We start from the raw sequence: 57494 nt of genomic DNA on the forward strand, positions 1-57494 counted from the left end.
CATCTGCACCTCATCAGGAATTGCAGGATTCACGCATCAATATGCCAGGTCCCTGCAATTCCCACAACACCATTTCCGACTCAAAGCCCCACTGTAGAAGGCTCCGCTGATTGTTCAGGGTCGACTACTTAGGCTGCTGCCGGGATGACCCGTTTCGGGATTCCAGGCTTTCTGCCGGTGGTGCATTGTCATTGCCGACGGGACACGCCGGCAATTACCACTGTATTCGCTCACCACATGTGGATGAATAAGGCTGCGGGCCTAAAAGAGGCTCGGGGATTGCCCTATTAAGTGGGCGGACTCCGCTATATTGGCTCTCGCTGAAGAATGCCATTAAAACCGAAACATCAGTAACTCAAGCAATGAATATTGCCAAAATTGAGTTCAATACCGGCTCTTTAGGTGTAAATGAAGTGAAGCATACCGGGATTATTTTGATATATCTGTGAATAGTTTGTGATTGAGCATTATTCGAGACGGCATCGCAACGTCCAAGATGCTTGACCCGTCTTTGCCCGCGCAATCGCTCGTAATTGCGCGTCATCAGGTATCCGACCTCGAAGCCGTCTGCGCACCAAAGCGAAGCAGCTTTCCCATCCGGCGCAGCCATGCGCGCCGCGAGGGCGTTGGACGTGTACCGGCCGCGCTCCCTGTACCGCGCACAAATCGCACGGCTCCTTCCTTCGAATACAGCCTCACGCCCCCCTTCAAGATTCCTCCTGGTCGCTCATCTAGTCAGTCTTGGTAACAATTCTCCGCCGTAACTCAGCGGCTATCGGAAAAAACAAAAAAGCAATTTTCGGTAACGTAGCGCACCTATACCGAGTTCTAAGTGAAAGAGTTCTAAAGCTATCAAAACAAGTTTCGCTGTTTATTAAATCGTTTTTCTGTCAATTAAATTACAGACCAATTTCGAGGAGGCTACACCTCCAGAGCACAAACGACCTTCTTGCTGACTATCACATCGGGCAATGCTATCAAACTTTATCTTCGGCTCTACGTGACCTGAAGACACGGGAGAGTCTTAATTCCGCTCGAATGCGAGTGAGCATCCCTTCGGCCAACTTACTCGCCACTGCATGCCGGCATCGCGTTGGCCGCTGTCCGTACCATCTTCGAACACCGTACACACGGGCCCGCCCCTCCCGTAGAACACGCTTTGATTGAGGTCCGCCGTGAAAGACGCACATTCCCTTCTTGTCTCCGGGCGTGGCTGGCCAAGGGCCGCCGGTGGTTGCTGTTACTAGTGCGTTACACCGAAGCCCATTCCTGCCGTGATGTCTGTTGGCGTCACAGGGCACTGTCCGATAAAGGCGTCTCGTGATTCCAAGCACAGCAGGACGCGCAGGTGCTTTTAAGACTTTCGCTAACCCGTTTCAAAGAACAAGGAGATAAATATGTCTAACGGTTTCTTCAAGACAGCGGCGGCAGCCGCGATTGCGTTGCTGTCGCTGAGCAGCCTGGCCCACGCTGGGGATAACGACGCGTGCACAACCGCGACCCTGAAAGGTTCATACGGCGTCAAAGTTCATGCGCAGTCGCTTGGAATCCTCACAGGGACCGCCCCCAATCAGATGCTCCACCGCTATGCTACTCCGAACGATATCGACGCCGTCGCACTGGCGACATTTGACGGTAACGGAGCAGGCACGCAGGAAGACTTTGCGATGGTCAACGGCGCAGTAAGGTCCGGCTCACCGCCTGATTCCTTCGTGCCCAACGAAATGCTTTCGTACAGCGTGGATGCGAACTGTACCGGCGAACTGCGCATCACTTTTCCAAATTCCAAGCTTACGCAAAAAATCGTAGTCTTTGACAACGGGAATGAACTGTTCGGTGTCACGAGCGCTCAGCATATTCCGAGTGGTCCGCCTGCCTTCGATAAGACACCCTGCGACCAGGGTTGCGACATAGCAATCCAGGGAAGCGCTCATTTTGTCAGAGTCAGACAGGGGCACGAGCACTGACATCACCTTATATCTGGCTGTGAGGATCTCGTGCAAATAGGTGGCGCGTCCAAGATGCCTCTTATAGATATGGATAACTTATCGATTGAAAAGGACAGCATTCCAGACAGAGGAAGCAGTGATATCGGCACGCGCGAGATGGTGAGGTCGAATTGTCCCTTGTGAATGCGATGCATCAACTCGATGCCCGAAATCGTGGCCACGGCAGCTCTGAATCGTTTGAACCCGAGCATCACGTTCGTTCTGGACTTGATGTGACGATGGTCCTGTTCGATCAGATTATTGAGGTACTTCGAGGAGCGCAACTTCGTGTCCCCGGGAAGCAGGCCATCCTTTTTCAGCTCACGCACGGCCCGGTGCGATGCGGCATACCCATCGAGCGTGACCGTCTCCGGTGGCCGTCCATGATGTTTGATTACGTTGCTGAAAAGGGCTTTTGCGGCAGCCACATCGCGCTTTGCCCTGAGCATGAAGTCTACCGTCTGGCCGCCCCGATCCACCGCCCGGGCACCGTCACGTTGCCGAGATGATCAAGTAAGACCGCGTGATGAAAAACGCAAAACCGCTGTACCACGGCCATCGCTTTCCGGCATCGGTGATCAGTTGCGCGGTGCGTTGGTATTTCAGGTTTCAGCTCAGCCTGCGCGATATCGAAGAACTGTTGTTCGAGCGCGGGGTTACCAGAGAAGAATTGCGCCTTATATTTCCTGCACCCAATTCAACGACACCGCCCGAAATTCGCAGTTGTACCTGACGATTCCGCAAGAAATCCTTCCGCAAAATCGGTCGCACCACCTCGCAGCTGCCGTGTCTAAATCAGGTGCAAATAAGGAGCGCGGATCATGCGGACTCGAACCTTGAACATTGCTTTCGCCGCAATGGCCGGTATCTGGAGCATCAGTTCCACTGCGGCGCAACCAGACTACGCGTATACGACGACGGTACGTGTCAGCGACGGCAAGACGCTGAGCTGCGCAGTGAATGAGCCACTGGCTGATGCATATTCGTCGGACCAAATGCTCACCCGACGCGAGCAACGTGAAGCCGACGTGCTGGCGACCCAGCCTTTGCGAATGCTCAGCGGGCCGTCTTCCGAGTATCCGACGCCCTATACTGCGCCGTTTGTGAATTGCAAGTCGGTCAGTTGATGCGATAGCCGCATCTGCGGGCTTCAGCGCGAACGGGACGCACGATTCACAAGCGTGCGTCCTGTTCGCGGGGGGGACGCGTTTGACTGTCGGCAAGCGCATGTCTTCTCCCCCTTGAACTTACGCTTAGAACCGCGTGCGGATACCCGTTGTCAACTCGAGCTGATTCGACGCGCCGAACGTGCTCGCGACCGTATAGCCGCCGTGCAGTCGCATGTAGTCGCCAGCCAGATAAAGTTCCGTCCGCTTGGACAGGTGATAGAACGCCGACCAGTACAGCGTTTCCTTATACCCGTTATGCAGGCCCGAAGCTGGATCGAATGTGCCGATGTTGGCATTCGGAATGTCACCGTCCGCGTTATAGGCGGCATTCTTGACGCGCATCTGTTGATAGCCGAGTTCGTAATCCAATGGACCCTTCGGCGCGATCTTCAGCGATACCGTCCACGCATCGTCATGCCGTTGTCCGAGCGCACCCTGATCGCCGAGATAATGGAAATAACCTGCATTCAAACGGACAATACTGAACGCGTAATTGCCACCGACCGAATAAGACTGGTTGGTATTGCCAGCTTTGTTCGCGTGACTGTAGAAAGCGGATATCGCGAACGGCCCACCGTTATAGCCAATGGCTGCCTGATAGTTCGAGCCAGTCGGAAATGTCGTGGTGTTGCCGAACGCATAACCCGCCGCGAAGAACAGACCATTATCGAAGAGCTTCTTCCACGCTACGCCGTTGTTGTAGCGCGTGCCTGTTGCACTCGCTGCATAGAAGATCATCTGCTTGAAGTTGTTCGCGTTCGTCCAGCCTCCCTCTTCCGTGGTCAGCTTCGCGTTGCCATAAGGATCGCCATAAATCGCTGACGCATCGCGCGCAATGGTGTTCTGGAAGCCGAACGTCAGCTTGCCGAAGCGGTCGTCCTGAAGGCCGACCCATGCATCGCGGTCGAAGATCTGACCGGGGTCTTCCATCTGGCCATCGCTCACGCGGTACTCGCTTTCGAGCCGGAAAATGATTTTCGAACCGCCGCCGATATCTTCCGCGCCTTTGAGGCCCCATCTGCTTCCGCTGAACCAGGGTTCCCCATCAATGCCCATGCCCACTACGTGATTACCTTTTTCGTCGGCGTGAGTGACGTAGCTGGGCACACTCAGATCGATCAGGCCGTATAGCTGAACGCTCGACTGTGCATGTGCGCCTGTCGCCGCGATCGCACCGGACGCGAGAGCCAAGGTCAAGTGCCGTTTCTTCAAGATTGTCTCCTCTGTTTGCCGCGTTGAGATTGTGTTTCCTTGTATGGTCCTGGTCCGTTGACAGAACCAGAACTTGTCTCAATGCTAGCGAGGCCAATCCTTCAAGGCGCTATCACGATCATCTTGGATTTCTAAGTACATTTACCGATATCAGTGCGCTCCTCGTTGATCAGGAATCCCGCGTCCGCAAGATATAGCCAAGTCCTCTCAACGTCATGATTTGCGCAGTCGAAGCGGAAAGATGCTTGCGCAGACGATGGATATAGATATCGACGGCATCGACGCTCGGTTCATCGTCGAGACTGAATGCGCTCTCCATCAGCGTCGCCTTCGATACTGTCTTTCCTTGCCTCAACATCAGCGTTTCAAGAATCGCATGTTCTCGCCGACGCAATGGAAGCGGGGTATCGATGTGACGGAATTCCCGCGTATTGAACTGATAGTGCAAATCGCCGCAAATCAGCGACACGGCCTTCTCAGTGCACTGGCGCCGCACGAGCGCCTTGATGCGCGCGACAAGTTCGCGCGCATCGAACGGTTTGACGACATAGTCGTCTGCGCCTGCTCCAAAGCAGTCGACCTTGTCGTCTATCGACCCGTGGGCGGTCAGCATCAGGATGGGCACGTTGTTACCGCGCCGTCGCAAGCGTGCCAGCAAATCCTTTCCGCTCATGCACGGTAAGCGCATATCGAGCAGCACGACGTCGTAGCTCTGATTTCCCGATATCGCCTCAGCCCGCTCGGCATCGGGCACACTATCCACGATGAAGTTCTCCGCGCGCAACAGGTTGACGATCCAATGCGCGAGGTCCGCGTTATCTTCCACCAGCAGTAGCTTCATTGTGATGTCCTCAACTACGCCATGCGGGCATTCGCACGGTAACGACGAGACCCGTGTAATCCTCGCCCTGCCCCAGTACGACCGAGCCGTCATGCAGGTGGGCGATCTCGCGCACGATCGACAGGCCAAGGCCTGTTCCTTCGACACACGTCGTGCTGCGATAGAACCGCTCGAACACATGCGCGCGCGCTTCGGCGGGAATGCCGGGACCGTTATCGATGACCTGGAGCACGGCATCGTCGCCTTGGCGAGTGCATAGCGCCGTCACACGGCCACCGTCCTGTGTATAGCGGATCGCGTTATCGATGAGATTCGCGACGAGCGCATGCAACAGGTTTGCGTTACCCTCGACGTGCATGTCGTTTGCAAACTCCGCGCCCAGATCGATGCCACGGCGATGCGCGGCCACGATAAGTTCTTCGAGCACCGACGCGACCACTCCAGACAGATCGACCCGCGTATGGACGTGCGCCGGTGCAGCTTCCGCCTGTGCCAACAGCAGAAGCTGATTCGTCATGTCCGTCATCTTCTGCGTGCTGCGTCGCATGCCGCCAAGCGCAGCGACAACTTCGGGATCGTGGTGTTCGCGCCGGGACGCATACTGGATCTGCGTATCGAGCAGCGTCAACGGTGTGCGCAACTGATGCGCGGCGTCCGCGATAAACTGACGCTGCCTCGCGGTATGAACCTTCAGCTGCGCAATACATTGATTGATTGCATCGACGATGGGACGCAGTTCCCATGGCAGCCCTTCTGCGCGCATCGGTTCGATTTGCATTGGCTCGCGATCGGTGACGTCGTTCTTGAGCTTCATCAACGGACGCAACTCGACGGTCAGGCCGAGCGGCACCAACGCCGCCACCAGGGCAAGCATCAGACATTCGCGAAGAAAATGCGGGCGCCAAAGCTGTTCGAGCATCGCGCGACGTGAAACCTGTGTCTTGCCGACCACGACCGTGACAGGCTCGACCTTGCCGGAGTCGTATAACTGGCGCGTGTACGCGACCACTCTGATGTCATGTCCATCCAACGTCGAATCGTAAAACACGGGCTGCGTCGATTCTCGCAACGGTAATGCGAGATCGGGATTGCCGCCGAGCAATCGCTTTCCGGCGGAAACAATCTTGTAGAACACCTGATCCTGATACGGCGACTCGAATATTTCGAGTGCAGCGGGCGGAACATCGGCATTGAGCCGACCTTCGACCCAATCGATATCTTCGCCAATCGTGCGAGCGGACGAAAGCAATGCCGCATCCTGAACTACAGTGGCAGTACTACTGGCCGAGTCGTATGAAATGAGCGCTGTCGCCACCACGAATGCCGCCAGCGGCAAGATCAACCACAACAGCAATCGCGCGCGCAAACTCAGCGTCAATTTGAACTCCCTGTTTCATTCATCGACGCCCACCGCCGAAATATCGCGCGTGCCCCGCGTCTATGGCGCGATTCTACGAGGCTCAACCCTTCTCATTACTTTCGCTGCACGTTGAATCTCGTACGGGATTTCCACTATTACGATCCTTCTCTTTGTGCACGCAGACGCGCACGATAGTCTTTGGACGATTTCAACCAGATGATTTCTGAAGAACACCTTAAGGCATCGACGAATCAAACTACCCGATCTTTGTGTTCGACAGCGGCCTTGCGAGCACAACGATGCGAACGGCAGAATGTGTCGCGGTTGTCCGTTTGACGGCCCGCCTGGCGGGAAACATGAACGACGGAGAGCTACATATCCGTCGGCGCGCGCGAAATGCTCTTCTCCAACTTCTCTCGAAGTGAAGGGGTAGCCACAACTGCCTATCGCTTCAGATGCTCGCACTGGGCGCTGAATTTACGAATGTCTTTCGCGGGCGCGCGCCCTAAACGAACCTAACGCAGTCCGCTGCGCAGCGTCTCACGGTACGCGAGGGCTGCAAGCAGCGTGCACAACCCCGCGCCCGTCACGAACCAGGCAGGCGATTGCAGGTCGCCGGTACGCGAGACCAGATACGTTGCGATGAACGGCGCAGTGCCGCCGAGCAGCGTGACGGGAATGTTGAGGCTCACCGACAACCCGGTATAGCGCAGCTTCGTCGGCATGATCTCGGCCATCGCGCACAATGCGGTTGCCGAATGCGGTGCGAATACGATGCTCATCAGACACAAGCCCGCAACCGTCTTGCCGAAGTCGTGCGGGTCGAGCAGATGGAACGCCGGGTACGTAACCAGCATGATCGCGAGCGAACTGGCGATCATCAGCGGACGGCGGCCAAGCACATCGCTCAGATGTGCGAAGAACGGCAACAGACAGCAATAGAAGACCAGGCTGTACAGGTTCGCGCGCTGCGCGTCAGCAAGCTTGAAACCGAGTACTGCGGACAGGTACGTCGGCGAATAGATGTAGTAGATGTAAATGCACGCTGACGGCGCCGAGATCAGCCCCATGCCGATCAGAATTGGCTTCCACTCGTTGCGCAGCCCGGTCAACAGCGGCGCGCGCTCGACTGCGGCCGTCTGTTGCACGGACGCGAAATGCGGCGTTTCCTCGAGCTTGAGCCGCAGATAAAGGCCGACGAAGCCGAGCGGCAAACCTGCAAAAAACGGCAGGCGCCAGTCCCACGCGCGCAGATCTTCCGTCGACAGCGACGCGGTGATGATCGACGCAACGCCGCCGCCTACCAGCAACGCCAGGCCGATCGTGAACGTCTGCCAGCCGGTATAGAAGCCTCGCCTGCCAGGTGGTGCGTATTCGGCAATGAACGATGTCGCGCCGCCGTATTCACCGCCGACCGAAATGCCTTGCACGAGACGCGCGGCCGTGAGGATCACGGGTGCAGCGAGACCGATCGAACTGTAGCTGGAACGCGAGTTGTGCGCGCGCGTGATGTTCGTGTCGGTGCGGATCATCGAGGAGCGACTCGCCGAACACTTCGGCGTGAGCCGCACAGTCGCGCGGGATGTGCTCGCCCGCATGCACAGTGTCGGGCTGGTCACGAAGGATTCGATGGGGCGCTGGATTGCAACGCGCGTCACGCCGGACAAGACCCATCATCTGTATGAACTGCGCTGGCTGCTGGAGCCGGAGGCACTGCAGCAGGCGGCACCGCATGTGAGCCGCGACTATCTGGAGCAGTTGCGCGAAACGGTGGTAGAAGCGCTAGATGGCTTTCCGCGCGAAGGGTTCGATACCGACGTGGTTGAGCACGACCTGCACATCCGATTGCTGTCGCATTGCCCTAATGGCGAAATCCTGCAGGCGCTAGCGCGCACGCGGATGCTGTTTGTGCCGACCCGCTATCTGTTCGATCCTGTGCTGCGCATTCCGCTTACGTCGATCGAAGATGCGCTGAAAGAACACCGGACCATCTACGATCTGCTGCTTTCGAAAAAGCCCGCGAAGGCGGCGGCCGCCCTGCATGACCACCTGAAGCAGGCCGACGCGCGCTGGCTTCAACGCTTTGAAGGCGCGGCAAACGCGACGCTCGCGGAATTGCCGCCGTACTTGACGCGATTGTGATGAGCGCATTTTTGAACCGCGACTCACGCTTGTCATAACGGCGGACCACTTGAAGATCGTCCAGCCCAAGATCGGTGGCGCCGAAGCTACCGTTCTCTCGTTGCGAGAAATACGGAACGTGAATCGTGTCGTAAGACCGAAGCAAAAGGGCAGCTTCGACTGTGGAGCACTTAGGCTTCTGCGCGAAGAGGTATGGTTCGAGTACGGCTCTACATTTCGTTTTTCGATCGTGCAGTTCCGCAGTTAAAAAGCGCTAAAGCATCAGCCTCACCGCCTCCGGCTCGTCTGGTTCGAACCAGTCCGGATTCAGTTGCGCTACCGGCCCGAGCGACACCAGAATCTCTCGCAGATGCGCGCGCATCGCGTTTTCCGCGGCGTCGGGATCGTGCGCCTTCAGGCCGCTCACGATCAGCGCATGCTGCTTGATCAGCAGATCCAGCGGCGACACTTCATGCAGGCTCAGATAGCGGACCCGGTCCATCTGCGCCTTGATGTCCTGGATCGTCTCCCACGCCGCAACGCAATCGATGGACTGGGCGATCAGAAAGTGAAACTGCTCGTCGCAGGCGAGAAATGCGGCCGTGTCGTTGAGCTTTGCCGCCGCCTTCTGCTCGCGCAGGTTCGCGGCGAGCTCCGCCAGTTGGGCATCGGTAATGGCCTCGGCCGCCTTGCGCACGACGGCAGCTTCGATCGCCTCGCGGATGAAACGCCCCTCGCGTACCTTGCGCGGGGAAATCCGCTTCACGAATGTGCCGCGCTGAGGCAACACCTGCAGCACGCCGGCCTCGACGAGCTTGATGAATGCTTCGCGTACGGGTTGACGGGACACCTGAAACATCTCCGACACCTCTTTCTCTGAAAGCGGTGTGCCGGGCGCAAGCAGGCCGGTAAAAATTGCCTCACGCAACGAGCGGAAGATCTGCTTGCCGATCGGCTCGTGCGATTCGACGGACAAACCCGCGAGCGCGCCGCCACCACGACCGGCCCGCAGGCGTGGCGAAACGGTTCCAGCGCTTGACGAACTCGGGCTTATAGCGTCGCACCCAACGCAGGATCGTCGTGTGAGCAAGCGACAACCCTCGCTCGGCCATCATCTCGACGAGATCGCGCAGGCTGAGTTTGTAGCGCAGATACCAGCGCACACAAAGAATGATCACGTCGCGGTCGAAGTGACGACCCGCAAACAGGCTGTCCAGATTCTTCCGTTTGCTCATCGCGGGCTCTCAAATTCGTCAGCCCGCCACTCTAACCGATTCGTTGAACACTATTTGCACCACAGCCCACGCCTGAACAATCGCGCCGAAAACAGCCACCCGTCGACCCGCAGGCGCGAGCGCCAGCTGAGTGGGTTTCGCGATGCGCTCCGCACGCAGGCGTTTCTCTCATGTTTTGGCCCGATCCGGCGGCACTTCGCGTTGCCCAGACATCAGATGAACGTGGCACGTCATCGCGCCATACTCAAAGAACGCTTCGCCAACTGGCACGATTGGACCGTCGCTACCGTTGTCGATGAAGTTTTCTGATGAGGACAACTACTCGTACGTCGCACAGATAGTCCGGGCCCCTTAACCTGACAGAGCCTTTCCCACTCAAACGCGAGGCATAGGCCAAGACGTCCTCGCTATCGTTTGCCCTGCACTTCGTGCAGAGCAACGATCGATTCGCCTAACTGATCGACTACCCGCGAAAATCTGCCATATTGATTCTCACGAGTAACACCTCTCATGCTTTGTGGTCACGGAGAAATCTAAAGAACTGCACGCCCTCTTGCAGTCGCCGTTTCATCATCTCCCAACTCACCAGCATCTCACGAACAATTTCCCATATTTTCGATGGCCTAAAATAAAAGCGCTTGTAGAATTCTTCCACACCGAGAAAAATCTCTTCGCGAGACAGGTGCGGATAGCCGATCGTCGAAAGCTGGGTACCCGCGGAATTGACGAGCGTGATGACCTTGCTCTCTTCCAGCCACCCATTCTCGATAGCCTGCTTATGAAGAACCGTTCCCGGATAGGGTGCAGCGAGCGACACCTGGATCGTGTGCGGGTTGATCTCTTTTGCATATTGGATCGTCTTCTGTATTGTTTCGTGTGTTTCCCCTGGAAGCCCGAGAATGAATGTGCCGTGGATCTTGATACCGAGCTTGCGGCAATCTTCACTGAATTGCCGTGCCATATCGGTGCGTAGTCCCTTCTTGACGTTCACAAGGATCCGGTCGTCGCCAGATTCGTAGCCCACGAGCAATAGCCGCAACCCGTTCTCTTTCATCACTTTCAGCGTTGAATACGGTACATTCGCTTTTGCGTTGCACGACCACGTCACCCCTAGTTTGCCAAGACCTCGAGCGATCTCCTCAGCCCGCGGCCTCAAATCAGTGAAGGTATCGTCGTCGAACATGATCTCCTTGACTTCAGGCATATTGTCCCTGATCCATTTCACTTCTTCGAGGACGTGCTCGACGGACCGCGTACGATAGCGATGCCCCCCGACTGTATGCGGCCAGAGACAAAAGGTGCATCGTGACTTGCAGCCTCGGCCTGTGTACAACGACACATACGGATGCTTTAGGTAGCCGCTGAAGTAATTCGTGGTCGTGAGATCGCGCTTATAGATCGGCGCAACAAATGGCAACTGGTCCATGTCTTCCAGAATCGGCCGAGATTCGTTGTGCATGATCTCGCCGTCTGGCAAACGGTAGCTCAGACCGAGAATCGACTCGAAAGGAAGTCCCTGTGCGACGTCGCGACAAGTGAAGTCGAACTCTTCGCGGCACACAAAATCGATCGCGTTACTTGCGACAAGCGAGCCGTGAGGATCGACGGCCACCTTTGCGCCAATCATCCCAATCAGGATGCTGGCGTTGCGTCGTTTTAGATGCTCCGCGAACTGCACATCGCTCACGAACGAGGGCGAGCTTGTGTGGATGATTACAAGATCGTAATCATTGGCAATATCAAGAGTTGCATCCAGTGACAGGCCATCTGCAGGCGCGTCCACGACACGGCTATTCTCAACCAGCGCAGCAGGCTGGACGAGCCATGTCGGGTACCAGAATGATCGGATCTCACGACGGGTCTGGAAACGCGAGCCCGCTCCACCATCGAAGCCGTCGAACGAAGGTGCCTGTAGAAACAGCGTCTTCATAAATGCCCTCAAAGATAATGGTTCACTCTAATGAACGCGTTGCACGTAAGGCCGCTGCTGGTGATATTGAATTGATGAATTAATTGAGTTCTTCAAACAACCAGACGGTTGCTGGATAGCCGGCGCGGACACAACGACACTGGTGTAAGGGCGCCCTGGATCTCAGCTGAGCCCGCTAAAGAATACTATGACTCACACGTTTTTGAATGTGAACCTTTTTCTTCTCACGTTGAAAAAATATTTACGTTTTAATTACTGCAGTGGACAACTACTGTATTGGAGCGAACGTCGTTACTTCGTTTGCCTCAGCAATTTATTGTGGGCCGATCGCGCGAGTCCCTCGCTCGCCCTTCGCAACATCCATGAACGTGAACGCACCCACACCAAGGAGTCGACTTCGTACGCGGCTTGACGCATACTGATTGCAAAGTTAAGACATCCGCATGCAACAGCGGAGAGGACGAAACAACGATCTTCTCGCCTGAAGTTACAACGCTTTCCGCCGCGTTATCGGGCATGTCGACCGGATGTGACGGTCAGCTACAGGTCGACGCCGATGCACATGATCACGCTGCATTATTCTAAGCTAGGAGGTAATCGATGGCGCAAAGTCCGGGCGACGCCGCAGGTGTGCCCGTTGGGAATGGCCAGCGCATCAGCCCGGCCGAATTTCTGTTGATGGCAGGCTTTCTTGCGTATCGTGCACCCTTAGCCTCGGCGGAGGCAAGATCAGCAGCCCGGCGCATATTGGTCGCCGTCCTCGAGGTGGCGAGCGCTCGCGGATTTACCCAATCAGATGTTCTCCAGGCGATGATGGCAAACGCCGAAAAGTCTTCGCGCATATGGAAACTGGCAGAGCAAGCCACCGCTGCTGTTGGTGATTCGGCCAACTATCTGCAAGTGATTCGCAGCGCTGGCGTTCTAATAGAAGAAGAATTATGAAGTCGTCCACAACAAAGGCCACCGAAATCACGGATACCCGTTCTTGATCGGGATGCGGAGTATTCGAGCGCGCCAATCGCAAGCGCCCATGATGATGCTGAGAAGGTTGAGCACCGTGGCATTCGTCAACGTGTCACCTGGTCTTTTTTGACCGCATAAAACGCAGCGCAAAACCAACGATCTTCGGGATCGTTTCGGGACGCAGCAATCGCTGGTCGTAGCCAGAAAAGCGTCGATCATTCTCTGCATGACACAGCGTCATAAGTTCGCGTAGGCCCACCTTCACGGATGACAGAGACTGCGCGCCATTTTTGGTGAAGTTGTTATCCTGCTTATGCTCCGTTCCCTCGGCATCGAGCGTCTGAGCAAGCCGCATTCGCTCCCAGATGAGAAACGCCCACACAGCCGCGACCTTTAGCTCGAAGCGAATGCGACTCCACCAGGAAAGCTTTGCCCGATGCCATGCAGCCCAGTTTGCAAAGAGCAGGATATGCCGACACTCCTCTTGCATTACCGGCTCAAAAGTATCAACGAGTTCAGGCGGAAACAGCCCCGAGCGTCGGGCAACTTCAATGAGACCGAACGCGAAGAAGCTGTCGATACACTCGCTGTAACCCGTGATTAGGTAAGCCCATTCGGTATCCTTTGGATATATGTACGGTGCTTCGCTCGTGAGTGGAATACCGTACGCAGCTACCATCCGCGAAAGCACCTCCTTGTGGCGGTTCTCTTCCCATGCATTCAGCGCAAGTGCGTCTCGTACGTCCGGCTCGCTGATGGTGCTTGCATACGCCGCCATGCGCAGTCTGGCCCGGCCCTCCGTCTGCACAGCGATGTCCCAGATCGGCAGTGAAACAATCCGCTCAAGTGCGTCAAGGTCGAGCTGAGGCCAGTCGAGGACCGAAGGGCGGTACGGACTCAAGGTTTCACGAAACATTCGGCACATCTCGCTCCGATGCACATCAGACCCTGGTCTCAGCGTACCAGTAACATTGCTTGTCTAATACCTGACCTTGCGGTCTGCGGCTTCGAACGTCGCCTGGTCGGGCTGGTGCTGCGGCAGTACAGGTGAGCGAAAACCTTGAATCAGCTGTTCGACGGCGAACCCGTCGAGGGGAGTTTCGTTCATTCTGGAGGCGCCAAGGTGAATGCAGCGCCGCAACGTGTGACATCAGATCGGTAATGACCAGACCTGATCTGATGTCACCGCGTGTCGCTTCGATTCAACCACGAATCGCTCTCATTTCCATGAGAATCACTTGCTGTTTGCGTTGCCAGTATTTAAGGCCGGTGAGCGCGGAGGGCCAAACGAACGCTCAGCCAATTGCCAGAAAATGAGTCCGGGCACGAAGAACAGTAGATCTCGCACTCTCCGCGCGCCTGCCAGTGCAAGGCAGGTGGGCGCATCGATACCTAGCATGCCCCCGATCACAACGAAGCTGCCCTCTTGCACGCCAATGTTTCCCGGCACGAAAAAGGCAAAACTGCTCACGAGCTGAATCAGTGCCTCGAGTACGAACGCGGCTGCGAAGGTCGCGTCCGACCCAAGCACATGCAACGCAATCCAGATTTCGAGCGCCAACCCAAGGCACTGCAGCGTTTGCCAGATGAACAAATAGCGCACCACGATGCCGGTCTGCCGCCAGATCAGTTTGATTGACTGATCGATGCGTGCCGACTTTCCAACGAGGGCATATACCTTACCACTCGTGACCCGGTTAAGCGTTCGCGCGGCGCGTTCAAACGGGCGTGCATGTTGAACCAGAGCAAAGAGCAAGAGGACCGGTATGATGCCGGCAAGACCCCATGCTAATCTTCCCGCAAGGCGCACGGAATCCGACGAGGCCTGCTCCAGCAGGTACCCGACGGCCACGAGCGCAAAGACGACCTGGCTGATGAGCGTGAGTTGCATATCAGCGACTAGACCTGCCACGGCGGTTGCAGGGCGCACGCCGACACGCGCGAGCAGGCGAAACGAAACGATTTCCCCGCCAATCCTCGCTACCGGCAGCAGTCCATTGATCGATTCGCGAATCCAGACGAGCTTGAGCATGGTCGCAAAGGAGGGGCGCTCCGCATCACGTATCAGCATCCGCCAATCGCATGCGTTGGGAATCATGGAAAAGACATGTGCGAGGGCAGCCAGCACCAAGCCCCCGCCTGCGGACTCCAACAGATGCAGGATCGCTACAGGATCTTCTCGCCAGATTAGCCAGCCTGCAATCATTAACCCAAGCAAGGCAGCAGCGGACCCGAGGTATTTCATCTGGATGTGGTCAGTTCAATATGAGGGGGCACCGTCGAATTGTCGATCATTTCAGGCTCGGGTCACGTTGGATGCGGGCTGACAACAATCCGTCCTCGTCAACATCGAAGCGTTCTCCGCGCCACAACACGCACGACGACAAGAAGCTTGTCACGTAGATTCCGAACTGAAGGATATCCCAGAGCGGCAACCAGAAAAAGCCGCTGCGACTCCCTCCCGTCGCGCGGTCCGTTTGAAGCACCAATATCGCGCGGCAAATGAGTGTAAGCATTATCAGCCCCCATGCCAGCGGATTTCCCAGCGAAAAGAGTGCGGCGAGCAAGGCAAGCGGGAACGGATGCATCAGAACTGCGCCGAGATGCCCCATCCGGTCTGCAGCGCGAATAGTGCGGCACCATCGCAACTCGTGAGCGATTAGTTGAGAAACGGTGATCTCAACGCAAGCATGATGTACGGTGAATGGAGGAATGGCGACCGACAAGCCGCTGCGGCGCACCGCTTCGCCAATCGCGTAATCCTCTGCGAGATGATGGCCGAACTGCACGAGACCGCCTATGCGTATCAGTGTTGTCCGTGTGGTAGCAATCGTCTGGCCAAAGCATGGTCGCGCGCGTCCAATGGACAGCCCTGTCACTACGCCGGGCAAAAAATGATAGTTGGTCATGGCGGAACTGACTCGAGGCCAGAACCCGGGCGCACACAATCCGCGATAAACAGTCGTGACCAGTCCGACACCGGGTTGCTGAAGCGCACCCACGATGTCTCGCAGAAAACTTGGGCCAACACGCACGTCGCTGTCGGAAAAACAAAGTACGTCGTGCTCTGCACGATCCAGCATGTTTGCGAGATTGGCGATTTTACGGTTGGGTCCATATACCCTGCCGTCTACCACGACGGTCACACTCCTCTGAGGAAAATGGGCCCGCAATATGTCGACCGCTTTGAGCGCGTTATCAGATTGATCATGGACACCAAATATATACTGAACCGGTCCCGGGTAGTCCTGCTCCATGAAACTCGTTAAGTTCTCCATTAGTTGCCATTCGTCACCATGCAACGGCTTGACGACGGTCACAGGTGGAAAGCAAACGGGCACAGCCTTCGGGCGCGAAAAAAACGGTCGCATGAGGAGACTGGCCAACAGGGTATATACGATGCCCAGCCCTGAGCATAGAGCACATAACGCGGCGGCAAAGGCGAGAAACAGGTGGACAACATGCAGTTGATCCATATTCCTCCGGATGATAGCGTCGTTGAGACATCAGAGTCTGCCTGACGGACGCTTAATGCAACCTTAAGGATCAGTGCTTCGGTTCTCTCGCGATAACGATTGCAAGTTGAGAAAAACCTGATATGACTAGGACTACTTATTCCACCAACGAATAGAACTGATCGGCGAAAGTTTGTCGGGCGCCGTTGGCTTTCATCTGCCCCTTAGCGATCGTGTGAGTCACCTCGATGCCACCGAGCAGGATGCGCGCGCACCGGAAATTCTTGAACCCGAGCATGGGACGGGTATGCCGTTTGATCGCGCGGTGATCCTGTTCGATGATGTTGTTCAAGTACTTCGTCTGCCGGACCTTGATGGGCGATTCGCGCTCGGCGTTGATGGCTTCCAGCGCAGCCATATTGGCCCCGCTCTTGTCGATCGTCACCGTCTCGGGTTCGCCATTCAGGGCGATCGATTTTTCGAAATACCGCCGCGCCGCAGTCTTATCCCGATGGGCGCGCAGCAGAAAGTCGACAGTGTTGCCGGCCTTGTCGACGGCGCGATACAGGTATTTCCAGTGGCCATTGACCTTGATGTAGGTCTCATCGACGCGCCAGCTCTTGCCGACGGCGCGTTTGTGGCGGCGAAACGCTTTTTCCAGCACCGGCAGCAACTTGAGGGCCCAACGATGCACGGTTGAGTGATCGACCGAGATGCCTCGCTCCGCCATCATTTCTTCCAGGTTTCGCAGGCTGAGCGGATAGGCCACATACCAGCGCACGCAAGTCAGGATGACATCAAGCGGGTAATGCAGGCGTTTGAGCACGCGGGCCACGGTCGGATTCAGCGTCTTCATCAAGCTTTCAGTCGTTCATCTCGCTCCGCGCATGATAGCGGACCTCCCTATTGCAACAGGACCGTGTACTTTCGGCACCGCAACTCACGCCGATAAGCTAGCCGTGGCAAGGAGTGGGGTTCCCACCGCGCACAAACGCGGATTTCTTCCGGGTATTCCCGATAGAGAGCCTCTAACCGGCTGCATATATTCGTTAGTACCTCACATACAGCGTAGCGAAGCAATCATCAAGGAATTGCTGCTCCAGGGGATACCACGATGAATGATGAATGCGGCCTCAAGCGCCGCCACGTGCTTCATTCGCTCATGGCGAGCGGTGTCGTTGGCCTGGCAGGCGGTTGGACGAATCTCGTGCGCGCCGCCAACGCGATCACCCTTCCGTTCGAAAACGGCTTAAGGGAACTGACGACCGACTTCCCGCAAAAGGGCGAGATGGTGCTCTTACGCAGCCGGCCGCCGTTGCTCGAGACACCGTTTTCCGTCTTCGATCAAGGAGTGTTCACACCAAACGGTCGTTTTTTCGTGCGCTGGCACCTCGCGAGCATTCCCACGCGTGTCGACGCCCGGACGTTCCGGCTGACGGTTCATGGATCGGTCGCCCGCGAACTGGATCTCGAACTCGATGACATCAGGAAAGGGTTTGAGCACGTCGAGCTCGCCGCCGTGAACCAATGCGCTGGCAACTCGCGGGGATTCTTCAAGCCGCGCGTCGCTGGTGGAGAATGGGGTAACGGCGCGATGGGCAATGCGTTGTGGACCGGCGTACGCCTCAGGGACATTCTCGATCGCGCGGGCGTGAAGGCCGGGGCCGTGCAGGTTCGCTACAGAGGCCTTGATAAAGGGGTGATTGCCGCCACACCCGACTTCATCAAGGCGCTGAGCGTCGATCATGCGCGCGACGGCGAAGTCATGGTCGCGTTCGCCATGAACGGGCAGCCGCTACCGCTTTTGAACGGTTTCCCGTTGCGGCTCGTCGTTCCGGGTTGGTATTCGACGTACTGGGTGAAGATGTTGAACGACATCGAGGTCATCGACACACCCGATCAGAACTTCTGGATGGCGAAGGCGTACCAGATCCCGGATACGCCGCACGCGAACGTATCCCCGGAACAGACCGGCGTGAAGACGATCGCGATCAACCGCATGGTGCCGAGATCATTCTTCACCAACGTCAGCGACGGCTCGGTGATCGATGTGGGCGCAACGCAAACGGTGCGCGGCATCGCTTTCGGTGGCGATTCGGGCGTAAGCAAGGTGCTCTTTTCCTCGAATGGTGGAGCGTCGTGGTCAACGGCTAGCGTCGGCCGCGACTTCGGCAAGTTCAGCTTCCGCCGCTGGGAGGCGCGTTTCATGCCCCGGAATGCCGGGCAACACGTGCTGAAGGTGAAAGCGATCAACGACAAGGGCGAGGCACAGCCGGACGAGCCGAACTGGAATCCCGGCGGCTATATGCGCAATCTGGTCGAATCGGTAACGGTTGTCGCAGCATGAGGAGAGCGCGATGAGAGTGAGATCGATCGTTCTGGCCATGTTGGCCGCAACGGGGATCGGCACGTCGTTCGCAGCTGGCCCCAACAAGCCCTCGACAAAAGCAGCTACGCAAACGGTCGAGGTTTCGCTGCCAAACGGCATATTGACTTTTCCACCCGGGCCGGGGGCCAATCTGGCCAATCAACAGTGCGTGATATGCCACTCCGTGGACATGGTGATACGCCAGCCGCCGCTTTCGTTCGAATCCTGGAAGGCCGAAGTCCTAAAGATGCGCGCGGTTTATGGCGCGCCGTTGCCTCCGGAACAGGTCGAGGACATCGCACGATATCTGACGAGGATCAACGGAACGCCGTAGCGGCGCCGCAGGCGTGACGAAACCACAGCCACCCATTTCGGTAGCCCCGACCGCACAGCCACTTCGGTGACGAACGTTATATCAAAACGATGCGTGCGCTGGGTTGCACCTCTACTTCCCTCCCCCGCAACGAATGTTCATCAAGGAAACGACGACGGCTGGTCGGCCATTGCGGACATTGGAGCGTGTTGAGTTCTACGTCGGCAATGTGGCGGCCTGCTGACGGCGGCGGCGTCGAGCCGCGGGACGGCAGCTTTGCGCATCAGCGAACTCACACTCTCGACCCACAAGGTACACACGCATTTCCCTGAAGCGGTGCTTCGCCGACATTGGAACCATCGAAATAGCTAACACACCCCCGCGATGGTGGCGATAAGTCAGACTGCGCTGCGGACCGCTCGTCGATAGCAGGGGCGCCCACACTCGCGACTGTCGCGGATCGATTACTTCCAGTCCGGCATCTGTAACGTCAAACCATGCTGCCCCTTGTAAGCCGCCACAGGTGGCTGCGACCATCCGGCGAGCAATTGCGGCGCAACGCGATAAACGTCGATGCCAAGCGGCCGACACACTTCGATCGGATCACGCGCATCAGGGCCCCACATCGGCAATGAAAGATCGCCCCCCGGACAGGTTGACAACGCGCACAGCAAATCGATCTCTGCGAAGAACTCCAGATAATCCCCCTTTTTTGCGGGACATGCTTTCATGAAGTATTTGTCCTCGAGATTCAAACCGGTGCACTGGAATACGTTCAGCACATCGTGGACGTCGTACTCTGTCAGGCCATACGGCGCGATGGCGCGCGTCAGGTTCGAATGGCAATGGAAATGGAAGTCTTCCCCTGTCAGCATGCGGTTCACGTACGGATCGCAACGTGTGCCGAGCAGGTCATGCACGCGTCCCCCGTGCTCGTCGATACCATAATTCGCGAGGCTGTCGTCGGTGATCGTCACCAACGGGCGCAGGAACGGCAGCGTCGACCACAACCTGTCGAACGTGCTCACATGAGCCGCCTGAAGCTGACGCGTGCGCGACGCCCACATCCGTTCGCGCGGATTGTGCTGGTTCCAGATATTGAGGTCCGCAACCTGCGGTCCTTCGATCGTCACAATGCGGAACACGTGGCCAGCGGGCACAGTCCACGCCCGGCCCGAGCGGATCGGAACGACGATCGACTCGACCAGCTCGCGGCTATCCTGTTCCGTCGCGATGCGTCTATAGAAATCCTTGTCGACATCGAGCGCGGAACCTGTTGTCGATTGATACGCGGAAGGGTAGTTCAGCATGAGGTCGCTCCTTGAAAAAAAGCGGTCTATGTCCACAGATTGGCACGGCGCCGCTTATGGCAACTGGTCGATGTGATGAGTCATCCTACTACCGTCCATGCGCATGTCCGTCGGAGCGGCTTGCGATGCGCGGCACGCCGCCACGGCGCACGGTCGCAATCCCGGACATAGCGCGTTCTCCAGGCCCACCCCGTGTCTGATCACGGGGCGCGGCTGCCGTCTGGACCACCGGCATGCGAAGTTGTATGTTTTGAATCGGGAGTCGTCGAATCCGCCTGCGTTCGTCGCAGGCATGGCGCGCTCTCGCATCGCCTTGCGGGGCCCGGAAAAATGATGGCACGCACGCGGATTTTCTCGTTGCTCGCGCTCGGCATCGCCGCGACATGTCTGGCAGCTGGCTTAGCGCTGCTGGTCGAATTGCTGGTCGTCAGGCGGGCGGTGAGCGACTTCAGTCTGGACGAGGTGCGTGAACAGGCGCGCATCGCGCATGACGGGCGAATTACGCTCGACGAGCGCCTCAGTCCCGCCTACCTGAAACGCTACGATCTGGACCCGCGCCAGTACACAGACAGTCAGGGCCACTTTTCGCCGACAGGCGCCGACTGGCAGCGATGGCGGCTTCGGACCAAAGCGGCCGCGACGGTAATGTGGCTTGGCCACGACCCGCCCGGCACATGGTGGATGCTGCTGCAGATCAAATGCATCGATCGCTTCCCCGAAGCACACGCCGTCAGCGAGCCGATCGTCGACGTCGCTGACGCGTGCCTGGGTCAGCCACACTGACTGGCGCGATGCTCAGCGACAGCCCTCTGTTCCGTCATCGTCGCGCGAAATCGGCGCGCGCCTCGCGTGTCACGCCGCCGCCGACGCGCTGCCGCCGAGATACGCGGTGCGGACCCGGCTGTCCTGCGCCAGTTCCCACGACGCACCCGACAGCGCCACGCTGCCGCTCTCGAGAACATAGGCGCGGTGCGCGATGCGAAGAGCCTGCCTCACGTTCTGCTCGACAAGGAGCACCGAGGTGCCTTCGGTGCAGATGTCGGCGATCATGCCGAAGATCGCGCGCACCAGTTTTGGCGCGAGTCCCATCGAGGGTTCGTCGAGCAACACCAGTTTCGGCTTGAGCATCAACGCGCGCGCGATGGCGACCATCTGCTGTTCGCCGCCGCTGAGCGTGCCGGCCAACTGGCTGCGACGCTCGCGAAGCCGCGGGAATGTCTCGTAGAGTCCGGCGATCCGGCGTTCGAGCGCAGCCACGTCGCGTCGCAACAGGTAGCCGCCAAGCCGCAGATTCTCTTCGACTGTCAACGCCCCGAACATCCGCCGTCCTTCCGGCACGTGCCCAATGCCGAGCGCGACGATCTGATGAGCCTGCAGCCCCGTCAGCGGCCGTCCGGCGAGGGCGATCCGTCCGGCGCGCGAGCGGACCAGACCTGAGATGGTCCTGAGCGTCGTGGTCTTGCCGGCGCCATTGGCGCCGAGCAACGCAACGATTTCGCCCGGCTGGACATCGAGCGAGATGCCATGCAGCGCCTCGATGTTGCCGTAGCTCACGCGCAGATCGCGAACCTCTAGGAGTTCCACAACGACTTCTCCCCATTGGCGACATCGTCGGCCGCATCGTCTTCTTCGGCCGTGCCCAGATAGGCGTCGATCACCCGTTGATCGCTCTGGATCTGCGCCGGCGGCCCTTCAGCGATGATCACGCCATGATCCATCACGATGATCCGGTCGGACACCCCCATCACCAGCGTCATGTCGTGTTCGATCAGCAATACCGTGATGCCCAGCCCGCGGATGCGCCGGATCAGGTCCATCAATGCGTGCTTTTCGGTCGGATTCATTCCGGCCGCGGGCTCGTCCAGCAACAGGAGGCGCGGATTGCTGGCGAGCGCCCGTGCAATTTCTAGCCGCCGCTGATCTCCGTAGGGCAAATCGGCCGCGTACTCGCTCGCCCGCCCGGCAAGCCCGACCATCGCGAGCCAGCGCATGCCCTGCGCCTCGTGTTCGGCCGCTTCGGCATGTGCGGACGGCGTGCCCACCAGTTCAGCGACAAGCGGAGTGTGCAGCCGGTGGTCCATGCCCGTCAGCACGTTCTCGAATGCGCTCATGTGTCCAAAGAGGCGAATGCCCTGGAACGTGCGGGCGAGGCCGCAATGCACGTTGCGGTGCGGCGCGCCGCCGCCGAGCGGAGACCCGCACCAGAAGATGCGTCCTGCGCTCGGGCGGATCACGCCTGTCAGGCAGTTGAAAACCGTCGTCTTGCCTGCGCCGTTCGGTCCAATCAGCGCGAGAATCTCGCCGCTCCGAACGACGAAGCTGATTCCGCCGATGGCCAGCACGCCGCCGAAACGGCACACCAGGTCCCGAACCTCCAGCAGTGTTTCGCCCTCCCCGGCCCCGACCAAAGGCGCGGGCGGAAGCGGCACGCCGGCCAGGTCCGCGCGCGGCATCGCGCGTTTCTTGCGGACGGGCCACAGGCCCTGCGGCCGCAGCAACATCAGGATCACGAGCGCGACGGCGAATCCGAAGATGCGCCACAGATTCAGAAAGCGCAGCAATTCCGGCACGCCCGCGACGATGACCGCGCCGAGAATCACCCCGGGAATGCTGCCGCGCCCGCCGAGCACGACGATGATGAGGATCGTCACGGACTGCAGATAGGTGAAGCCTGTAGGATCGATGGTGCCGAAGCGCGCGGCGAACAGGCTCCCCCCTATCCCGCCGATCAGCGCACCCATCACGTACGCGAGCAGCTTGACACGCAATGTCGGCACGCCGACCGCCTCCGCTGCCGCTTCGTCCTCGCGGATGCTGGTCCACGCGCGTCCGAGCCGCGACTGGCCCAGCCGGATCGCAAACACCAGCACGACGATGAAGAACGCCATGCCCAGCTCGTAGACCGCGCGCGGCGAGCTGATTTCATAGCCGAACAGATTGGGGCTCTCGATGCCGTAGATGCCGTTCGGCCCGCCGGTGATCTCGAGATTGGTCGCGACGATGCGGGTGATCTCGCCGAAGCCGAGCGTGACGATCGCCAGATAGTCGCTGCGCAGGCGCAGTGTCGGGTAGCCGATAACGATCCCTGATACGCCGGCAATCGCGAGACTGAACGGCAGTGTCTCCCAGAACGAGAAATGCAGCAGCGTTTCGAGCAGTGCCGTCGTATAGGCTCCGATCGCGAAGAATGCCGCATAGCCAAGATCCAGCAGTCCCGCATAGCCGACGACAATGTTCAGCCCGAGGCCGAGGATCGAGTACGTGATGATCGTAAGCGCGACGTTCACGACATAGCCGCTCGCAAACGCGGGCAGCGCGATGGCGGCCGCCAGCAGGCCGATGACGGCAAGCACAGGCCAACGCGGCAGGAAAGCCAGTGCGCGCATGGGCTACATCCTTTCGACGACGCGTTCGCCGAAGAGGCCCGTCGGCTTGATCACGAGCACGGCGATCAGCACACCGAACACGAAGACATCCGTCCACTGCGAAGACACGTAGCCGGCGCCGAATGCCTCGAGCAGCCCGATCAGGAAGCCGCCCGCCATCGCGCCCGGAATGTTGCCGATTCCGCCCAGAACCGCCGCGGTGAACGCGCGCAGGCCGAGCACGAAGCCCATGAAAAAGTTGATCTGCGTGTAAAAGAGACCTTCCATCACGCCCGCGACAGCAGCAAGCACCGATCCAATAAAGAAGGTGAGCTGGATCAGCCGTTCGACATCGATGCCCATCAGGCGCGCCGCATCCTGATCGATGGCGAGCGCCCGCATAGCGGTGCCGAGGAAAGTGTGGTGAACAAAAGCATAGAGACTCAGCATCAGCGCGAAGCTGGTGACGATGATACCGATCTGCGCAAACGTGATCTGCACTTCGTGCAGATTCAGCCCCGCCTGGGTGAGCAGGTACGGATAGGTCCTGAAGCCCGCGCCATAGGTCAGCAGCACGGCGTTTTCGAGCACCAGCGAGATGCCCAGCGCGGTAATCAGGATCGACAGACGCGGTGCGCGCAGCAACGGCTGATAGGCGACGCGCGCGATGGCGACGCCGAGCACCCCCGTCACCACCATCGACGCCGCGAAAGCAGCGGCCAGTGCGAGCGCAAGCGGCAGGTGCGCGCTCGCGAGCGTCGCGAGGCTCGTCCATCCGACGAACGCGCCGACCATGAACAGGTCGCCATGCGCAAAATTGATCAGCCGGATGATGCCGTAGACCATCGTGTACCCGAGGGCCACGAGCGCATAGAACGACCCGATTGTCAGCCCTTCGACGACGAACTGGAAAAAGGTGCTCATGGCCGCAACGGATACGTCGCCATGCCTACTTCATTACCACCCATTTGCCCGCCGCGTCCTGTCGTTGATAAGCCGCGAACTGGTCGTTGCGCACGATGATCGTGATATAGACCGCGAGGCTGCGGTCGCCTTTCGGATTGAACCCGATCGTTCCCGTCATCCCCGGATAGTCCTTGACCTTGTGGAGCGCTGCGATGATCGCCGCCGGACTCGTCGATTTCGCATCGGCGATCGCCTTTGCCGTAACGCCGACTGCATCGTATTCGTAAACGGAATACGGTCCCGGACCCTGGCCGTAGGCCTTGGTGTAGTCGTCAACGTAGCCGTGGGCGCCCGACAGGAATTGCGCCAGCGGAGAGGTGGTGATGATCATGCCGTCGGCCGCCGGGCCAGCCGTTTTCATCAGCGTCGGGTCGTTGGTGGCATCGCCGCCCATGAGGGTCATCTTCAGGCCCAGTTGCCGCGCCTCCTTGACGATCAGTCCGGCTTCGGAGAAGTAGCCGGTGTAGTAGATGACGTCAGGCTTTAGCGACGCGACCTTGGTGAGCGTCGGCGAGTAGTCCATCTGGCCCGGTGTAATCGAGTCGGCGTATACGACGTCGACGCCATCTTTCTTGAGCGCGTCGACCGTGTTCTGAGCGAGGCCCTTCGAATAGGTTGTGTTGTCATCGATGACGGCTGCGCGCTTCGCGTGGAGCGAATTCTTGATGAAGCTGGCCGCGAACGGGCCCTGTTGATCGTCGCGACCAATGGTGCGGAATACGTCGTCGTAGCCCATTTCGGTGAGCTTCGGATTGGTCGACGCATCCAGTACATAGGGAATGCCCGCCCGATGGAACGTCGTCAGCTCGGGAAGCGCAGCGCTGGAGCAGTACCCGCCAGCCACCGCGACCACGCCCGCGTCCACCAGTTTCTGGGCAGCCTGCACAGCCGTTTGCGCGTCACAGGCGTCGTCCTCCGGCACCAGTTCGATCTGCTTGCCGAGCACGCCGCCTGCCGCGTTGATTTTTGCGGCAGCCAGCTTGGCGCCGTTGACGATGTCGGCGCCGGCATTGGCGCTGCTGCCCGAAAGCGGCACGGGCACGCCGATCTTGATGGTCTGGCTCTGCGCCGCCTGTGGGACGAGCGCCGAGAACGTCGTGAGTCCGACAACCGCCGCGCTGAGGGATTGCCGCAGAATGCGAGCGGCGTCGGGCATGCCATTGTTATGAATATTCATGTTCGCGGCTCCTGACTGTGAGTCCGACCGGACCATCCCGCGAGGCAGGTAAGCCAGCGGTCAGTTAGCGGAACGTAATGGATCGTTACGTGCGGTGTGGCGCGAGCCTGTTGTGCAGATTTCGCGCAGTGCGGGCACAAGAATGCCTCTTCCATAATAGAACTCGAGCAACGCCTGACCGTTATAGGGTATGCGCGTATAAATCCCCCGCAAAAGCGGCGACCGACTAATATTTTGTCAATGACAGCAGGGGTCGCGCATGACGAGCATCGTGCTCGGCGCCGGCATCGCAGGCGTCACCACGGCGTATTACCTCGCGATGGATGGTCGCGCCGTCACCGTGCTCGATCGCCGCCCAGGTGTTGCGCTCGAAACCAGTTTTGCGAATGCCGGGCTCGTCGCGCCGGGGCATTCGTACACCTGGGCTTCGCCGCGCGCACCGAAGATCCTGCTGAAATCGCTGTTCGTCGAAGGACAGGCGCTTCGCCTGCGCCTGAAAGCCGATCCCCACATGTGGGCCTGGTGCGCGCTGTTCCTGCGCAACTGCACCGCGACGCGGTCGCGCGAAAATACCACGCGGAAGGTACGGCTGTGCCGATACGCGCAAGATCAGCTGCAGCAGGTGACCGCAAGGGAGCAACTGCAGTACGACGGGATCCGCCGTGGCCTGCTGTATCTCTATCGTGACGCAGCGTCGTTCGAACGCGGCCGCTTCAACATGTCGATCCTCGTAGACAATGGCCTGTCGCTCGAAACGCTGAACGCCGCGCAGGCAGTCGCGCGCGAGCCGGCGCTCGAGCACGCGCGCAACACGATTGCCGGCGCGATTTACTGCCCGAGTGACGAGAGCGGCGATGCGTATCAGTTCACCCGCGAACTGCAGAAAGTCTGCGAGCGGCTTGGCGTACGTTTCATGTTCGACACCACGATCAGCCGCATCGAAACGGCCGGCGATGCAATAACGGGGGTCCGCACCCCAGCGGGCCTGATCGCCGGGGACGAGTATGTGCTTGCGCTTGGCTCGTATTCGCCGATTCTCGCGCGCCCTCTCGGTTACAGGCTGGCCATCTATCCCGTCAAGGGCTACTCGGCAACCTTTCCGGCCGGACGGGAACACCGCCCCCCGCAGATCGGTGGCGTGGATGAAAACCATCTCGTTGCGTGGGCGCGCTTCGGCGCGCGGCTGCGCTTTACCGCAACGGCCGAATTTGCAGGCTATGACACACGCCACACGCCCTCTGACTTCGCGCCGATACTGCACGCGGCGCGCGAGCTGTTTCCCGACGGCGCGGACTACACGAAGCCGAGCTATTGGGCAGGGCTGCGTCCGATGACGCCTGAAGGCACCCCGCTGATCGGCCAGACGCGCCACCGCAATCTGTTTCTGAACACGGGCCACGGCCACATGGGATGGACGATGTCTTGCGGTACCGCAAAACTGCTCGCCGACATCATGGCGGGACGTACACCCGAGCTGGGCCTGACAGGGATGACGATCAAATGAGCACGACCTCACTGCAGCTCGACGCCTACACGAAGCTCAATTTCGCGCTCGACGACGGAATCGCGAGTCGCGCGGCCATCGGCCTCATCGTGCTGGCAACCGACCACACGATCGAACACGAATGGCGTCAATTGCTCCGGCAGGATGGCGTCGCCTTCTATGAAAGCCGCTTGCAGAACTCGCCGGATATCACACCGGCACGGCTCGCGGAAATCGAGTCACGCATCGCGCCCGCGGTCGGGTTGCTCTTGCCCGGCGAGCGGCTCGACGTCGTGGCGTTCGGCTGCACGTCCGCCGCTATGGTGATCGGCGAGGAGCCCGTGTTTGCCCGCATACGCGAGGCGCGTCCCGGCATCGCCTGCACGACGCCGATCACCGCTGCCGTCGCGGCGCTTGCCGCGCTACAGGTGCGGCGTGTCGCATTGCTGACGCCGTATATCCGGTCCATCAACGACTTCATGCGCGACTACATCGAAGCACGCGGGATCGCCGTGACCCGCATCGCGTCGTTCGAGCACGCAGACGATAACGAGGTTGCCCGCATCGATGCCCCTTCGCTTCGCGCGGCGATTGAACAGCTGGCGCGCCACGCCGATGCGGACGCGGTGTTCGTCTCCTGCACGAGCCTGCGTGTCGCTGCGTTGATTCCAGAACTGGAGGCGCCGACAGGCAAGCCCGTCATATCGAGCAACTTCGCGATGGCCTGGCACGCGTTACGGCTTGCTGGCGTATGCGATAGCGAGCCGCAACTCGGGCAGTTATTTGTGCTGTAGCAATGGGCCGAAACTTTAGCAAACTTGGGCTTGACGTTGACCCACCGCCTCCACGAGATAAGGACCGATCACCGCAGGCAAGATGCCGAAACGCGCCTCGCTGACGGAGAAGCGGGCCTGGTCGCTCGCAATCACGATGTCGCATGCCGCACACAACCCCACCCCGCCACCAAACGCGTGCCCTTGAACACGCGCAATCGTGGGCTTCGGGCAACGGCGGATCGCTTGCATCATCCGTGCAAAGCGCCGCGCGTCTTCAAGACTTTCAACGGGGCCATTCTCGCTGGCGCGTCGCATCCACTGCAGGTCGGCACCCGCGCAGAATGCCCGCCCCTCCGAGCACAGCACGACGGCCGCTTGCCCTGCATTCGCCTACACGCCGGACGCATCGGCGACGCTCGTCGCGCAACTGATCGCGCTCGGCGCCGTGCCCATCGGCAAGACGAATCTCGACCAGTTCGCGACGGGCCTCAACGGCACGCGCTCGCCGTACGGCAAATGTCGCAACGGCGTGCATCCCGACTATCCTTCGGGCGGATCGAGCGCGGGCTCGTCGCTGGCCGTCGCGCTCGGCGTCGCCAGCTTCGCGCTCGGCACCGACACGGCGGGATCAGGCCGTGTGCCCGCCGCGCTGAGCAATCTCGTCGGCATGAAGGGGACGGAGGGACTGCTGTCGACGGCGGGCGTCGTACCTGCGTGCCGCACGCTCGATTGCGTGACGTACTTCACCACGACCGCGAGCGAAGCGAGCGAACTGCTTGCGCTCACGGCTCGCCACGATCCCACGGACGCCTACAGCCGTGCCAATCCGCAGTGGAACGATGCAGCGGCATTCGGCGCAGTGAAGCGCTTTCGCTTCGGCGTGCCACAGCAACTCGAGTTTGCAGGCTGCGACGAAAGTCCCGCATTGTTTGCGCAGGCGCGCGCGGCGCTCGAATCGATCGGCGGCGAGGCCGTTGAAATCGACTTCGCGCCTTTCGTCGAGGCAGCGCGTCTGCTCTATGAAGGGCCGTGGGTGGCCGAGCGCTACAGCGTTGCAGGCACGCTGATGGAATCACAACCCGATGCTGTGCTGCCCGTGATCCGCGACGTGCTCGCGAAAGCGCCGGGCACGACGGCCGTCGATGCGTTCCGCGCGCAGTACAGATTGCAAGCGCTGAAGCAGCGCTGCGACGCTGTGCTCGCACAACTCGATTGCGTGCTGACGCCATCCATTCCGCGCCCCGTCACGCTCGCCGAACTGGAGCGCGATCCCATCGGCGCGAATTCGCTGCTGGGGCATTACACGAACTTCATGAATCTGCTCGACTATGCCGCCGTCGCCACGCCCGCTGGTTTCATGCGCGACGGTTTGCCTTGGGGCGTGACGCTGTTCGGCCGCGCGTTCACTGATCAATACCTGCTGAGCGTGGCCGATGCGTTGCATCGAAAGCTCGCTGTGCCGTTGATCGGGGGCGCGCAAGACGATAACACTGTGCCTGCGCGGGAAGCGCGTCACGACAGAATGAAGCTCGTCGTGTGCGGCGCGCATCTCGAAGGGCTCGCGTTGAACGGGCAACTGAAGGCGCGCGCCGCCCGGCTCATCGAATCGACGACGAGCGCGCCGCACTATCGCCTGTATGCGCTGCCGGAAGGCCCGACGCAGCGTCCCGGCACGATGCGCGATACGGCGGATGGCGCGGCGATCGCCGTCGAGGTGTGGGACATGCCGAGCGCCGAATTCGGTTCGTTTCTCGCTGGCATCCCCGCGCCGCTCGCGCTGGGCAAGGTCGAGCTTGCGGATGGCCGCTGGGGGACCGGCTTCGTTTGCGAAGCCTGCGGCCTGGACGGCGCAACCGATATCACGGAATACGGCGGATGGCGCGAGTGGCTGCAACGTCGCCCGGAGACACCGTCCTCAGTGCTGCCGTCGCAACCGCGACAATTCACGATTGCGCCGCGCTTTCAATGTCGATGAGAAGCAATGAGACTGCTCAGCTAGAGCATCGGACATTCATAGTGCTAGCTCGCCCGTCACGTTTACGCTGCTCGCGACACTCGTCATCGTGCGTAGCGACAACAAGCCGGTGGATAGTGTGTCGGCAACCGCCCTGCCGGGATCAGGGCGACCGAGGCCAGCGCGCCAGCCTCGTTCACATCAAGGAACCGAACGTTACGCCGCAAACTTCAGCGCTTGTGAGAAATCCGCGATCAGGTCATCGATATCCTCGATGCCCGCCGATAGCCGCAGCATGCCGTCGGATATACCCATCGCCTTGCGCGTTTCCGGACCGGCTTCGAAAAAGATCGTCGGCGCAACGGGAATGATCAGCGTGCGCGTGTCGGCGAGACCGGTCGCCTTGATCGGCAGCTTGAGCGCGTTGACGACTTCGATCATGCGCTCCGCGTCAAGCAATTCGAACGACAACAGCCACGACGCGCCCTTGAACAGCGCCTGCGCGATCCCGTATTGCGGATGGCTTTTCAGGCCAGGATAAAACACCTTGCCGATGGCCTTGTGCCCTTCGAGAAACTGAGCGAGAGCGAGCGCGTTGTCGCTGCTTTGCTTCACGCGCAAGGCAAGCGTTTCCGCGCCCACCGCAATCGAGTGCGCCTGCTCGGACGACAACGACGCGCCCATGTCGCGCAGGCCCTTCTTGCGGATCTGCAAAAGCCCCTGCTCCTTCGCCGCCGACCGCCGATATTCATCGGCGATGTTCGGATACGCGCGCCAGTCGAACAGACCCGTATCTGTCACAGCCCCGCCGAGCGCGGCGCCATGGCCCGCGATCGTCTTTGTCAGCGAGTTGACGACAAGGCTTGCGCCGACTGCCTTCGGCCTGAACAATGCAGGCGAGGTAATCGTGTTATCGACGACATACGCGATGCCGCGCTCGCGGCACACGTCGCCGATGCCCTGCAGGTCGGGAATCTGCGTGCCCGGATTGGCGATGGTTTCGACGAACACCATGCGCGTATTCGGTCGGATAGCGTCCTTCACATTCTCGATGACGCATGCGTCGACGGTCGTCACTTCAACGCCAAGCATCCGCAGGGTGCCGAACAGGCTGTTGGTGTTGCCGAACACGTAACGGCTCGATACGAGATGATCGCCCGCGCGCAAGAGCGTGAGGAACGTCGCGGTGATCGCGGCCATGCCGGTGCTGAAGCAGACCGTGCCGACACCTTCTTCCAGGCTCGTGATCTTGCGCTCGAGCGCGGCGGTCGTGGGAGTGCCCTGCCGCGCGTAATTGAAGCCGCCCTTCTTCGTGCCCTGGAATACGCCAATCAGATCCTCGACGCGCTCGAAACCATATTGCACGGACGTATGAATCGGCTGATGCACGCCGCCGTGCTCAGTGCCCGCGATCCTGTCGCCGTGAACGATGCCTGTGGTAAAGCCTTGCTTGTCCATCCTTTTCTCCGCTTCTCAAGTCGATTGCTTCCCGGCCATTATCCCCGGTAACCCAAAGCCCGCGAAATATTCAGCACCGCCTGCTGCAGCACCGGCGAGCTCTATCATGCGCCTGACGCCCGGGCACTTCAGCGGGCCGCATATGCCGATAGGCGCGACCGGCGCGCTCCACGCATCGAAGACAGGCGCAGCGACGCCGCCACGCTATCTCGCCACTCTCCGCAACTATCACATGGCCTTTGACCGCCGCGCGAACGGACTTCGCTTCGAGCGCCTGCGAATCAATGCAGGCGCGTTGAGTGTCAGCGGTCAGTTGCCGGGCAATGAATGCCATGCTTCATTGCGCGAGCGGAGTTAGTCAACGCAATACGCCAACATCGTGATTAAACTGCAGGCACGGCACTTCGCCGGTCCCTCCGCTCCGTGTATGTCCGAGGCAGGCCACGTCACTGACAGCACAAAAAACCTGACCTTCGATAGGACCCGCATTCTGCGAACGCTGGCATCCGGATGAGGGCAGCATTCGTTCTCGGCTGTGAGGCCAAGGGCAAATGCGACGATCACTCCGGCGCTGCTCTTGACACAGGTTCGCAGATGCACCACCGGGACGGCATGCCGCTAATGACGACCTCGCGCATGAATGGCACGCTGCCGCGCGGCGATTGCAGCCAAGGTATCAGGTTCTTCCCGGACTAGTGATTCAGCGTTTGATATCCGGCCCGCTGCCGGGTGCATCGGGTTCAGCGGGTGGCTCGGCATCCTGGGCTGGAGTGGGTTGGCCATCGCGGACAGGTAGTTGCGTATTGCGCATAGCGTCGCGCAGTTCGTCGGTTCAGTCCAACGAGCGTACACGCCCGCCGCTCCGAATAATCGTGCTGCTCTATCACCTGCTGCACGAGCTTCCGGCGCTGTGCGGGCGACGTCACTTTTTTCCGAGAACGTCCTTCAGGACCTGGATGTCGAGCGCCTGCTCGGCCACCAGTCGCTTGAGCCGCTGGTTCTCATCTTCCAGCTGGCGTAGCCGCCGCGCCTCATTCACGTCCATGCCGCCGTAGCGGCTGCGCCAGCTATAGAACGTCGCGTCCGAAATGCCGTGCTTGCGGCACAGGTCCGCGACCTTCATGCCCGCTTCGGCTTCCTTCAACACGCCGATTATCTGTTCTTCCGTGAACCGCGATTTCTTCATGACAAGGTTTCTCCTGCGGCCTTGCCACTAACTTTACAGTGGGATACTTCAGAGGGGTAAGGTCAATCTGTACGAGCCCGCATACCCTTTCTTCTGCATACGGTGTTCGATTTCGGCGGCGGTTACCAACCCGCGGATTCTGAGTTGTGCGCGAGCCCATGACGTCTTTCATATGGACCGTGCCGATAGGTGGAAAACGGCTGTGCCGCGCTGAACGGCGCATGGAAAGACGGCTACCGCTCCCGCTCCTTGATGCGCTGCTGGTCCGCCGTTGTCGGCCCCGCTCGCAGACCGCGGTTGCGCTCTTCCTGCCGCACCCAGTTCCTCAGCGTCTCGCGCGAGCAGCCCACTTTCGATGTGATCGACTCGATCGCTTCCCATAGCGTGGGTATTCCGACCGATGCTCAAACACCATCCGTACTGCTCGCTCCCGGACCTCCGGCGAATACTTTGGCGTTTTCTTGTTCGTGTTTTCCATAGCTCCATTCTCTCAAGAGTTGGAGCCTCCGGAAAACTCGGGGCGGTTCAACGTGCTGGTTCGTGACCGAGATGCCATGTGAAGTACTGGATTCTTGGGCACCGACTCGTCACGAACCATGTTTTACTGAGAATCATCGCCCTGATAGAACCTCCGCCCCGAACCGGAACTGACCGAAGTCGCGACGACACCGCCGTAGCCGTCACTCGCCTTGAGCGCATCGAGACGTCTCTGCGCTGCGCTTTTTACACGGTGCGTTGTCAATTAGCGATCGCGACAGCGGTTCACGGCAGCACGAAAAATAGAAAAACCGCGCGCACCGAATGCCGCACGAGGGCTAGTGCTGAAACTCCCGTTTCAAGGCCCGGTACAGTTGGCGATACCGCGTCAGGCGCTCCTCCACCATGCCCTGATGCTGCGCGTCAGGTTCATAGGTTTCCAGCACGGGCGGCGCGACACATACAGCGTGAACGTCTTCGTTGGCCGTAGCGAGCCGCGCAAGTCGGGCCGCGCCGACGGCGGCCCCAACCTCGCTTCCTTCGTGCAGATTCAAAGGGAAACCCAGCGCAGTGGCACACAATCGGCCCCAAAACGGGCTTCGGGAACCGCCGCCGACAAACGACGCCTGCTCGAGCTCCGTACCGGCGCTGCGCAGCGCCGCGTAACCATCCGCCATTGCAAACGAAACACCTTCCATCACGCTGTATGCCAGATGTTCCGGACGATGCGCTGCAGTGAGACCAAAAAATACCCCCTTCGCCGCAGCATCGTTATGCGGTGTCCTTTCACCGTTCAGGTACGGGAGAAACAGTGGCGCACCGCCGTCCTGGCCCTCTGGCGCGAGGCGGACAAGCTCCGACACATCCGTCTTCAAGAGAGTGGACAACCAGTGCAGACTCGCAGCGGCCGAGAGAATCACGCTCATCTGATGCCATTGTCCAGGCAGACAGTGGCAAAACGCGTGAACGGCCTGCTCGGGGTTCGGCGCAAATTGCGCAGTACCGGCAAACAACACGCCTGAAGTACCCAGCGACAGAAACGCGTCCTTCGCCCTCACGACGCCGATTCCAACAGCACTCGCAGCATTGTCACCCGCACCGCCGCACACGGTGACGGAGCCCGTCACGCCCCATTCGCGTCTCAGTTCATCGCGCAGATGCCCTGCGCCTTCGCTCCCTTCGACGAGCCGGGGCATATTGTCCCTGGACAGGCCAGTTGCCGTAAGCATACGGTCCGACCAGTCCCGTCTGGCGACATCGAGCCACAGCGTGCCGGAAGCATCCGACATGTCGGATACGAACTCCCCCGTCAATCGCCAGGCAATATAGTCCTTCGGCAAAAGCACTTTCTGGATCGCGCGATACACTGCAGGCTCGTATTTCGACAACCAGAGCAGCTTGGGCGCCGTGAACCCCGGCATCGCGAGGTTGCCCGTGATCGCCCTCGAATCCGGAACGAGGGCCTCCAGCTCCACGCATTCTGCAAATGCGCGCGTGTCGTTCCACAGGATGGCCGGCCTCAGTACGTTACCGCTCCGGTCGAGGAGCGTGGCACCGTGCATCTGCCCCGACAGACCCATCCCCCGTAGCGCCGAAAACATTTCCGGGTGCGCGGCACGTACTGCCCCGACTGCGTCCAGCGTCGCGTTCCACCAGGATTGGGGACTCTGCTCCGACCAGTGTGGATGAGGACTGTCTACCCGTAGTTTTGCTCCCGCTGTTGCGACCACATTCGATTCGTCGTCCGTGAGCACTGCCTTGACCTCGGACGTGCCGAGATCGATTCCTAGATAACTCAAGATCCGGTTCCTTTGATGGTGTATTGCGCGATGTCAGGCGGCCGCTCGATTTACCTGAGCCGGAGCCTCGTTGAGGCGATGGAGTGCGCGGAATCGAGACGGCGGCATGCCTTTCAGTGCGAGGAACTGCCGGTTGAAGTTCGATACGTTATTGAAGCCCACGCGATAGCACACATCGGTTACGCTCAGGTCTGTGCACATCAGCAGTTCGCACGCCTCATTGAGCCTCAGCCGGTTTTGATACTGAACGAACGTGCAGCCGGTGTGACGCTTGAAGAAGCGTGTGAAGGTGCTAACACTCATGCCTGAAAGCTCGATCACATCGGTTTCACGAAGATTTCCGGAGAGGTTCTGCTGAATATAGGAAAGCACCTGATTGATGCTCGACGACATGTACCGCTGTGCATTCACGTCGTATGACGGCCCCGCGAGCAGCTTCCTGTCCGCGCAGCCGATGAGCTGGTCGAGTATCGACATCAGCAGTGAGACGCGTCGCGCACCGTGCGCTGTCGAGAGCTCCTGCATGACGGGCACAATGGCCAGTCCAAGGCGGTCCGGAAACTGGAGTCCACGCGATGCCTGATCCAGCAGCACCAGCACAGGGCTCAGCTCAGCGAACGCCGACACCATCCGTTCAACGGCCTCGCGCGAGAATTGAAGCACGAGATCACGCGATGGTACTTCGGCACTGTTGCCGCTGTCGCTTATCCAGTTGTGCGGCAGGTTAGACCCTGTCAAAACCAGATTGCCCGGCGCGAAATCACCAATGAAATCGCCCACGAAGAACTTGCCACTCGATTCACGAATCACGTGAACTTCATATTCTGGATGGAAGTGCCACTTGGCCACGGTATGGGGGTAGTCATGCACCCATGCCCGAAAAGATTCGTCCTGTCGCGTATGGACCAGTTCCAGATCCGGGCTCATTTCGTTGTCTCCTTCGTGCCGCTTCTTTTCGTGCGAAGAATGGGCGCTAGTGCGTCCCGACTGCCGATATTGTCCGCTCGACGCCGACGCGAACTGTCTCGTCACCACGCGCCAGCGAGAGGTTCTCCTCCGTCTGCGCATCGAACACGTGCAAGTCGCGGCTGTGAAACTCGAGCGTCACATTGGCCTCGACGTGCGGCAGGCTGTTCGATGGCACGAGTGCAGCTACGCGTTCGCCTGAACACACGACCGTGACAAGCGCGTCGGCGCCAAGCATCTCGACCAGTTCGACACTGCCGCGCATCTTCAACGTATCCGCGCTTCCCGTACCGTCCGAGATCCGCACATAGTTCGGCCTGACGGCAACCTTGACACTTTGTCCGGCGCGCAACGTGGAAAAGCGTGACCCGGCGAGCGTCCATGCTTCGGCGCTCACCCGCACGGATACCGCATCAGCCAATCGCTCAATCACGCCCGGCAGGAAATTCATCGCTGGCGTACCGATAAAGCCTGCGGCGAACAGCGTACGCGGATAGTGATAAAGCTCACTCGGTGTCCCCGCCTGCTCGATGCGGCCGCCGCGCATCAGGATAACGCGGTCCGCAAGCGTCATGGCTTCGAGCTGATCGTGCGTGACGTATACGGTTGTTGTCTGCAGACGTTGATGCAGACGCTTGATGTCCGTGCGCAACTGCGCGCGCAGCTTCGCGTCGAGATTCGACAGCGGCTCGTCGAACAGGAACACATCCGGCGTTTTGATCATCGCCCGTGCGATCGCCGCGCGCTGCTGCTGGCCACCCGACATCGCACGCGGCTTGCGATCGAGAAGCGCATCGAGATTCAGCATCGATGCCACCTCGCGCACGCGACGGTCGATTTCCTGCCTGGGCGTCTTCAGCCGGCGCAGCCCGAACGCGATGTTGTCGTACACGCTCATGTGCGGATAAAGCGCGTAGTTCTGGAACACCATCGCAACGTTGCGCTCGCGCGCCGGCACGTCGTTGACCACGGCATTGCCAATCGACAGATTGCCGCCGGAAATGCCCTCCAGTCCAGCGATCATGCGTAGCATCGTTGACTTGCCGCAGCCCGAAGGTCCGAGCAGCACGACAAATTCACCGTCGTCGATCTGGAGATCCAACGGATGCAGCACGGGCGGGCCGCCATCGTAGTGCTTCGTCAGCCCCTTGCAGACAATATTGGCCATGGTTTAGTCCATCTCGATCTGGATTTTGACGTCTTCCGGATGACCGGCGGCAGCTTCCTCAAAAGCCCTCACGCCTTCCGAGAAAGGGAACTTGCGCGAGATGAACGGCTTGACGTCGATCTTGCCTGAGCTGATCATCGCGAGCGCACGCGGGAAAATGTTGGCGTAGCGAAACACCGATTCGAACCGGACTTCTTTGGCCTGCATCGCGACCACATCGAGCGCGACAGGTCCCGGCGGCATGCCTACGAGTACGGCGCAGCCGCCCGGGCACACAAGGTCGAGCAGCGAGTCGAACACCTTCGCGTTCCCCGACGCTTCGAACACGACGTCGGCGCCCCACCCTTGCGTCACTTCACTTACCACGTCGGCAAGCGGTTGCTCCGTCACGTCGACCGTCGTTACGGCGGGGTTGGTGGCGAAGTGCTTCAGCTTCGCCTTGACCACGTCGGCCAGAATCACGCGTGACGCGCCGCCTGCAAGCGCTGCAAGCGCGGTCATCGCGCCGATCGTGCCGGCTCCGATGACGACGGCCACATCGCCCGGCTTCATCGCCGCCTTTTTGGCGGCTTGCAGGCCAATCGACAGCGGTTCGACGATCGCGCCTTCGGCAAAGGTCACGTTGTCCGGCAGTCGAAATGTGAACGCTGCCGGATGGACGACAAACGGCGTCAGGCAACCGTGAATGGGCGGCGTCGCCCAGAACCTGACAGCGGGATCGAGGTTGTACATGCCGCGCATGGTCGCGGGCGAATCGAATTGCGGAATGCCGGGTTCCATGCATACGCGGTCGCCGATTTTCAGATGCGTGACTTCCGCGCCCACTTCCACGATCGTGCCGGATGCCTCATGCCCCAGCACCATGGGGTCTTCCACCTTGAACGGCCCAATGCGGCCGTGCGTGTAGTAATGGACATCGCTGCCGCACACACCTACCGTATGGATTCTGATCTTGACGTCGCGCGGCCCGACGGTCTGCGGCAAATCGATATCTCGCAGGCTCAGATGACGCGTCGCTTCGAGTACAAGTGCCTTCACTACAGTCTCCTTACTTTCCTTTGAGCATAGAGTTCAGCAGGCGGCTCAATGCGCCTACGAAAAGGATGGGCGGCAATGCGAGCAATACCGTCGACGCGTTGATGACGCCCCACGGCACCTCTTGCCCAAGCGATGTAAACGCAGAGGCCACGACGGGAAGCGTCGCGCTGTGCGACGATGTCAGCGCGAGGCCGATCATCAGTTCATTCCAGACCAGCACGAAGCTGAAGATGATTCCGCCCATCAACGTACTGGCGCAGGTCGGCAGCGCGACGCGCCAGAACACTTCATAGGGGCCGCAGCCGTCGAGCGTGGCCGCTTCCTCGATCTCGCGCGGCACGCGCTGGAAGACGGGGATCGACAACCAGGTGATCGTCGAGAGCGTTGTCAGCAGGTAGGTGACGATCATCGACAAGCGTGTGTCGTACAGCCCTAGGTCGACCCAGATCGCGATCAGCGGAATCGCAACGGCGACGGGCGGCAGGAAGCGGAGCGACAGCAGGAAGAATTGAATATCGCGCTTGCCCGGCACGTGATAGCGCGCAATCACATAGGCAGCCGGCACGCCCAGCACGGTGCCGAGCAGGACTGCCGTGCCGACGATCACGGAGCTGTTGCCGAGCGCAATCAATACCTCGGGACTGGAGATGACCTGCCGATAGTTGTCGAGCGTCGGGGTAAAGAAGAAGCGCGGCGTCGACGTCACGATATCGAGCAGGTTCTTCAATGAATTGAGCACCGCCCAGAACACGGGGAAAACGGCAACCAGCGCCAGTGCCACGCCAAACAGGAGAACCGTGCTGCGAGGGATCAGTCTTCCCATTTGTTCACCCGTTTCCAGATAAAAGTGAAAATCAACGTTGTCGCGACCATCATCAGCACGGCCATGCTGGACGCGTACGAAACCTTGCCCGACAATCCAATGCCTTGCGAATACGCATACATGTCGAGGGTTTCCGTCGAGACGCCAGGACCGCCCTTGGTCATGACATAGATGAGGTCAAACGATCGAAGCGACTCGACCATCTTGATGAACACGAGGCTCATGATGGGCGCCTTGAGCATCGGCAGTGCAATGTATGCATAGACTTGCCACGTCTTTGCATAGTCGAGCCGCGCGGCTTCGAGCGGCTCCGGCGGCAACGTTTCGAGCAGCTTGAGCACGACAACGGAGAAGAAAAGCCCCCACTGCCAGATATCGACGAGCGCCACCGCGTACAGCGCAAGGCTCGGGTCGGAAAGGAACGCGGTGTTCTGAACGCCGACAAGGCCGAGCATCCAGCTCAGAATGCCCGTCAGCGGCGAATACATGAACTTCCAGATGAACGCGGCCGACACGCGCGGCAAAAGCACGGGCGTAATCAGCAGCACGCTGATCGCGTTGCGCATCCGGCCGCGAACATGCTCGAACAGATAGATGGCGATGACAATCCCGACCAGCACCGCGCCCACGACGGTGACGAATTCCCAGATTGCAGAAACCTCAATCGAGTTGATGAAACGCCGGTCGGCAAAGAGGCGAGCGAAATTGCGAAACCAGACGTACTCGCTATCCTGATAGCGCAGCACACGGTTTCTCAACGCCAGGTTGATCGCCGCAATAGTGGGTACCAGTCCCAGTACCGCCATCAGGATGAGTGGCGGAACGAGGAACACGAACGGAAGGCTGGTCTTTCCGCGATTGAACATTCAACACCTCGGCGGCCAACGAAGCCGGAAGGCCACACGGTCTTCCGGAACGGATCGAACGCGGGCAGAGCCAATGCCCTGCCCTCATCTGCACGCGCTACTTGCGCGCGTGCTCCATCGCATCCTGCGCATACTGCGCAGCTTCGTTCAATGCGCCCGGAACGTTCTTCTGTGTTCCCGTGAAAACCTCTTCGAGTGCAACGCCGAGGTTGTCGCCGATATCGGGCCACTGCGGGCTCGGCCAGAACGTCACCTTCGATACAGGCGTCGTGTCCTTCAGGCCAGCCAGGATCTGCGGCTTGACGTGTTTCTGGAAGTAGTCGCTCTGGACCGTGCTCGTGCGGTTATAGTCGCTAAACACGTTCTCGCGCAGACGCGCCTGTTCCTGTTCCTTGCTCGTCGCAAACGCGATGAACTTGCCAGCAGCCTGCCGCGTGCATTCGTCCTTGGCGCCCACCGAGGAAATCGCAAGACCGTGCCCGTACGCGGCCGAAGGCAGCGGCGCAGGCGGCCGCGCATAGCCCACCTTGTCCGCCACACTCGACTTCGACGGATCTTCCATCCAGTCGGCAAACGGCGTCGATTCGATCATGAACGCGACCTTGCCGGAGCGGAACGCTTCGAGCGCATTGCTCCAGTCGTACGTCGCCGATCCCGGCGGCGCGTACTTGAAGAGGTCCGCGTATAGCTGCGTCGCCTTCACGGCAGCAGGGGAATTGAACGCGGGTTGCTGATTCTTGTCCGTCCATGTGCCGCCTTCCGCAAGCATGAACGGCGCCCAGCGCCAGACGTTCATGCCGGAGCCGCGCTGTCCGCGCGCCACCCATCCATACATGTTCGGCGGCGAATTCAGCTTCTTGATATCGGCGACGAGTTCGTCCATTGTGCGCGGAACGGGCATGTGCGCCTTTTCAAGCAGATCGCGCCGATAGAACAGGAAGTCCGATCCGCCGATCAGCGGCGCGAAATAGGCGACGCCCTTGTAGCTGGCGACGGCGCGACGACCCGGCAGGAAGTCGTCGTAGTCGGCGTCCTTCGGGTAGTACTTCAGCAACGGGACGACCCAGCCAGCCGACGCGAACTCGGCAACGTTCGCTTCGTCCACGTAATACACCTGATACGAGCCCGCGCCCGTCGACGCGTCGAGGCGCGACTTGGCCCGGCGATCGTTTTCGCCGAAGTAGCTGATTTCGATTCGGGTGCCGGTGCGCTTCTGGTAGTCCGGCAGAGACTTCTCCATGACGGTCAGACCGAGACTCTTCTGGGCCAGCACTCTGAGGACGGGAACGTTGCACGATTGCGCAAACGCCGTCAGAGGCAGGGCCGCGCCGACGAGGGCACACGCTGCGGAATAGCGGAACCTGTTCACTGCTGTCTCCTGTTGGATTTTTGTGTCGATCGCGTTGTCATCCTCGGGCCGGCTTCGACAAACCCGTGGATACGATGCGTAAGTTAACACCCGGAAAATGCGCGATCCACGCCAAAACGGGTCAGCAGTTCAATACTTTTTGCTCAGGTTTTGTGTGCGGCGCAAAAATTTGTGTAGACGTAGAACGTCACTGCCGCGATGGCGTCTCGCACATGTGATTCGCATTCGTCGCGCATACACTCGATGAACGCCTGCTGGACCGCCGTGCGGAGGCAGTCGGTACGCACCGTGTCGCCGGGAGCGCGGTCCGACTCGGGTGTCTTCAGTTCCAGCGCGACCCTGTCACGGCCGGTAAGAACCGCCTCACGATCCCCCATGCACCTGTTGCACCCATTCCCGATGATCGCTCATGCGTTCGACCAGAAGGTCGATCAGCGTGCGGACCTTCGCCGAAACATAGCGCCTATGCGGATAAATCGCATTGATCGCGAATTCCGCAAGCTTGTACTCCTCGAATAGCCGAAGCAGCGCTCCGCCAGCGATATCGTCGGCGACAAGGAAACTCGGGGCCACCAGTATTCCGATTCCATCAAGGGCGAGCGATCGCAACAGTTCCGCGCTGGTGGTGGTCAGGTTGCCGCCTACGCTGACCGTCAAGGTTTCTCCCGAAGGCGCCTCGAACCGCCATTCGTTGCCCGAAGGAAAGAACTGGTATTGAAGGCAATTGCGCCCCGCCAGCTCGGACGGGTGGCGGGGCGCGCCGTGGCGTGCGAGGTAGGAAGGCGAACAGCAAATGACCTGGCGCCAAGGTGTCAGGCTTCTGATGATCAGCCCGGAATCTGGCGGCGTCACCGTGCGCAAGGCCAGGTCGTAACCGTCCTCGATGAGATCGACCGCACGCTCGCCGGTGACTAGCTCCAGGCTGACAGAGGGATACAAGGTCAGGTACTCGGAAAGAATCGGAGCGAGGAAACGCACGAGATGCGTATTGACATGCAGCCGTAGTTTGCCGCGCGGGCTCGTCTGCATCGTTTCGACGATACGGTCCGCGTCGTCGAGTTCACTGAGGATCTGACTGGAGCGTTCGTAATACAAACGGCCGATTTCCGTGAGCCTCACCTGGCGCGTTGTCCGGTTGAAGAGCCGCACGCCCAGCCGGCCCTCCAGGGACTGCACGTGTCGGCTGATCATATTCGCCGACAGATCGAGGCGACGGCCGGCGGCAGAGAAGCTGCCGCATTCCACGACCTGGCAAAACGCTGTCAAGCTCGTCAGCCGATCCATCGATTATCTCTCCGTGGTTCAAGGTCCTTGTCGTTTGCGGGTGATTATCACACGGTGGCTACCTGTTCATACTGCAATCAACAGGAAACGACGGCGTCCTGTCCGAGCGGCACCACGCCGCGAGGCAGAGAAGACCCGGCTGATTTGAAACGGAGACAACGATGCAACTGCAAAATGAACGGCCATTGGCCTTTTTCCCGCAACAGGACGGCTCGCGGGTTCCGTACAAGGTGTTCAGCGACGAGGAGATCTACGCGCTCGAGCAGGAGCGCATCTACCGCGGCCCGACCTGGAACTTCCTGGGCTTCGAAGTCGAGATTCCCAACCCGGGAGACTTCAAAAGCACCTTCGTCGGCGATACCCCTGTTGTCATGACGCGCGCAGAAGACGGCACGCTCGCCGCGTGGGTGAACCGCTGCGCTCACCGTGGCGCGATCGTATGCCGGCTCCAGCGCGGCAACGCGCTCTCGCACAGTTGCGTGTATCACCAGTGGAGCTATGGAACGAAGGGCAACCTCCAGGGCGTGCCCTTCCGACGCGGCCAGAAGGACGCGACGGGCATGCCGAAGGACTTCGACCCGCAGCAGCACAGTCTTCGTCAATTGAGAGTGGAGAGCTACCGGGGCCTGGTGTTCGCAACGTTCAGCGACACCGTCGCGCCGTTCGCAGAGCACGTCGGGCCGGCGATGCGCCACTATATCGACCGGCTGTTTCACAAGCCCATCGTCTATCTCGGCTGCACGCGACAGTACTCTGACAGCAACTGGAAGCTCTACACGGAGAACGTCAAGGACCCCTACCACGCCAGCCTTTTGCATCTCTTCACCGCGACGTTCAGTATTTTCCGCGTCGGAATGAAGGCGCATTGCGCGGCCGATGATGTCGATGGGCTGCACAGCATCATCTTCGTCGGCCGCAACGAGGAAGAAGCGAACTCCGATGTCTACAAGGAACAAAAGATCCGCTCTTACGACGAAGGCTTCCAGCTCGAAGACCCTTCCATCCTGGCGCTGGAAAAGGAATTCGATGAACCGGCCAGCACGGCGATCCAGTCCATCTTTCCACAACTGATCCTGCAGCAGATTCACAACACGCTGTGCGCGCGGCAGCTACTGCCGAAAGGCCCGAACCACTACGAGCTGGTCTTTCATTATTTCGGCTACGAGGACGATACGCCCGAGCTGCGCGCGCTGCGCATCAAGCAGGCGAATCTCGTGGGCCCCGCGGGCTACGTATCGATGGAGGATACCGAGGCGACCGAACTCGTGCAGCGCGGCACGGCACGCGACGGCGACGAAAACTCGGTCATCGAGATGGCGCGTTCCGCTCCCGACGAGCAAAGCACGATGATCACCGAAAACCTGATCCGGAAATTCTGGGTGGGCTACCAGAAACTCATGGGATTCGAGCAAGCCGTTTGCCAGGCCACGGAGTAACACGATGGAAGAGATCAATACCAGACTGCGTCTCGCCGCTCTTCAGGATAACTATATTTCGGCGATCGACAACGACAAACTCGAAGAATGGGCCGCTTTCTTCACGGAAGATGGCTTCTACGAAATCGTCTCGAAGGAGAATGTCGAGCAAGGGCTGCCCGCGCCCATCATCCATTGCGACAGCGCCAGGATGATACGCGACCGCGTGCTCTCGCTGCGCAACGCGAACATCTACGAAAGGCCATCGTATCGGCACTTCCTGTCCGGCATGCAATGGCAGCCATGCGAAGACGGCTGGACGATGACCACCAATTACCTGGTCGTCAACACGGTACAGGACGGATCGACCAGCATCTATCAGGCCGGGCGCTATATCGACCATGTGGTGAACACGCCCGACGGACTGCGCTTCAGGAAAAAGCGCTGTGTCTTCGACACGTCGAGAGTGCAAACGCTTCTCGCCTATCCGATCTGAGAGGAAAACAAAATGGCTGAATGGACAGATGCCGCGGCGGCATCCGATGTTGCCGAGGGCGAAGTGCTCGGGGTCGCCGTCCGCGAAACGCCGATCGCCCTTTTTCGACTGGCCGACGAGGTGTATGCGCTGCGCGACCTGTGCTCCCATGGCCATGCGCGCCTGTCCGAAGGTTTCGTCGAGGGCGACTGTGTCGAATGTCCGTTGCACCAGGGACTCGTCGGCATCCGCGACGGCTCGGCGTGTTCGGCGCCCATCACGGAACCCGTACAGAGCTTTCCCACCCGAATCGTCGGCGACCGCGTCGAAGTATCGCTCTGAGGAGACCCCACATGTCGAACGAAGACGAAACCTTCATCATTGTGGGCGGCGGTCAGGCAGGCGCCTGGCTCGCCCGGACGCTGCGCGCCGAGGGAATCCAGGGACGTGTCGTGCTGATCAGCGAGGAGCGCCACTGGCCCTACGAGCGCCCGCCCCTCTCAAAGGGATTCCTGGACGGCACATCAGCGCCCGACAGTTTCACCCTGTTGACGGCGCAGTTTGCGATAGCCGAGCGCATCGAGTTCTGGCCGGCCACACAGGTCTCGCGAATAGACCGCTCGAAGCGCACCGTGATCTGTTCCGATGGACGCTCGCTGAACTATACGAAGCTTTTTCTCGTCACGGGCGGCCGCCCAAAAATGCTGCCGGGGATGCAGGTCGAATGCCCTGCGCGCATGCATGTCCTGCGAACGCAGGACGATGCGTTGCGGCTGCGTGCCGCGCTGAAGGAATCGCGCCATCTGCTCGTTATCGGTGGCGGCTGGATCGGACTCGAAGCCGCGGCGACAGCACGACGTTCCGGCGTCAGCGTCACGATACTGGAAGCCGGTTCACGATTGTGCGCGCGCACTGTGCCGACGATCGTCTCCGATTTTCTGCTGGCAATGCACCAGAGGAACGGCGTAACCGTGAAGACCTCCGCCGCGATTTCCACGCTACGGGTCGGCGAATCGGGCGTCGTCGCACAACTCGCAAGCGGCGAAACGGTCGCTGCGGATCACGTGCTGGTGGGCATCGGCATCAGCCCTAACACCGGCATCGCTGCAGCCTGTGGCATCGAAGTTCGCGACGGCATCGTGGTGGACAAGCAGGGACGGACTTCCGATCCCGACATCTTCGCTGCTGGCGACGTTGCCCTGCATCCGAGCGACTTCGCTGGCGAGGAAATCCGCCTCGAAAGCTGGGCAAACGCGCAGAACCAGGCGATCTGCGCAGCACGGGCAGCGCTCGGCAAGGACCACCAGCACACGGAGATTCCCTGGTTCTGGTCCGATCAATACGCGACCAATCTGCAGTGCCTGGGACTGCCGCACCGCGCCGCCCATGCGGTGGCGCGTGGCGACCCGCAGGCCGGGAACGGATGTTGGCTATTCCTGATGCCGGGCGGCCGGTTAGCCGGTGCCACCGGGATCAACGCGCCAAGGGAGACGCGGATGCTGCGCAAGGCATTCGCCCAGGGGCACATGCCCGATCCCGTGGCATGGGCGGATAACGCGCGCCCATTGAAGAGCCTGCCGATGATTCCGTCGTCGGGCACGCCGAACGGAAAAGCGATGCGATGAGCAGCCGGTTGAGCGACACCAACGAGGCGAAAAACCTCGATGGCATTCCCTGTCGCTGTGCCTTTCGGTCCATCTCGCGGATGTGGCCATAAACAGCCAATAGCAAACAAGGAGGAGACCCGGTTATGTCCACCGTCCACACTATCGACGTCCAGGCCTATGTCGACGGACAAAAAATATCGCCGTTCCAGTCGGCCGTGGTGGCGCTTTGCTTCGCCGTGGTCGCCATCGACGGCTTCGATACGGCGGCCGTCGGATTCATCGCGCCGGCCTTGCGCGCCGAATGGGGACTTGCCCCAGCCCGGCTCGCGCCGCTCTTCGCAGCTGGACTACTTGGCCTGATGATCGGCGCAATGGTCTTTGGTCCCATCGCAGACAGGATTGGCCGCAAGCCCGTGCTGTTGCTGACGACTGCATTTTTCGCGGTCGCGAGCCTGCTTTCGACAACCGCCGCGGATATCCACTGGCTGACATTCTGGCGTCTCGTCACGGGTATCGGCCTTGGCGGCGCCATGCCGACGGCCACAACGCTGACGGCGGAATACTGCCCTGGCAGGACCCGATCGCTGACGATCACAGTCATGTTCTGCGGCTTTACCCTCGGCGGAATGCTGGGCGGTCTGGCCTCGGCGGGGTTGGTCGAAGATCATGGATGGAAGGCGGTCTTCATGCTCGGCGGACTCGCTCCCCTTGTGCTTCTCGTTTTCCTTGTCTGGTTTCTGCCCGAATCGCCCCGCTACCTGGCAATGAAGGGTGGGCACGACGGACGTATCGCCGCGATTCTGTCGCGGATTCAAGATGCACCGGAACTCTTGAACGCGCATTTCCTCCGCCCACAAGTGTCGGCGGGCTCGCCCGTCCGCAAGCTGTTCGCCCCGGGGCTCGCACGCGGCACCATCCTGCTGTGGCTTACCTTTTTCATGAGTCTGCTCGTCTTCTATCTGCTCACGAGCTGGTTGCCCACGCTTTTGACGGGCGCGGGCCAAAGCTTGCGAACGGCAGCGCTCGTGGGCCTCGTGCTACCGCTCGGCAGCACGGTAGGAGCGGTTGTCATCGGATACGGAATGGACAAGGCGGACCCGCATCGAGTACTCGCCGCCAGCTATGTTCTTGGCGCGGTCTCGATAGCGGCGCTGGGCTATGCCACGCCCTTCCCGACGCTTCTGGTGCTGACCGTGTTCGGCGCCGGAATAGGATCGGGCGGCGCCCTCATCGGGGTCAACGCGCTAACTGCGTCCTTCTATCCCACGGCTAACCGCGCTACGGGGGTAAGCTGGGCGAATGCCATAGGGCGCACCGGGTCGATCTTCGGTTCGGCGATAGGCGGCTATCTCCTTGGCCGGGGCTGGTCGATGCTTGCGGTATTCACCGTCGCAGCGCTGCCCGCGTTGATCGCTGCAATCACGATCTTGGGCAAACGCCGTATCGGCATGAACAGTTCCGCCCCGTCCGAGCCGCAACATGCGTGATGGGTCACTGCGGCACAAACCGGCTCTGTCGCGATAAGGGCAACTGGCGAAGAACGTTTCCGATATGATGAGGACTGCCTACGCTGCCAGCGAGTAGAATTGCTCAGCTGCACTCATTCGGATGTCGCCGTCGTTCATCTGCCCTTTGGCGATCATGTGCATGATCTCGATACCGCTGAGCAGGATGCCCGCGCAGCGGAAATTCTTGAACCCGAGCATTGGTCGAGCGATGCGCTCCACGGCACGGTGATCCTGCTCGACTATGTTGTTCAAATAATTTGTCTGGCGGATCTTGATCGGCTTGTCGCGCTCAGCATTGATGGCTTCAAGCGCGGCCAGGTTGGCGCCGCTCTTTGCAACCTCCGCGCTCGTCACTCCGCGACCGCCAACCCGACAGAGCCCCTCGCACAGGCTATTTCTCCGGACTGAGCCCGCCCCAACGGTTATCGATGCTTCGATTGACTGCCTCCGGAGCATACTTCGAAAAGAACACGCGAGTCGCCTCGTCAACTTCCTCGATAGCCATCACAGTCAGGGCCGCGAACTGCTGGCGCAACGCTTCCCGGTTCAGACCGCGCGAGGATCGCCATTGCTCACGAAGGGCTTCCACCTTGTGTATCCAGCGCATTTCCATGGCATGGAAAAACCCTCGCAGTTCCGGCTGACGGTCATTGAAAGATGAGCCCAGGTAATCCCCTTTGGAGGCATCGAGCCGGTTCTGGCTGCGCCACCAGAATGAAGCAGGATCGAACGCAGGCTGCCCGAAGCTGGCAGGATCCGCAACAGGCATGGCGCCCGGAAGCTCCAGCGTGCGCGGGAACGACGATGCCTCCAGAAATATCGGGATGTAAGCACCTGTACAAGGTGTCAGCGGCGTCCACCAGACCACAGCCAGGTCTTCCGCGTCGGCCCCGAGGTCGGCCACAATGGAGCCCGCCGTGTTGCCCCAGGTAAAACCGGAAGGGTGTTCATGCATGCACAGCGTGTGGAAGTCCGGACGAGCAGCGTTGAAACGTGGCCCGTCCAGAAAGGTGCCCTCGAGATGATCGCGCAATACGCCGAATGCGACTTGCCAGCTTACGCCACCAGCGGCAGTCGCATTCCTCAGCAATTGCTCGGATCTGCGCTGGCGAATCCGGGAAACCTGAAGTGGCACGTTCGGATCACCATATACACGCGCATAGTCGAATGGTGTAGCTCCGTCCATCCAGTTCTGCGCGATTGCATTGGAAACCAGTCCTTCGCTGCTAAGGTCATAGTGACCGCGGATTGACGGTTCGTTGCTAATACTGCATACCCCTGAAGTAATGCGTCGCGCGACCCATTGCCGCCCCGCTGTCTCCAGTACCCAGGCTTCCCGCGGATCCGCTATCAGATAGGAGTTGTCGTACGCGCCGTCAGATGCTCTTAGGCCGAACTTGCCGGAGGCCCATTGGCCGTAACGCTCCAGCAGATCCGCTATTAACCGGACCGCTGCCTCGGCCGTCGACGCGCGCTCCAGGCCGAGGCGTACGAGTTCCATGCCGATAATACCGTTACCGCCGCTTTCCTCACCCGCTTCAACGATTGCGTCAGCCAGCGGGCGTGTGAACTGTGCTTCGTTACCGATCACCACGTGATGCTCGTTGATACCGAACTCATAGCCCCAGCACCAGAAGGGAGACGCTCCGATGTGCCGGAACGCCGGCGCATCCGGGACGGTCACGTGAGCGAGTCGCAGTTCGCTGCCAGCCTGCCGTCGCTCGTGAAAACGCAAAGGCTGGGCTTCTCCTGCCGGTCGGTCACTGTTCTTACCGAACAGCAGGTGGCCGTTCGCGGCGGCATCGGGTAGTACGATAAACGAGTCGCAACTGAAGGGCTGGTTTCTCATACACGCCCCGCAGTTGCGCGAATTTCACGCTGTACAGGCGTGTAGTAACGACCACCCGTAGCCGCGGTGAGAACGACATGAATAACGGGGCCGACGATCATTGCGACGAACGATGCATAGGTGATCGGAAAAGCACCCAGAATGCCTGCCCCACCGACCGCCACTGCCATCCCCAGCGAGATAAGACCGCATGGATTCCAAGGACGTACATCACTTTCGTGAAACTCGATGTTTTCAGCGCGACCCAACTTCATTAGCTTGCGACAAACAAAATAGTCGGCGAGTAAAATCAGCACCCACGTGTTCGTCAGTACGCCAGTAATAGCCAGAAAAGTGCCAAGATGGTTTATCACGTTACCCGCGTAGAACACCACACCGAACAGCCAGATCGCGAACATCCACCAAGGCCGGCCAGGACGGATCCGTGCTGCGACGTCAAAGCCACTGGCGAGCGTTATCGAGCCGCCGTAGAGATTCATCACATTGATGCGGATCTGCGTGACAACAACGAATATCGCCCCCAGTGCGCCCATGAGGTGGACAAACACGAAACCAGGATCCTGCGCTTTCTGCTCGCCAAATGTTCCAACAAGGCCCGAGCCGAAGTACGCACCCAAAAAGATCACGACAAACATCGGGATTAACTCCAGCAGCATGATGGTCGCTGTGCCACGATAACGGATCGTCCTGGAGGCGAATCGGCCATAGTCCGTGGCCATCAAACCCTGGAAAATCATCTGTCCATTGGCGAAGCTCATGGCTGCCGCAAGACTCGCAGTGGTTGGGCCTCCGCTATTGACGAATGCGTGCGCTGCCGCACCAGCACCGCTGTGTTGCCTTGCCATCTGCATCACCGCCCATATCAACAAGCCGACGAAGATCGGAAATCCCCACGTCTGAAGTATTGACATGGCGTACATGCCGCGCCAGACAAGCGCTACGGTCAACAGACCAACCACCGCAAAGATGGCGACGCCTCCCCATGAATCGATCCCCACACCGAACTGATAGGCAATCGCGTGGGAGACGATGGTTCCTTCGTAGAGGAAATAGAAAATGAAGTTGACTGCATAAATAAAAGATGTGAGCGCGGCCCCCCTGCTTCCGAACCCCAGTCCCCGCGAAATAAGGCTCTGTGACAGCCCTTCTCGGCTCGCCATTCGCATTGTCAGCGCGCCGATCACCAACGCGCCTCCAAAGAAATATGAGATCGGTATGAGCATGGTCTGCCAACCAACCATGAAATACTGTTGAGCTCCGAACGAGAAAAAGAACATCGCGGTGGCGTTGCCCAGCAGCACGAGACTAATCGCTGGTACGGGCCAACGCTTCTCCGCAGGTACACGATCGATAGAGTAGCTTTCGATCTGGTCATCAATGGACGCCTCCGGTCCAGTAAACATATTCTTCAAAGACATCAAGCGCCTCCAAAATTTTCCGTTTATATAGTTGTACGAATTAAGTAAATCACAGCTATGAATACCATCGATAAATCTTTTTTGCTTTCCTATCTCTCGATCCTGCTCAACAACAAGAGTATGTTGAATACAGCGTTCTCAACCGTCGACAGTAACCTGGATTTCCTTCACAAGACCTTGTCCGACACAGAGGACATGCTGTCCGGAATGCCAGACATCATCGCGACGCAGAGCGCTTCAATCGACGTTCGCTGCTGCATGCTCAACGAACGGAGCCGATCGTATGCCTGATCTTCGTTCAGATCTTCCCTTTTCATCAAGCAAAGTAGAACCTTGAAGACAATACGACGTGCCTTGACGCGCTCGGACATCTCGTTCAGCTCTGCCCTACTGCGACTTCGTTGCATGAAATTGTGTTCGGCCTGCATCAAGGCCAAGTACGTTCCGTTGGATCGAACAGGCTTGACCAGGAACGCAACGGCACCGCGCGAGAGGTTCCACTGAATACGTTCCGGTGTTTCTGTGCCGATCATTGCAATGAGCGGCACCTCAGGCCGGTCCGAGTACCAAGGAAAGGCGTCGCGCTTTTCAGCGTCCGCGTCGAAAAAACAGAGGTCCGCAAGCGGCCATGGGCTCAAATCATCGGCGGCACGGCAGTCGACTGTCATGCCAAGTCTCGCCAGCTGGGTGCTCAGCAGTCGGCGATTGCTGTCATCCTTGTGCACGATGAGTACTCGGCGACCTCGAAACACGGGAATCGGAGCAACCTTCATCGCACCGCCCCCGCTAATGCGGGTGATAGTGCGCGCAGTCTTTTCTCTCCGCGGCTCCCGTCCGCGTCGGGTGCGGCGTCGAACCAGACAAGATAGGGATCCGGCTTGACCGGTCCATCGGCCGTGTACATGATTTCAAACTGTCCATTCTTCATCGAACGGCCGAGACGTGGGGTGAGATAGCTGTGCTGGTTTTCTGGATCAATTCGAACGGGGCCCTGCGGCGCGTCGAGGCGACACGTTGACACGATTTCGCGAACACGGTTGACGTTGGACGTTCCGGCCGCGCGAATCGCCTGTGCCAGTAAATGCACAGCAATATACGACGCTTCTCCATCCGCTGAAGTAATCGACGCAGAGCCATAACGTGACCGATACCTCTCGACAAAAGCGCGATTCGTGGCACTCTCGATGCTTTGAAAATAGACCGACGAACAGATATGGCCCACGCGCGCTTCAGCTCTCACCGCCTGCAGCCCCATCTCGCACAGGTTACAACTGGCGATAGGCGGCGCATCGGCAAGCGGAATGTGAGCCTCACATAGCGACTCAACGTTGCCATGCAGCAGCGCAGGCACCGATGCCCCAATAAGTGACGAAAATACGAAATCGGGCTTGAGTGCGCGAATCTCCTCGACAATCCGCTTGACGTCGGTCGCTCCAACAGGCACGTAACGCTCGGCGAGCAGACGGCCACCCCGCGACTCGGCGATTTCGCGCATCACGCGGTTGCTCTCCCACGACCACACGTAGTCGGAGCCGATTGCATAGATACGCTTGCCATGAGTCGACATCATATAGTCGGAAAGCGGAGCGAGATGCTGGTTCGGCGACGCTCCGACATAGATAACATTCTCGCTACATTCGAATCCCTCGTAATGAGAGGGATACCAGAGCAACGCGTTGGAACGCTCAAACAAGGGAACAACTTCCTTACGGCTCGATGACGTATAACAGCCAACAACATGCGTCACTGCGTGCTCCATCAGGAGTTCCTGGGACAATGAGAAGTAGCGCGCAAGACTGCCTTCCGGATCCCTCGCCAGCGGTCTGAAACTAAAATCATATGTCGGGTCCTCCGCAATCTCATTCACCGCCAGCAATGCTCCTGAGAGCATGGTTCGACCGATGGAGCCGTAGGTACCGGACACGGAACATAAAATTCCTAGCGGTATGGACGATTTGCGTTCCATATGAGCAGGTGCACCGTTCAATAGCCACAAAAAAAAAGCCCACCCGACCTCGAAGGTCTGATGGGCGCTGTCGCCGTGCCCGCTCGCATTAGCAAGCGGAAAGTTGATGTTGCTTAGTAGCGGAACAATTAAGCCTGCATTGATTCGCTACCGGTGAGACTCGATCAAGTTAAGGCCAATGTACGCCTCTAAATTTGGCTTTGTCAATCATTTTTGGGGTGTCGCCAACTCGTTCGATGAGCGGACCAAAGGATGCAGAGGACACTGGCGTGCGATCCTTACGCCGCCCAAGGAACAGGTTCGACATATGCCCCCGATTGGGGCGGATATTAGAGTTTTCGCGTTGATTAGAAACGTCGACTCGGCGAGATAATCGCTCTCAGCGTCCCCTGGCGGGCCTATCCGGGATTTACGCCGCTAGCAGCATCTGTAATCACGGCTAGCAGTAATTGCCGTACTGTCCGAACAGCTCGACGTGCTGCTCGAAGCAGGCGAGATCGGCAGGTTGTGGGCCGACTTCGCTGAACGTTCGCGCTCTTCTCGCACTGGCCCGGGTGGCCCGTCGTTACGCAGTAACGAAACAGAAATTGATCAAGAAGCTGATCATCGTGGAAAACGAACGTGTTTTCGCGGAAATCGATTCCGATTCAGTGCAGTGGCAGAAGCACTTCGACGGCTCATCGTTACGCAGTAGCGGTGAGCGTCAACTACGCGATTACCCAACGACAATTACGGAGGAGCAACGTCAATACGACCGGTCATGCTGCTTGTCTGTCTAGGCGACAACGATATAGGGAGCCTGGATCGAGCGTCATCACCAAGCTTCTTCCACACCTTGGCCACTGGGCAGTCAGTGACTAAATCGGTGAAGCTGCGAATAGTGACCGCGGTTTGGCGGACAGATGGTCCCAGTTGTTCGTTCGGACATCGATAGCTGCCGAAGATAGGATGAGGACATTCGCGATGCTTTTTAAAGCAATAGAAGTGTGTCGGCCAGTATCGCCGATGAAGTCAAGGCGCGCGAGAAGGAGTATTCGCAAGGGATCGCAGCGCCGCGGGAAGTGACACCACGTCGGGCGCCTGGCGGGCGGATATCCCAACTGCAGGATCTACGATGTGGACAGCAGTTGACGGCACAATCGCGTCACCGATATCTCCATGTACGGAAAATGCGGCAAGTCCGTCAGAAGGTCGTGCAGTTCCGCGCTGGTCCCTGAAAGCGATGGGCTCTTTTGAGGGCGAGCACACCCTGAGATTTTTTCCCCAGAAAACTGAGTGGAGACAGTAACCGTGAGCGTTAAAGTTTCCTATACGAAGGATGTGCAGGAACTGCTGAAGCCCGCCGCCAACCTCGATGACAATAGTGGGTAACGCCCGTCTCAAGCAGATTTTCCACCGATTGCTGAGCGACCTGTTCAAGGCAATCGATGATCTCGACGTGACACCCGATGAAGTCTGGATTGGCGTCAACTATTGCAATAAGCTCGGCCAGGACGGAGAAGCGGCGTTGCTCGCGGCCGGCGTCGGACTGGAGAAGTTTTTCGACAAACGCATGGACGCTGGCAACAAGGCAGCGGTACCGCTTGCGGTCGGGCTGTCAATGGCCGAAGGCGTCCCTATCGCCAACTCGAACCGGAGAAGGCGTTCGAGGTGACAGATTTCGAACGTATCTGTTTCATCCCAATCGGTGGTCATCTCAACGCGAATCGTGATTTTCATCTCCAACTCCGGCGGCTATGATTGCCGGAATCCTGGGCGCCCCTGCGCTAAAACCCCATCGCTGTGAGCGGCGGTCATCGTTTCCGGTATGGTTGGGGTGCGGATCTGACGCTCGGTACGCGCTACGAAGTCAGGATCGGTTACGTCTATTCGAATTCCTCAAGACCAGTCGTTCATACATGACCACCGGCTGCCGAATGCAAACGAACAGCATGCCGTCTGGAGGCGTCTCCCCGCCTCGACGGTGCTCGATGTCTGAGGCTTTTCGCGAAACGCTGATATGACGGTGGATCACGCTTTCGACATTGACAGCGTCTCATGCGTCCATGCCTTCGAAGAATGGGTGTTATTCGCCCAAGCTACCTACCGGCCCGACGTTCGTTCTCCGATGATGAGACCCAAGACGAGCCCACGGCTCGCCGACCTTAACCGATACACCCCTGAGTAACTAACGGGAGACTCATCATGTCGCTCCAGAACAGGCTCGACGCATTCAAGGCCGATTTCAAGGCGGGCAAGCCGCCATACAACGCGCCGCCCGAAATCCATCCGATCATGGAACGCGCCACGGCCGAACTGATCGCGAGCGGACAGGCAGCCCGCGCCATCCAGGCAGGAGACCGCGCGCCGCAGTTCCGCCTCAACGATCAGGACGGCAACGAAGTGTCGTCGGAAGAACTGCTTGCGAAGGGACCGCTCATCGTCACGTTCTACCGCGGCGTCTGGTGTCCGTACTGTAATCTTGAACTCCAGGCCATCAACGAAGTCCTGCCGCAAATCACGGCGCTCGGCGCGAGCGTCGTCGCCATTTCGCCGCAGACGGCCGTCAACAGCCGCAAGTCTGTGCGCACGAATGAACTGGGCTTTCCGGTGCTGAGCGACGTCGGGAACGACACGGCAGCGGCGTTTGGCCTGCGCTTCAATTTGCCCGACTATCTGATCCAGTTGTACAAAAACCTCAAGAACGATCTGCCGGCGTTTAACGGCGACCCGAGCTGGACGCTGCCGATGCCCGCACGATACGTCATCGGCCAGAATGGTGTCGTGCTGTACGCTGAAGTCAACCCCGATTACACGCATCGTCCCGATCCGTCGGAAATGCTCCCGGTCCTCGAAAAGACACGCGACATCTGACGCGTCGCCCGCCGTGCCGCCTGGCGCGGCGCGGCCTTCTGTGACTTTCGGAGAATCAACATGGCTGCACGCACCTTCCTCATCACGGGCGCAACCAAGGGTATCGGGCGAGCGCTCTCCGAGCGTCTCTCGCGAACCGGCCATCAGGTGATCGGTCTCGCACGCGAGCACGTCGACTTCCCCGGCGAACTCGTGCGGGTGAACCTCGCAGATCGCGAAGCGACCGCGGCCGCGCTCGAGGATCTGAGTCGCCGGCATGCGATAGACGGCGTCGTCAACAACGTCGGCCTCGTCCGCCCTCAGTACATCGGCAACGTCAGTCTTGACGACCTTGACGATGTCTTGTCGCTCAATCTCCACCCGGCCGTGCAGACCGTCCAGGCGCTGCTGCCCGGTATGCGCGAACGTCGCTGGGGACGGGTTGTCAATGTCTCTAGCCTGACCGTCCTTGGCATCGTTCAGCGAACCGCCTACGCAGCCGCGAAGGCCGCGCTCGTGAGCTTCGCGCGATCGTGGGCGCTGGAACTCGCCGATAGTGGCATTACGGTGAACGCCGTAGCGCCGGGCCCGACCGAAACGGAACTGTTTCGCGCTAACAACGCGCCGGGCAGCGAGGGCGAACGACGCTACCTCGCCGCAGTCCCCATGGGACGCTTTGGGCAGCCCGACGAAATCGCGGCAGCGATCTCGTTCCTGCTCTCGGAAGATGCAGGCTTCATCACAGGTCAGACGCTGTACGTGGACGGAGGCGCGTCCATCGGCAAAGCCCCGTTTTGATCGACGACCGCTTCGGCCCGAGTGAAGCAACGCCGCAGCGGGCCGAAAACGACGCGAGCGTTAGCGCTCAAGCGCTCGACGTGCCGGGTTGCCCGCTGGCAGATTGAGCCAGCGCCTCCTCGACGAATGCAACGAATGCCCGAGCCCTCGCCGTCACCAGACGTCCCGAAGGAAAGACCGCCCACAGGTCGACGGGTGGCAAGGTCCAGTCGGTCAACACGGCCTGCGCCTCGCCCGACGCAAGCTCGGGAGAAAACATCCAGTGCGACGCGACGGCAAGCCCCATTCCGCCGAGCACCGCTTTTCGCATGCCTTCGGCTGCGCTCACGCGGACGCGTCCGGAGACGGTCACATCAACGTTGCTGCCGTCCTGGGTGAACGTCCATGTCTCGCCGCCGCCACGCTGCGAATAAACGATCGCCTGATGATGGCTAAGGTCGGCGGGCGTCATCGGCATGCCTGACCGCGCGAAATAGTCGGGTGTGCCGACGACGAGCCGCGGGCTTCGTCCAATGCGCCGCGCCGTCATTGCGGAATCCGCTAGCAAGCCCATCCGCAACGCGACATCCATTCCCTCCTCCAGAAGATCGATGTTGCGATCATCGAGCACAAGGTCGATTTCCAGCTTCGGATGCCGCCCGAGGAACGTGTTCAGTGAAGGCAGCACGTGAAGACACGCGAACGTCACGGCCGCGCTCACGCGCAGCTTGCCCGACAGGCTATCGGATGCGTGGCGGACGACCTGTTCGGCCTCGTCGGCCTCCCTGATCGCAAGCTTCGCATGCTCGTAGAACCGCTGGCCAGCGTCCGTCATCGTCAGACCGCGCGTCGAACGCAGGATGAGCCGCGCACCCAGCCGCTCTTCGAGTTGCGCAACGGATTTGGAAATGGCGGGCTGGCCGACGTTCATACGCTTCGCCGCGGCCGAGAACGAACCCGCCTCGGCAACGCTGATGAAGATTTCCATTGCAGCCAATCGATCCATACTGCGCTTCTCCCCTTCTCGTCGAGGTCGTTATTTCACGGTAGCGGCTATGCACACGAAGGTTCAGTCACCGAAGAATTCGATCGCCTGTCCGTTCAGCCGCGGACAATCGACGACCACACCCAGGCAGCGCCCGCATTTGTAGTCGAATGCGACCACGCCATCCTGGGCAGTGCAATAGAGATGGCCGTCGGGCCCGAACCGCAATCCGCGCGGGCGGC

51 protein-coding genes and 8 pseudogenes (1 of these 59 running past the window's edge) are annotated in these 57494 nt (G+C 59.6%); 22 read left to right on the forward strand and 37 right to left on the reverse strand.

Annotated elements, in window-relative coordinates; all coding sequences use genetic code 11:
- The first annotated feature begins 1397 nt into the window (after positions 1-1397).
- Positions 1398-1967 carry a hypothetical protein gene (locus VSR68_RS31640; protein WP_342943563.1) on the forward strand — a complete coding sequence of 190 codons (570 nt, stop codon included), beginning with the start codon at positions 1398-1400 and terminating at the stop codon, positions 1965-1967.
- A 78-nt stretch (positions 1968-2045) separates the two neighbouring features.
- On the opposite strand, the pseudogene VSR68_RS31645 reads toward VSR68_RS31640, so the two are convergent.
- A pseudogene (locus tag VSR68_RS31645) lies at positions 2046-2473 on the reverse strand (DDE-type integrase/transposase/recombinase); the annotation flags it as partial.
- A 41-nt stretch (positions 2474-2514) separates the two neighbouring features.
- On the opposite strand from VSR68_RS31645, the pseudogene VSR68_RS31650 reads away from it, so the two are divergent.
- Positions 2515-2646, forward strand: a pseudogene (locus tag VSR68_RS31650) (IS6 family transposase); the annotation flags it as partial.
- 178 nt (positions 2647-2824) lie between these two features.
- On the forward strand, positions 2825-3115 hold the full coding sequence (locus VSR68_RS31655) for a hypothetical protein (RefSeq protein WP_342943564.1): 291 nt from the start codon (positions 2825-2827) through the stop codon (positions 3113-3115).
- Between the two features lie 126 nt (positions 3116-3241).
- Here VSR68_RS31655 and VSR68_RS31660 read toward each other — a convergent pair whose 3' ends face one another.
- The 3 genes from VSR68_RS31660 to VSR68_RS31670 all read right to left on the reverse strand — a co-directional run bounded on the left by VSR68_RS31660 (position 3242) and on the right by VSR68_RS31670 (position 6588).
- On the reverse strand, positions 3242-4414 hold the full coding sequence (locus tag VSR68_RS31660; protein ID WP_342943675.1) for a porin: 1173 nt from the start codon (positions 4412-4414) through the stop codon (positions 3242-3244).
- A 124-nt stretch (positions 4415-4538) separates the two neighbouring features.
- A complete protein-coding gene (locus VSR68_RS31665; protein ID WP_342943565.1) occupies positions 4539-5210 on the reverse strand; it encodes a response regulator in 672 nt (223 codons plus the stop codon).
- A gap of 10 nt (positions 5211-5220) precedes the next feature.
- A complete protein-coding gene (locus VSR68_RS31670; RefSeq protein ID WP_342943566.1) occupies positions 5221-6588 on the reverse strand; it encodes a sensor histidine kinase in 1368 nt (455 codons plus the stop codon).
- Between VSR68_RS31670 and VSR68_RS31675 the strand changes: the two genes are divergently transcribed.
- Positions 6509-6703: a hypothetical protein gene (locus VSR68_RS31675; RefSeq protein WP_342943681.1), complete on the forward strand. Its 195-nt coding sequence runs from the start codon at positions 6509-6511 to the stop codon at positions 6701-6703. The genes VSR68_RS31670 and VSR68_RS31675 overlap by 80 nt on opposite strands.
- Positions 6704-7085: 382 nt before the next feature.
- Here the strand turns inward: VSR68_RS31675 and VSR68_RS31680 are convergent, their stop codons facing one another.
- Positions 7086-8102 (reverse strand): MFS transporter, encoded by a 1017-nt coding sequence (locus VSR68_RS31680; protein WP_342943567.1) that lies wholly within the window; start codon positions 8100-8102, stop codon positions 7086-7088.
- Here VSR68_RS31680 and VSR68_RS31685 point away from each other — a divergent pair.
- Positions 8086-8712, forward strand: coding sequence for a GntR family transcriptional regulator (locus VSR68_RS31685; protein ID WP_342943568.1), 627 nt, complete (start codon positions 8086-8088; stop codon positions 8710-8712). The genes VSR68_RS31680 and VSR68_RS31685 overlap by 17 nt on opposite strands.
- Positions 8713-8965: 253 nt before the next feature.
- Here the strand turns inward: VSR68_RS31685 and VSR68_RS31690 are convergent, their stop codons facing one another.
- Entirely contained in the window at positions 8966-9781 is an 816-nt protein-coding gene (locus VSR68_RS31690; RefSeq protein ID WP_428983635.1) for a GntR family transcriptional regulator, read from the reverse strand.
- A pseudogene (locus tag VSR68_RS31695) lies at positions 9687-9926 on the reverse strand (IS6 family transposase); the annotation flags it as partial. The gene VSR68_RS31690 and the pseudogene VSR68_RS31695, both read right to left, overlap by 95 nt.
- Positions 9927-9989: 63 nt before the next feature.
- Here VSR68_RS31695 and VSR68_RS31700 point away from each other — a divergent pair.
- A pseudogene (locus VSR68_RS31700) lies at positions 9990-10235 on the forward strand (IS6 family transposase); the annotation flags it as partial.
- Between the two features lie 199 nt (positions 10236-10434).
- Here VSR68_RS31700 and hpnJ read toward each other — a convergent pair.
- Positions 10435-11856: a hopanoid biosynthesis associated radical SAM protein HpnJ gene (gene hpnJ / locus VSR68_RS31705; protein WP_342943569.1), complete on the reverse strand. Its 1422-nt coding sequence runs from the start codon at positions 11854-11856 to the stop codon at positions 10435-10437.
- Between the two features lie 600 nt (positions 11857-12456).
- Between hpnJ and VSR68_RS31710 the strand changes: the two genes are divergently transcribed.
- Positions 12457-12798: a hypothetical protein gene (locus VSR68_RS31710; RefSeq protein ID WP_342943570.1), complete on the forward strand. Its 342-nt coding sequence runs from the start codon at positions 12457-12459 to the stop codon at positions 12796-12798.
- 133 nt (positions 12799-12931) lie between these two features.
- Here VSR68_RS31710 and VSR68_RS31715 read toward each other — a convergent pair whose 3' ends face one another.
- The 5 genes from VSR68_RS31715 to VSR68_RS31735 all read right to left on the reverse strand — a co-directional run bounded on the left by VSR68_RS31715 (position 12932) and on the right by VSR68_RS31735 (position 17130).
- Positions 12932-13735: a ferritin-like domain-containing protein gene (locus tag VSR68_RS31715; RefSeq protein WP_342943571.1), complete on the reverse strand. Its 804-nt coding sequence runs from the start codon at positions 13733-13735 to the stop codon at positions 12932-12934.
- A 63-nt stretch (positions 13736-13798) separates the two neighbouring features.
- On the reverse strand, positions 13799-13927 hold the full coding sequence (locus VSR68_RS31720; RefSeq protein ID WP_342943572.1) for a hypothetical protein: 129 nt from the start codon (positions 13925-13927) through the stop codon (positions 13799-13801).
- A 126-nt stretch (positions 13928-14053) separates the two neighbouring features.
- The gene (locus tag VSR68_RS31725; protein WP_342943573.1) at positions 14054-15064 is read right to left on the reverse strand and encodes a lysylphosphatidylglycerol synthase domain-containing protein; all 1011 of its coding nucleotides are present in this window, start codon (positions 15062-15064) and stop codon (positions 14054-14056) included.
- Between the two features lie 46 nt (positions 15065-15110).
- Entirely contained in the window at positions 15111-16295 is a 1185-nt protein-coding gene (gene hpnI, locus VSR68_RS31730; protein ID WP_342943574.1) for a bacteriohopanetetrol glucosamine biosynthesis glycosyltransferase HpnI, read from the reverse strand.
- 136 nt (positions 16296-16431) lie between these two features.
- Positions 16432-17130, reverse strand: a complete 699-nt coding sequence (locus tag VSR68_RS31735) for an IS6 family transposase (RefSeq protein WP_342943575.1) — start codon at positions 17128-17130, stop codon at positions 16432-16434.
- 258 nt (positions 17131-17388) lie between these two features.
- Between VSR68_RS31735 and VSR68_RS31740 the strand changes: the two genes are divergently transcribed.
- Both VSR68_RS31740 and VSR68_RS31745 read left to right on the forward strand, forming a co-directional pair.
- Entirely contained in the window at positions 17389-18621 is a 1233-nt protein-coding gene (locus VSR68_RS31740) for a molybdopterin-dependent oxidoreductase (RefSeq protein ID WP_342943576.1), read from the forward strand.
- Between the two features lie 10 nt (positions 18622-18631).
- Complete coding sequence (locus VSR68_RS31745; protein WP_342943577.1) at positions 18632-18976, forward strand: cytochrome c; 345 nt, start codon at positions 18632-18634, stop codon at positions 18974-18976.
- Between the two features lie 443 nt (positions 18977-19419).
- Here VSR68_RS31745 and VSR68_RS31750 read toward each other — a convergent pair whose 3' ends face one another.
- The gene (locus VSR68_RS31750; protein ID WP_342943578.1) at positions 19420-20265 is read right to left on the reverse strand and encodes an urea carboxylase-associated family protein; all 846 of its coding nucleotides are present in this window, start codon (positions 20263-20265) and stop codon (positions 19420-19422) included.
- Between the two features lie 330 nt (positions 20266-20595).
- Here VSR68_RS31750 and VSR68_RS31755 point away from each other — a divergent pair, with 330 nt between their 5' ends.
- Entirely contained in the window at positions 20596-21048 is a 453-nt protein-coding gene (locus VSR68_RS31755) for a hypothetical protein (RefSeq protein ID WP_342943579.1), read from the forward strand.
- Between the two features lie 69 nt (positions 21049-21117).
- Here the strand turns inward: VSR68_RS31755 and VSR68_RS31760 are convergent, their stop codons facing one another.
- Genes VSR68_RS31760 through VSR68_RS31775 form a run of 4 tightly spaced genes read right to left on the reverse strand, consistent with a single transcriptional unit; the run spans position 21118 to position 25773 of the window.
- Positions 21118-21849: an ABC transporter ATP-binding protein gene (locus VSR68_RS31760; protein WP_342943580.1), complete on the reverse strand. Its 732-nt coding sequence runs from the start codon at positions 21847-21849 to the stop codon at positions 21118-21120.
- Positions 21837-23651 (reverse strand): ABC transporter permease subunit, encoded by a 1815-nt coding sequence (locus VSR68_RS31765; protein ID WP_342943581.1) that lies wholly within the window; start codon positions 23649-23651, stop codon positions 21837-21839. Before VSR68_RS31765 ends, VSR68_RS31760 begins: the two co-directional genes overlap by 13 nt.
- A gap of 3 nt (positions 23652-23654) precedes the next feature.
- Entirely contained in the window at positions 23655-24554 is a 900-nt protein-coding gene (locus VSR68_RS31770) for a branched-chain amino acid ABC transporter permease (protein WP_342943582.1), read from the reverse strand.
- A 25-nt stretch (positions 24555-24579) separates the two neighbouring features.
- Entirely contained in the window at positions 24580-25773 is a 1194-nt protein-coding gene (locus tag VSR68_RS31775; RefSeq protein WP_342943583.1) for a branched-chain amino acid ABC transporter substrate-binding protein, read from the reverse strand.
- Positions 25774-26032: 259 nt separating this feature from the next.
- On the opposite strand from VSR68_RS31775, the gene VSR68_RS31780 reads away from it, so the two are divergent.
- Positions 26033-27277, forward strand: a complete 1245-nt coding sequence (locus VSR68_RS31780; protein WP_342943584.1) for a D-amino acid dehydrogenase — start codon at positions 26033-26035, stop codon at positions 27275-27277.
- On the forward strand, positions 27274-28050 hold the full coding sequence (locus VSR68_RS31785) for an Asp/Glu racemase (RefSeq protein ID WP_342943585.1): 777 nt from the start codon (positions 27274-27276) through the stop codon (positions 28048-28050). The genes VSR68_RS31780 and VSR68_RS31785 overlap by 4 nt, the downstream gene beginning before the upstream one ends.
- Before the next feature lie 15 nt (positions 28051-28065).
- On the opposite strand, the gene VSR68_RS31790 is transcribed toward VSR68_RS31785, so the two are convergent.
- Positions 28066-28356, reverse strand: a complete 291-nt coding sequence (locus tag VSR68_RS31790) for an enoyl-CoA hydratase-related protein (protein WP_342943677.1) — start codon at positions 28354-28356, stop codon at positions 28066-28068.
- On the opposite strand from VSR68_RS31790, the gene atzF reads away from it, so the two are divergent.
- The gene (gene atzF / locus VSR68_RS31795) at positions 28250-30007 is read left to right on the forward strand and encodes an allophanate hydrolase (protein ID WP_342943586.1); all 1758 of its coding nucleotides are present in this window, start codon (positions 28250-28252) and stop codon (positions 30005-30007) included. The genes VSR68_RS31790 and atzF overlap by 107 nt on opposite strands.
- Positions 30008-30202: 195 nt before the next feature.
- Here the strand turns inward: atzF and VSR68_RS31800 are convergent, their stop codons facing one another.
- Positions 30203-31444, reverse strand: a complete 1242-nt coding sequence (locus tag VSR68_RS31800; protein ID WP_342943587.1) for a cystathionine gamma-synthase family protein — start codon at positions 31442-31444, stop codon at positions 30203-30205.
- Here VSR68_RS31800 and VSR68_RS31805 point away from each other — a divergent pair.
- Positions 31437-31802 carry a hypothetical protein gene (locus VSR68_RS31805; RefSeq protein WP_342943588.1) on the forward strand — a complete coding sequence of 122 codons (366 nt, stop codon included), beginning with the start codon at positions 31437-31439 and terminating at the stop codon, positions 31800-31802. The two genes, VSR68_RS31800 and VSR68_RS31805, sit on opposite strands and share 8 nt — an antisense overlap.
- A 457-nt stretch (positions 31803-32259) precedes the next feature.
- Here the strand turns inward: VSR68_RS31805 and VSR68_RS31810 are convergent.
- From VSR68_RS31810 to VSR68_RS31855, 10 genes and pseudogenes are all read right to left on the reverse strand, one after another.
- A pseudogene (locus VSR68_RS31810) lies at positions 32260-32630 on the reverse strand (transposase); the annotation flags it as partial.
- Positions 32631-32866: 236 nt separating this feature from the next.
- A pseudogene (locus tag VSR68_RS31815) lies at positions 32867-33108 on the reverse strand (transposase); the annotation flags it as partial.
- Between the two features lie 337 nt (positions 33109-33445).
- Positions 33446-34906, reverse strand: a complete 1461-nt coding sequence (xylB, locus tag VSR68_RS31820) for a xylulokinase (RefSeq protein WP_342943589.1) — start codon at positions 34904-34906, stop codon at positions 33446-33448.
- 33 nt (positions 34907-34939) lie between these two features.
- The gene (locus VSR68_RS31825) at positions 34940-35833 is read right to left on the reverse strand and encodes an AraC family transcriptional regulator (RefSeq protein ID WP_342943590.1); all 894 of its coding nucleotides are present in this window, start codon (positions 35831-35833) and stop codon (positions 34940-34942) included.
- 46 nt (positions 35834-35879) lie between these two features.
- Positions 35880-37040: a sn-glycerol-3-phosphate ABC transporter ATP-binding protein UgpC gene (locus VSR68_RS31830; RefSeq protein ID WP_342943591.1), complete on the reverse strand. Its 1161-nt coding sequence runs from the start codon at positions 37038-37040 to the stop codon at positions 35880-35882.
- A gap of 3 nt (positions 37041-37043) precedes the next feature.
- Entirely contained in the window at positions 37044-38078 is a 1035-nt protein-coding gene (locus VSR68_RS31835; protein WP_342943592.1) for an NAD(P)-dependent alcohol dehydrogenase, read from the reverse strand.
- 10 nt (positions 38079-38088) lie between these two features.
- A complete protein-coding gene (locus tag VSR68_RS31840) occupies positions 38089-38901 on the reverse strand; it encodes a carbohydrate ABC transporter permease (protein ID WP_342943593.1) in 813 nt (270 codons plus the stop codon).
- Positions 38889-39767 carry a sugar ABC transporter permease gene (locus VSR68_RS31845; RefSeq protein ID WP_342943594.1) on the reverse strand — a complete coding sequence of 293 codons (879 nt, stop codon included), beginning with the start codon at positions 39765-39767 and terminating at the stop codon, positions 38889-38891. Before VSR68_RS31845 ends, VSR68_RS31840 begins: the two co-directional genes overlap by 13 nt.
- 97 nt (positions 39768-39864) lie before the next feature.
- Complete coding sequence (locus VSR68_RS31850; protein ID WP_342943595.1) at positions 39865-41136, reverse strand: sugar ABC transporter substrate-binding protein; 1272 nt, start codon at positions 41134-41136, stop codon at positions 39865-39867.
- Between the two features lie 363 nt (positions 41137-41499).
- Positions 41500-42420, reverse strand: a complete 921-nt coding sequence (locus tag VSR68_RS31855) for a LysR family transcriptional regulator (protein WP_342943596.1) — start codon at positions 42418-42420, stop codon at positions 41500-41502.
- A 161-nt stretch (positions 42421-42581) separates the two neighbouring features.
- Between VSR68_RS31855 and andAc the strand changes: the two genes are divergently transcribed.
- The 5 genes from andAc to VSR68_RS31880 all read left to right on the forward strand — a co-directional run bounded on the left by andAc (position 42582) and on the right by VSR68_RS31880 (position 47404).
- Positions 42582-43856, forward strand: coding sequence for an anthranilate 1,2-dioxygenase large subunit AndAc (andAc, locus tag VSR68_RS31860; RefSeq protein ID WP_342943597.1), 1275 nt, complete (start codon positions 42582-42584; stop codon positions 43854-43856).
- A gap of 4 nt (positions 43857-43860) precedes the next feature.
- Positions 43861-44331 carry an anthranilate 1,2-dioxygenase small subunit AndAd gene (gene andAd, locus VSR68_RS31865; protein WP_342943598.1) on the forward strand — a complete coding sequence of 157 codons (471 nt, stop codon included), beginning with the start codon at positions 43861-43863 and terminating at the stop codon, positions 44329-44331.
- 12 nt (positions 44332-44343) lie between these two features.
- On the forward strand, positions 44344-44652 hold the full coding sequence (andAb, locus tag VSR68_RS31870) for an anthranilate 1,2-dioxygenase ferredoxin subunit AndAb (RefSeq protein ID WP_342943599.1): 309 nt from the start codon (positions 44344-44346) through the stop codon (positions 44650-44652).
- 11 nt (positions 44653-44663) lie between these two features.
- On the forward strand, positions 44664-45935 hold the full coding sequence (locus VSR68_RS31875; protein ID WP_342943600.1) for an NAD(P)/FAD-dependent oxidoreductase: 1272 nt from the start codon (positions 44664-44666) through the stop codon (positions 45933-45935).
- A 125-nt stretch (positions 45936-46060) separates the two neighbouring features.
- Positions 46061-47404 carry an MFS transporter gene (locus VSR68_RS31880; RefSeq protein ID WP_342943601.1) on the forward strand — a complete coding sequence of 448 codons (1344 nt, stop codon included), beginning with the start codon at positions 46061-46063 and terminating at the stop codon, positions 47402-47404.
- A 78-nt stretch (positions 47405-47482) separates the two neighbouring features.
- Here the strand turns inward: VSR68_RS31880 and VSR68_RS31885 are convergent.
- From VSR68_RS31885 to VSR68_RS31905, 5 genes and pseudogenes are all read right to left on the reverse strand, one after another.
- Positions 47483-47764 (reverse strand): annotated as a pseudogene (locus VSR68_RS31885) (DDE-type integrase/transposase/recombinase); the annotation flags it as partial.
- Between the two features lie 52 nt (positions 47765-47816).
- Complete coding sequence (locus VSR68_RS31890) at positions 47817-49274, reverse strand: C69 family dipeptidase (protein ID WP_342943602.1); 1458 nt, start codon at positions 49272-49274, stop codon at positions 47817-47819.
- Positions 49271-50692: a hypothetical protein gene (locus VSR68_RS31895; RefSeq protein ID WP_342943603.1), complete on the reverse strand. Its 1422-nt coding sequence runs from the start codon at positions 50690-50692 to the stop codon at positions 49271-49273. Before VSR68_RS31895 ends, VSR68_RS31890 begins: the two co-directional genes overlap by 4 nt.
- A gap of 167 nt (positions 50693-50859) precedes the next feature.
- Positions 50860-51417, reverse strand: a complete 558-nt coding sequence (locus VSR68_RS31900; protein ID WP_342943604.1) for an ANTAR domain-containing response regulator — start codon at positions 51415-51417, stop codon at positions 50860-50862.
- A 44-nt stretch (positions 51418-51461) separates the two neighbouring features.
- A complete protein-coding gene (locus VSR68_RS31905; protein WP_342943605.1) occupies positions 51462-52658 on the reverse strand; it encodes a transporter substrate-binding domain-containing protein in 1197 nt (398 codons plus the stop codon).
- A gap of 1290 nt (positions 52659-53948) precedes the next feature.
- Here VSR68_RS31905 and VSR68_RS31915 point away from each other — a divergent pair.
- The 3 genes and pseudogenes from VSR68_RS31915 to VSR68_RS31925 form a co-directional block, all read left to right on the forward strand.
- Positions 53949-54231: pseudogene (locus VSR68_RS31915) on the forward strand (dioxygenase); the annotation flags it as partial.
- A 611-nt stretch (positions 54232-54842) separates the two neighbouring features.
- The gene (locus VSR68_RS31920; RefSeq protein ID WP_342943606.1) at positions 54843-55511 is read left to right on the forward strand and encodes a peroxiredoxin-like family protein; all 669 of its coding nucleotides are present in this window, start codon (positions 54843-54845) and stop codon (positions 55509-55511) included.
- Between the two features lie 60 nt (positions 55512-55571).
- A complete protein-coding gene (locus VSR68_RS31925) occupies positions 55572-56288 on the forward strand; it encodes an SDR family oxidoreductase (RefSeq protein WP_342943607.1) in 717 nt (238 codons plus the stop codon).
- Positions 56289-56355: 67 nt separating this feature from the next.
- Here the strand turns inward: VSR68_RS31925 and VSR68_RS31930 are convergent, their stop codons facing one another.
- Complete coding sequence (locus VSR68_RS31930; RefSeq protein ID WP_342943608.1) at positions 56356-57273, reverse strand: LysR family transcriptional regulator; 918 nt, start codon at positions 57271-57273, stop codon at positions 56356-56358.
- A 63-nt stretch (positions 57274-57336) separates the two neighbouring features.
- Positions 57337-57494, reverse strand: the final stretch of a protein-coding gene (locus tag VSR68_RS31935; protein WP_342943609.1) for a hypothetical protein. Its footprint extends 679 nt past the window's final position; 158 of the gene's 837 nt are visible here — the last part of the coding sequence; its start codon lies beyond the right edge, outside the window — the gene reads right to left on this strand; the stop codon is at positions 57337-57339.

The sequence above is a fragment of the Paraburkholderia phymatum genome (genome assembly GCF_038900715.1).
Lineage (GTDB): Bacteria > Pseudomonadota > Gammaproteobacteria > Burkholderiales > Burkholderiaceae > Paraburkholderia > Paraburkholderia phymatum_A.

Excerpts from the sequence above, each read along its gene's own strand:
- VSR68_RS31640 (WP_342943563.1), top strand. The coding sequence starts at position 1,398 with ATGTCTAACGGTTTCTTCAAGACAGCGGCGGCAGCCGCGATTGCGTTG.
- VSR68_RS31665 (WP_342943565.1), bottom strand. The coding sequence starts at position 5,210 with ATGAAGCTACTGCTGGTGGAAGATAACGCGGACCTCGCGCATTGGATC.
- VSR68_RS31675 (WP_342943681.1), top strand. The coding sequence starts at position 6,509 with ATGAGCGCTGTCGCCACCACGAATGCCGCCAGCGGCAAGATCAACCAC.
- VSR68_RS31680 (WP_342943567.1), bottom strand. The coding sequence starts at position 8,102 with ATGATCCGCACCGACACGAACATCACGCGCGCGCACAACTCGCGTTCC.
- hpnJ (WP_342943569.1), bottom strand. The coding sequence starts at position 11,856 with ATGAAGACGCTGTTTCTACAGGCACCTTCGTTCGACGGCTTCGATGGT.
- VSR68_RS31710 (WP_342943570.1), top strand. The coding sequence starts at position 12,457 with ATGGCGCAAAGTCCGGGCGACGCCGCAGGTGTGCCCGTTGGGAATGGC.
- VSR68_RS31715 (WP_342943571.1), bottom strand. The coding sequence starts at position 13,735 with ATGTTTCGTGAAACCTTGAGTCCGTACCGCCCTTCGGTCCTCGACTGG.
- VSR68_RS31720 (WP_342943572.1), bottom strand. The coding sequence starts at position 13,927 with ATGAACGAAACTCCCCTCGACGGGTTCGCCGTCGAACAGCTGATTCAA.
- VSR68_RS31725 (WP_342943573.1), bottom strand. The coding sequence starts at position 15,064 with ATGAAATACCTCGGGTCCGCTGCTGCCTTGCTTGGGTTAATGATTGCA.
- hpnI (WP_342943574.1), bottom strand. The coding sequence starts at position 16,295 with ATGGATCAACTGCATGTTGTCCACCTGTTTCTCGCCTTTGCCGCCGCG.
- VSR68_RS31735 (WP_342943575.1), bottom strand. The coding sequence starts at position 17,130 with ATGAAGACGCTGAATCCGACCGTGGCCCGCGTGCTCAAACGCCTGCAT.
- VSR68_RS31740 (WP_342943576.1), top strand. The coding sequence starts at position 17,389 with ATGAATGATGAATGCGGCCTCAAGCGCCGCCACGTGCTTCATTCGCTC.
- VSR68_RS31745 (WP_342943577.1), top strand. The coding sequence starts at position 18,632 with ATGAGAGTGAGATCGATCGTTCTGGCCATGTTGGCCGCAACGGGGATC.
- VSR68_RS31750 (WP_342943578.1), bottom strand. The coding sequence starts at position 20,265 with ATGCTGAACTACCCTTCCGCGTATCAATCGACAACAGGTTCCGCGCTC.
- VSR68_RS31755 (WP_342943579.1), top strand. The coding sequence starts at position 20,596 with ATGATGGCACGCACGCGGATTTTCTCGTTGCTCGCGCTCGGCATCGCC.
- VSR68_RS31765 (WP_342943581.1), bottom strand. The coding sequence starts at position 23,651 with ATGCGCGCACTGGCTTTCCTGCCGCGTTGGCCTGTGCTTGCCGTCATC.
- VSR68_RS31770 (WP_342943582.1), bottom strand. The coding sequence starts at position 24,554 with ATGAGCACCTTTTTCCAGTTCGTCGTCGAAGGGCTGACAATCGGGTCG.
- VSR68_RS31775 (WP_342943583.1), bottom strand. The coding sequence starts at position 25,773 with ATGAATATTCATAACAATGGCATGCCCGACGCCGCTCGCATTCTGCGG.
- VSR68_RS31780 (WP_342943584.1), top strand. The coding sequence starts at position 26,033 with ATGACGAGCATCGTGCTCGGCGCCGGCATCGCAGGCGTCACCACGGCG.
- VSR68_RS31785 (WP_342943585.1), top strand. The coding sequence starts at position 27,274 with ATGAGCACGACCTCACTGCAGCTCGACGCCTACACGAAGCTCAATTTC.
- VSR68_RS31800 (WP_342943587.1), bottom strand. The coding sequence starts at position 31,444 with ATGGACAAGCAAGGCTTTACCACAGGCATCGTTCACGGCGACAGGATC.
- VSR68_RS31825 (WP_342943590.1), bottom strand. The coding sequence starts at position 35,833 with ATGAGCCCGGATCTGGAACTGGTCCATACGCGACAGGACGAATCTTTT.
- VSR68_RS31830 (WP_342943591.1), bottom strand. The coding sequence starts at position 37,040 with ATGGCCAATATTGTCTGCAAGGGGCTGACGAAGCACTACGATGGCGGC.
- VSR68_RS31840 (WP_342943593.1), bottom strand. The coding sequence starts at position 38,901 with ATGGGAAGACTGATCCCTCGCAGCACGGTTCTCCTGTTTGGCGTGGCA.
- VSR68_RS31845 (WP_342943594.1), bottom strand. The coding sequence starts at position 39,767 with ATGTTCAATCGCGGAAAGACCAGCCTTCCGTTCGTGTTCCTCGTTCCG.
- VSR68_RS31855 (WP_342943596.1), bottom strand. The coding sequence starts at position 42,420 with ATGGATCGGCTGACGAGCTTGACAGCGTTTTGCCAGGTCGTGGAATGC.
- andAc (WP_342943597.1), top strand. The coding sequence starts at position 42,582 with ATGCAACTGCAAAATGAACGGCCATTGGCCTTTTTCCCGCAACAGGAC.
- andAd (WP_342943598.1), top strand. The coding sequence starts at position 43,861 with ATGGAAGAGATCAATACCAGACTGCGTCTCGCCGCTCTTCAGGATAAC.
- andAb (WP_342943599.1), top strand. The coding sequence starts at position 44,344 with ATGGCTGAATGGACAGATGCCGCGGCGGCATCCGATGTTGCCGAGGGC.
- VSR68_RS31875 (WP_342943600.1), top strand. The coding sequence starts at position 44,664 with ATGTCGAACGAAGACGAAACCTTCATCATTGTGGGCGGCGGTCAGGCA.
- VSR68_RS31880 (WP_342943601.1), top strand. The coding sequence starts at position 46,061 with ATGTCCACCGTCCACACTATCGACGTCCAGGCCTATGTCGACGGACAA.
- VSR68_RS31890 (WP_342943602.1), bottom strand. The coding sequence starts at position 49,274 with ATGAGAAACCAGCCCTTCAGTTGCGACTCGTTTATCGTACTACCCGAT.
- VSR68_RS31895 (WP_342943603.1), bottom strand. The coding sequence starts at position 50,692 with ATGTCTTTGAAGAATATGTTTACTGGACCGGAGGCGTCCATTGATGAC.
- VSR68_RS31905 (WP_342943605.1), bottom strand. The coding sequence starts at position 52,658 with ATGGAACGCAAATCGTCCATACCGCTAGGAATTTTATGTTCCGTGTCC.
- VSR68_RS31920 (WP_342943606.1), top strand. The coding sequence starts at position 54,843 with ATGTCGCTCCAGAACAGGCTCGACGCATTCAAGGCCGATTTCAAGGCG.
- VSR68_RS31925 (WP_342943607.1), top strand. The coding sequence starts at position 55,572 with ATGGCTGCACGCACCTTCCTCATCACGGGCGCAACCAAGGGTATCGGG.
- VSR68_RS31930 (WP_342943608.1), bottom strand. The coding sequence starts at position 57,273 with ATGGATCGATTGGCTGCAATGGAAATCTTCATCAGCGTTGCCGAGGCG.